At 43.5% G+C, this 57,671-nt stretch carries 34 protein-coding genes (2 of these 34 cut by a window edge); 16 read left to right on the forward strand and 18 right to left on the reverse strand.

Annotated elements, in window-relative coordinates:
- The 8 genes from D1614_RS19240 to D1614_RS19275 form a co-directional block, all read right to left on the reverse strand.
- Nucleotides 1–449, reverse strand: the 5' portion of a protein-coding gene (locus D1614_RS19240) for a FecR family protein (protein WP_119439611.1). The gene continues 601 nt to the left of window position 1, outside the view; 449 of the gene's 1,050 nt are visible here — the first part of the coding sequence; its start codon is at nucleotides 447–449; the stop codon falls past the left edge of the window.
- Between the two features lie 207 nt (nucleotides 450–656).
- Nucleotides 657–3,131: a tetratricopeptide repeat protein gene (locus D1614_RS19245; protein WP_119439612.1), complete on the reverse strand. Its 2,475-nt coding sequence runs from the start codon at nucleotides 3,129–3,131 to the stop codon at nucleotides 657–659.
- 48 nt (nucleotides 3,132–3,179) lie between these two features.
- Nucleotides 3,180–4,763: a discoidin domain-containing protein gene (locus tag D1614_RS19250; RefSeq protein ID WP_119439613.1), complete on the reverse strand. Its 1,584-nt coding sequence runs from the start codon at nucleotides 4,761–4,763 to the stop codon at nucleotides 3,180–3,182.
- 91 nt (nucleotides 4,764–4,854) lie between these two features.
- Entirely contained in the window at nucleotides 4,855–6,183 is a 1,329-nt protein-coding gene (locus tag D1614_RS19255; RefSeq protein ID WP_119439654.1) for a DUF3472 domain-containing protein, read from the reverse strand.
- 231 nt (nucleotides 6,184–6,414) lie between these two features.
- On the reverse strand, nucleotides 6,415–8,091 hold the full coding sequence (locus D1614_RS19260) for a RagB/SusD family nutrient uptake outer membrane protein (protein ID WP_119439614.1): 1,677 nt from the start codon (nucleotides 8,089–8,091) through the stop codon (nucleotides 6,415–6,417).
- 27 nt (nucleotides 8,092–8,118) lie between these two features.
- Complete coding sequence (locus D1614_RS19265) at nucleotides 8,119–11,115, reverse strand: SusC/RagA family TonB-linked outer membrane protein (RefSeq protein ID WP_119439615.1); 2,997 nt, start codon at nucleotides 11,113–11,115, stop codon at nucleotides 8,119–8,121.
- A gap of 67 nt (nucleotides 11,116–11,182) precedes the next feature.
- The gene (locus D1614_RS19270; protein ID WP_119439616.1) at nucleotides 11,183–12,109 is read right to left on the reverse strand and encodes a discoidin domain-containing protein; all 927 of its coding nucleotides are present in this window, start codon (nucleotides 12,107–12,109) and stop codon (nucleotides 11,183–11,185) included.
- A 295-nt stretch (nucleotides 12,110–12,404) separates the two neighbouring features.
- A complete protein-coding gene (locus D1614_RS19275; RefSeq protein WP_119439617.1) occupies nucleotides 12,405–12,977 on the reverse strand; it encodes an RNA polymerase sigma-70 factor in 573 nt (190 codons plus the stop codon).
- A 329-nt stretch (nucleotides 12,978–13,306) separates the two neighbouring features.
- On the opposite strand from D1614_RS19275, the gene D1614_RS19280 reads away from it, so the two are divergent.
- Nucleotides 13,307–14,035: a FadR/GntR family transcriptional regulator gene (locus D1614_RS19280; protein WP_119439655.1), complete on the forward strand. Its 729-nt coding sequence runs from the start codon at nucleotides 13,307–13,309 to the stop codon at nucleotides 14,033–14,035.
- 3 nt (nucleotides 14,036–14,038) lie between these two features.
- On the opposite strand, the gene D1614_RS19285 is transcribed toward D1614_RS19280, so the two are convergent.
- On the reverse strand, nucleotides 14,039–14,893 hold the full coding sequence (locus D1614_RS19285) for an N-acetylmuramic acid 6-phosphate etherase (RefSeq protein ID WP_241558137.1): 855 nt from the start codon (nucleotides 14,891–14,893) through the stop codon (nucleotides 14,039–14,041).
- On the reverse strand, nucleotides 14,865–15,710 hold the full coding sequence (locus D1614_RS19290; RefSeq protein WP_119439618.1) for an ATPase: 846 nt from the start codon (nucleotides 15,708–15,710) through the stop codon (nucleotides 14,865–14,867). The genes D1614_RS19285 and D1614_RS19290 overlap by 29 nt, the downstream gene beginning before the upstream one ends.
- A 108-nt stretch (nucleotides 15,711–15,818) precedes the next feature.
- Between D1614_RS19290 and D1614_RS19295 the strand changes: the two genes are divergently transcribed.
- The 3 genes from D1614_RS19295 to D1614_RS19305 all read left to right on the forward strand — a co-directional run bounded on the left by D1614_RS19295 (nucleotide 15,819) and on the right by D1614_RS19305 (nucleotide 21,386).
- Nucleotides 15,819–18,296: a bifunctional glycoside hydrolase family 9 protein/polysaccharide deacetylase gene (locus D1614_RS19295; RefSeq protein WP_119439619.1), complete on the forward strand. Its 2,478-nt coding sequence runs from the start codon at nucleotides 15,819–15,821 to the stop codon at nucleotides 18,294–18,296.
- Nucleotides 18,297–18,432: 136 nt separating this feature from the next.
- Nucleotides 18,433–19,884: a transglutaminase-like domain-containing protein gene (locus D1614_RS19300; RefSeq protein ID WP_162304575.1), complete on the forward strand. Its 1,452-nt coding sequence runs from the start codon at nucleotides 18,433–18,435 to the stop codon at nucleotides 19,882–19,884.
- 53 nt (nucleotides 19,885–19,937) lie between these two features.
- Nucleotides 19,938–21,386 carry a sodium:solute symporter gene (locus D1614_RS19305; protein WP_119439621.1) on the forward strand — a complete coding sequence of 483 codons (1,449 nt, stop codon included), beginning with the start codon at nucleotides 19,938–19,940 and terminating at the stop codon, nucleotides 21,384–21,386.
- Here the strand turns inward: D1614_RS19305 and D1614_RS19310 are convergent.
- Nucleotides 21,383–22,495, reverse strand: a complete 1,113-nt coding sequence (locus tag D1614_RS19310) for an anhydro-N-acetylmuramic acid kinase (RefSeq protein WP_119439622.1) — start codon at nucleotides 22,493–22,495, stop codon at nucleotides 21,383–21,385. The two genes, D1614_RS19305 and D1614_RS19310, sit on opposite strands and share 4 nt — an antisense overlap.
- Nucleotides 22,496–22,849: 354 nt before the next feature.
- Here D1614_RS19310 and D1614_RS19315 point away from each other — a divergent pair, with 354 nt between their 5' ends.
- From D1614_RS19315 to D1614_RS19370, 12 genes are all read left to right on the forward strand, one after another.
- Nucleotides 22,850–23,959 (forward strand): acyltransferase family protein, encoded by a 1,110-nt coding sequence (locus tag D1614_RS19315; protein ID WP_119439623.1) that lies wholly within the window; start codon nucleotides 22,850–22,852, stop codon nucleotides 23,957–23,959.
- 44 nt (nucleotides 23,960–24,003) lie between these two features.
- Nucleotides 24,004–27,006, forward strand: a complete 3,003-nt coding sequence (locus D1614_RS19320) for a serine hydrolase domain-containing protein (RefSeq protein WP_119439624.1) — start codon at nucleotides 24,004–24,006, stop codon at nucleotides 27,004–27,006.
- A gap of 129 nt (nucleotides 27,007–27,135) precedes the next feature.
- Nucleotides 27,136–30,231 (forward strand): SusC/RagA family TonB-linked outer membrane protein, encoded by a 3,096-nt coding sequence (locus D1614_RS19325; RefSeq protein ID WP_119439625.1) that lies wholly within the window; start codon nucleotides 27,136–27,138, stop codon nucleotides 30,229–30,231.
- A gap of 38 nt (nucleotides 30,232–30,269) precedes the next feature.
- Nucleotides 30,270–32,141: a SusD/RagB family nutrient-binding outer membrane lipoprotein gene (locus D1614_RS19330; protein WP_206610087.1), complete on the forward strand. Its 1,872-nt coding sequence runs from the start codon at nucleotides 30,270–30,272 to the stop codon at nucleotides 32,139–32,141.
- Nucleotides 32,142–32,170: 29 nt separating this feature from the next.
- Nucleotides 32,171–33,004: a hypothetical protein gene (locus D1614_RS19335; protein WP_119439626.1), complete on the forward strand. Its 834-nt coding sequence runs from the start codon at nucleotides 32,171–32,173 to the stop codon at nucleotides 33,002–33,004.
- A 203-nt stretch (nucleotides 33,005–33,207) separates the two neighbouring features.
- The gene (locus D1614_RS19340; protein ID WP_119439627.1) at nucleotides 33,208–34,428 is read left to right on the forward strand and encodes an exo-beta-N-acetylmuramidase NamZ family protein; all 1,221 of its coding nucleotides are present in this window, start codon (nucleotides 33,208–33,210) and stop codon (nucleotides 34,426–34,428) included.
- 190 nt (nucleotides 34,429–34,618) lie between these two features.
- Nucleotides 34,619–35,719: an N-acetylmuramoyl-L-alanine amidase gene (locus tag D1614_RS19345; protein ID WP_147384325.1), complete on the forward strand. Its 1,101-nt coding sequence runs from the start codon at nucleotides 34,619–34,621 to the stop codon at nucleotides 35,717–35,719.
- 5 nt (nucleotides 35,720–35,724) lie between these two features.
- Nucleotides 35,725–37,614 carry an outer membrane protein assembly factor BamB family protein gene (locus D1614_RS19350; protein ID WP_206610088.1) on the forward strand — a complete coding sequence of 630 codons (1,890 nt, stop codon included), beginning with the start codon at nucleotides 35,725–35,727 and terminating at the stop codon, nucleotides 37,612–37,614.
- Nucleotides 37,615–37,884: 270 nt separating this feature from the next.
- The gene (locus D1614_RS19355; protein WP_119439630.1) at nucleotides 37,885–41,034 is read left to right on the forward strand and encodes a SusC/RagA family TonB-linked outer membrane protein; all 3,150 of its coding nucleotides are present in this window, start codon (nucleotides 37,885–37,887) and stop codon (nucleotides 41,032–41,034) included.
- Between the two features lie 21 nt (nucleotides 41,035–41,055).
- Nucleotides 41,056–42,876 (forward strand): SusD/RagB family nutrient-binding outer membrane lipoprotein, encoded by a 1,821-nt coding sequence (locus D1614_RS19360; RefSeq protein ID WP_119439658.1) that lies wholly within the window; start codon nucleotides 41,056–41,058, stop codon nucleotides 42,874–42,876.
- A gap of 76 nt (nucleotides 42,877–42,952) precedes the next feature.
- Nucleotides 42,953–44,122, forward strand: a complete 1,170-nt coding sequence (locus tag D1614_RS19365; RefSeq protein WP_119439631.1) for a C40 family peptidase — start codon at nucleotides 42,953–42,955, stop codon at nucleotides 44,120–44,122.
- A gap of 39 nt (nucleotides 44,123–44,161) precedes the next feature.
- Nucleotides 44,162–45,298, forward strand: coding sequence for a dipeptide epimerase (locus D1614_RS19370; protein ID WP_119439632.1), 1,137 nt, complete (start codon nucleotides 44,162–44,164; stop codon nucleotides 45,296–45,298).
- 43 nt (nucleotides 45,299–45,341) lie between these two features.
- On the opposite strand, the gene D1614_RS19375 is transcribed toward D1614_RS19370, so the two are convergent.
- The 7 genes from D1614_RS19375 to D1614_RS19405 form a co-directional block, all read right to left on the reverse strand.
- Nucleotides 45,342–46,790 (reverse strand): carbon starvation CstA family protein, encoded by a 1,449-nt coding sequence (locus D1614_RS19375; RefSeq protein WP_119439633.1) that lies wholly within the window; start codon nucleotides 46,788–46,790, stop codon nucleotides 45,342–45,344.
- 360 nt (nucleotides 46,791–47,150) lie between these two features.
- Nucleotides 47,151–48,599: a sulfatase family protein gene (locus tag D1614_RS19380; protein ID WP_162304576.1), complete on the reverse strand. Its 1,449-nt coding sequence runs from the start codon at nucleotides 48,597–48,599 to the stop codon at nucleotides 47,151–47,153.
- A gap of 125 nt (nucleotides 48,600–48,724) precedes the next feature.
- The gene (locus D1614_RS19385; protein WP_119439635.1) at nucleotides 48,725–50,305 is read right to left on the reverse strand and encodes a RagB/SusD family nutrient uptake outer membrane protein; all 1,581 of its coding nucleotides are present in this window, start codon (nucleotides 50,303–50,305) and stop codon (nucleotides 48,725–48,727) included.
- Nucleotides 50,306–50,317: 12 nt separating this feature from the next.
- Complete coding sequence (locus tag D1614_RS19390; protein WP_162304577.1) at nucleotides 50,318–53,590, reverse strand: TonB-dependent receptor; 3,273 nt, start codon at nucleotides 53,588–53,590, stop codon at nucleotides 50,318–50,320.
- A gap of 249 nt (nucleotides 53,591–53,839) precedes the next feature.
- Nucleotides 53,840–54,898, reverse strand: coding sequence for a FecR family protein (locus D1614_RS19395; RefSeq protein WP_119439637.1), 1,059 nt, complete (start codon nucleotides 54,896–54,898; stop codon nucleotides 53,840–53,842).
- 145 nt (nucleotides 54,899–55,043) lie between these two features.
- Nucleotides 55,044–55,631, reverse strand: a complete 588-nt coding sequence (locus D1614_RS19400) for an RNA polymerase sigma factor (RefSeq protein WP_119439638.1) — start codon at nucleotides 55,629–55,631, stop codon at nucleotides 55,044–55,046.
- Nucleotides 55,632–55,787: 156 nt separating this feature from the next.
- On the reverse strand, nucleotides 55,788–57,671 hold the 3' portion of the coding sequence (locus tag D1614_RS19405; protein WP_119439639.1) for a hypothetical protein. 948 nt of this gene lie beyond the right edge of the window; only the last 1,884 of its 2,832 coding nucleotides appear in the window; the start codon falls outside the window, past its right edge — the gene reads right to left on this strand; it ends in the stop codon at nucleotides 55,788–55,790.

The following is a 57,671-nucleotide window of genomic DNA, read 5'->3' on the forward strand; positions in this document are numbered from 1 at the left end:
GAAACCGGAAAATGAAGCCGACTTCCGGAATTAAGCCACACTTTTGTTCCATCCGCAAGGGTTACACTGGTTTGTGCCCCATAAGTAGTTGAAATATCCTGGTAGATTGGCGATTCCGAACCCGAGATTCCGAAATTCAGATAAAGCGAAGCAAACACAATTGCCAGCACTAAAACAGCAGCAATTTGCTGCATCCTGTACAACCAACGTTTCTTCCCCCGGTTAAAATTCATACGGTTCTTGGTTGCTGTCAACGACGACTCAACATCCACTGAATCAGAAACAACCATCTCTCCCGACTTACTCCACAACTCTTTGTAGGCCCTGTATTCCTGCTTGTTTTCCTCTGACTCAGCAAGCCATTTTTCAAAAAAATCCTTTTCTTCTTTCCCCAGATTTCCGGTTAAAGATTTTAAAATAAGATCCCCCGTATCCTGCCCGTACTCCATTATTGCTTTAAAATTTTTGCTGTCTTTCGTAAATAAGACGTAATGACAAGCAATCTACCCCATGTTAAAAGACGTGAAATAAGCGAAAATTAATGAAAAACACCTTACGTTACCGCTTGTTTTTAAATGAAGTTAATTTTAACATATGTTTTCCGACATTTACCGTCCATTCAGCATAACAAGCAGTTACACACTCCAACCAATTACTTACCGGCAATATTTTGCGATGGCCTCTTTTGCATCATTATATCCCAATGAATAAGCCCGGTGGAATTCTTCACAGGCTTTCGCTGCTTCACCGCTTCGCTGGAAAATAATTCCGCTCAAAAATACAGCCGCCCCATTTCCCGGCGTTTTTTCGAGTACTATGTTTATTTCTTCGCGTGCCCGGGTAAACTGGTTCAACTCTATGTAAAACCGTGCAGATAACTCATAGGCTTGCAATTGACTTCCACGCTTTCTCTTTATTTCATTTAAAACCTCCAAAGCCCCGTTAATATCCTTGTTTTTATACTTAAGCATACTCAGACTAAAGGCCAACCCAGTGTTTCCCGGATCAAGACGAAATGCTTTTAAATAGTCGTCCATTGCAGCCTCAATATCTCCCATTTGTTCCTTTGCCTTTGCCCTTGCAGCATAGGCTGTTGCCAATGCAGGGTCTCCATCAATCGCTTTTTCAAAATATTGTAGTGCGATATCCATGTTTCCTTTTCGGGCCTCAATAATACCAATATTTACAAATGTGAGATATGACGCAGGATTCAGTTTCAGCGCCTTGTTATAATTCGACATGGCAGCCTCGAAATTTCCAGCCCGGCTGAATGCAAAACCTAAATTATTATAGGACAAAAAAGAATTCGGATCGGTTTTAACTGCCTGCTGCAAATCTTCGATGGCGCAGGTATGCTTTTGCAAATCGGAATTTGCCACACCTCGTGAAATCCAGAAATCGGATTTATTTGGATTCAATGCAATGGCTTTGTCGAAATCCGCGAAAGCTTCTTTCGTTATTCCCAATTTCATTTTTACATCACCCCGTTTGTGCCAGGCATCGGCATTGCCCGGTACGAGCTTCACTGCCCGGTTAAGATCGGTTAATGCACCTTCAAAATCGCCTGCTTTGTTTTTTATTTCTCCCGCCCGAAGCGCAAACTCGTCGCTCTCCAGAAACGTAGGTTCTATTGAGTATTGCCTTCTGTTGGTGGTATTCACAAATTCGGGGATATTGGCCACATGATTAGGGAACATAAAGTTTTCCAGCAAAACCGCCGGCGAGTCGTTTCCATTCTCGTCAATATGAGTCAGGTAAAGTTGGGTGAACGGGCCATTGGCTTTTGAGGCAAAAACCAGCCATTTTCCGTTTGGCGACCACGAGTGCCACGAATTCATGTTATCGGAGTTACAGTTTAACATCCGGGCTTTTCCCCCATCGGCAGAAACAATACACAATTTGCTGTCTTTCTGAAGCAGCATAAAACTTTCGGCCTGGGTAAATACCACCCATTTCCCATCGGGCGAAACTTTGGGAAAATAGTTGCTCCTGTTATTACCTGAAGCACCGGCAACCGGTTCAGCAACTCCCCCTTTTCCCTGGTTGAAAGGCACCCGGTAAATATCAAATTTCACCAGGTCTTTACGTTCCAGAAAATTGTTCAGAAATACCTGGTACCTGGCCTGATCAACCGCTTTTGACCCGTGCATGATTCCGCTTTCATCGAAGTGTCTTGCCCTGGCCCGTGAAAAATAAATGTACTTGCCATCGGGGCTCCAGGTTGGATTACTGTTCACCCAAATCGTATCGCTTGCCCCCGGAAGCTCAGCCATCTTTTTTGTGTTCCTGTCGTACCAGGCCAGGATTCCTTTGATAGGGAAGAATAATTGTGAATATTCAAAATTATCAACGTCAACAAATATCTCGGCATCTTTTAAAGTACTAATGGCATACCTTCCGTCGGGCGAAAGTGCCGACAGCAAACCATAGGTAAACTCTCCGTTCTGAAAATCGGCCCAGTTAATGATATCTTCAGAGCCCAATTCAGTGTCTTCTGAAAAATTAGCGATGGCATAAGCTCCTTTTTCATCCCTTGCGTCAACATCCATGGCAATGGTACTTCCATCCGCCGAAAAAGAGTGACAGTTACCACACACCGGCAGGTTTTCAATCACTGTGTATGGTTTTTCCTCCGAATCAACATAACCCAGTTTCCATTCGATCTCGTTGAGGTGTTCACGTGCGTGTTTAAACGGCAGCGGAACCGACCGGTAAAAAATAGGCGCCGCGACGGAATCAACTGAAAAACTAAAATTTACTTGAGTTTGAGAAACTGTTTGTTGATTGATTGTATCACTCAAGCCGGCAATTCTTAACGTAATTACTTTGTTCGCTGACCGTATTTTTAACGCCTCCCATTCTTCCGGCGACGCTTTCCATTTCTGTTGACGGTTACAGGCTACCGATAAAATCTCAGTTTCCTCAACCTTAAGCGATAACTGCCAGAATTTTGCATTCAGATTAGGATCTTCCCATGTAAAAGTCGGTGAAATAAAATCGGCCGGGAAAAGCGTTTCTGCCTTTGGATTCACAAGCACTATTTCACTTAAATATTCTTTCCCTGTACATGAAGCAAACAGAATCAGAGCAATAATAAAAACGTTGCTATTTGAAAATAATCTCCTTCTCATCGTACTCAAATTAAATAAATGATTTTAGCTGACCAAATACTGAATAAGCTATTCCGAATAACACATTATTTCGGCCATACTGGCATACTGGTCGCCATCGTGTGCAGAAAGAAACACCACCTTGAAATAACGAAATCCGCTCGTTTCGGACAGGGCAACATGCTGCACAGTATTTATTGCACTTAGCTTGAATTTTCCTTGCATTTGCCAGTTCTGATTATCATTACTGGTGTATATCTCAATGTCTTTTACTTTTCGGGCACCATTTCTTTGCAGAAAAGAAAAACCTGCAACATCGTGTGTTTGATTCATATCGATACTGATAAAATGCGGAAATTTTGCTACTACTCCGGAAGCCCACTGCGAATGCCAATATGTTAATGGTGCATTGTCAATCAAATGGGCGGCTCTTCCTGTATCTCCTTCTCCCTGCTCCTCTTGAGAACTATAATCGTTAATCGCCCATTCATTCCGAGGTAGGTAATCACGGTCGCCAAATTCAAACACCGGCTCTCCGTTTTTAAAATAATATGAAAACGATTTGCTTAGTGAGTTTCCATTTTCGAAAGTAAATTGCAAACGTAAAACATAGGGTGTTTCATTTCGCAGATACAGTTCGTTTATGGGCATTGTTTGTTCAAAAGTATTGTTATTCAGTATAGGCGCAACCCATGAAACCGCATCATAATCCGCATCATCAATGGCCGGATCATGATAAATGCAAACATGATTTACTTTCTGATCTGACTGAATTTTCCCAAACAAGCGAATGTTCCCGGCTTCGAAAGCAACCTGCACAGAATCTAAAGTTAAGCTAACATCTTCGTAATAAGCTCCATTGTAATCGCTGATTACCTGGCAATTATTTAGAATAGCACAGCTGGCTTCGGTCAGAAAAGTTGGTGTGCTACCGTAGGTATAGTTTCCACTTCCCATTAATGCAGTACCTCTGTCTGATTTACTATCATCGGATACTTTCTGTTTATTGTGAGGAAGGTTCAGGGCGTGCCCCAACTCGTGCAAGATGCCGCCTATAAATTTTGATGCATCGCTACCTCTTTTCGAATTCTCGCCCAAGTACTTAACGTCTAAACCACTATAATCCAATGCAAAGCAATTTCGACCCAAACCATAGTAAGGAACATCACGGTTATCCTGATCTTTAACAGGTGTTATTATTAAGCTATGTAAACTCTTCTTTTCTGTTGGATGCTTTTCAAAATAAGCATCAACCTCTTTTAATATTTTAGAGCCGCCCCCCTCATAAGGATAGTAATTTATAGGATGTTCTCCATTCAGATAAATAATTTTAACACGGTTTTTGGCTTTATCCACCATCATGTTATACGTTTTGTTTCCAAATCCGTATTCCTTCATATACTTATTTACGAAAGCTTGTCCGTCAAACAAAATCTCACTTATTCGACGATGCGATTCAGCAATTTCGCTAACATCGTTTGGAATAAAATAAATAACATTAAGAGCATAAGTTCCCTCGGCAACGTAGTTGAAGTTTTCTTCGTTCGGCTCTTCACTCACTTCCTCTTCCCCTCCGTTAACCGGATCTTCGTTACAAGCCGTAAAGACGGTAAACGGCAGGAATATTAGAAACAAATATTTAAATATGGACATCAGGTGCAATTAAAAGTTTTATTCGATTACATAATTTATACATCTGCAAACGCGGCGTCTTAACACTATGATTGCAAATGGGTGACGCTGCTTATGGTAGTTGAGTAAAATCGATATCGGGAGCAGTCCCTAAAGCCGGCCGGGTATGATAGGTATCAACCTTTGACGTCTCGTTAAAAAATCCGCAGTTTTTCAGGAAGAATCCATTGTCACCGCTTTGGTATCCACCGGCATAATCCAACCGGGCTTTATCGCGACCGGTTGCATCGGCGGTAAAACGTGCGCGGATCATTTCGTGCCATGTAGAGTTGGTATCGTAAACCCACTGATTGTTATAATTTACCATTCGGCCCATTGGTCCGGTTGCGGTATCAAAGTTTTCAAGAAACGAATGCAATCCAGTCAAATAAGTGGAAATAAGAGGACGTCTCCATTGCGCAATAAAATACCATTTGCTTTGTTTCGGATCGAAAAAGTAGGCTTTGTAATCCGTTTTATTATCGCCGGCTGGTTCACCTTTTAATAAGAACCGATACGTTCTTCCGGCTTCCCAGTTAAAAACCAGGTAACTTTGTCCGCCCGAACCTTCTCCTCCAAAATCATTAATGGTAGTTTGGTCGCCTTTTGCAATAAGCTTTACGCGCTGATCTTCCGGAATACTTCCCGGGTCATCGGTCTGATAGGGACTCCAAACCGAAAACAGGATTCTTCTTTCGCTGGTCGAATTCACCTGCATGCCAAAATATCCCTCACCAAAACCATTGGCCATAAAGTAAGAGCCAACCACATCGTTTCCTTCGGGTACGGTTACTTCGTTGTAAAACCATTGTACATCAGCAGTTCCCTCCGGTTTTTCGTATGCCAGATGAACAGACGGTCCCCTGCGGCCCCAGTAAAAATAATCTTCGTTCGAGAAATGCACACCTGATAAAGTTGCATCGCCTCCAAGAGCAATGTACTCTACAGCCGCAAACTGGTTGCCGGCACGGTCGATTCCTGTTAAATCAACATAGTAATAACCTGCTGAGGGCACGGTAAAAGAACCAATGTACACTGTACCATGATCGGTATCTTTGATTTTAATTTCTTTTGATTCGTTTTGAAAAGTAGCCCGAATCGTTGAGCTTCCTGAACTCACGGTACCTTTTAGACCAATATGCACAGTTCCGGCTTTCTCCAAACGAAAATAGGTGCGTAAAACTGAACTTTTCGAAGTCCAGCTGAAACCGTCAAAGTCGGATGATTTCATCTGGTTGGTTCCCACATTGGCCAGAAACCAGCTATTTCCTTTTGCGGGCACATGAACAGACATTTGCGGTGGTTCCTCCATCTTGGTATCCTCTTCTTCGCTGCAGGAAACCAGCAGATAAGAAAACATTAAAGCGAGGTAAAAGATGATGGTAATTTTAGAACTTTTCATACGATTAAATTTGTTTGTTTTGTTAAGCATTATATGCAATCCGGTTGGTATGAATTACGCTATTATGCTCATTTATTGGTTCTATTTCGATTATCCTTTTACTAAAAACGATGGAAGGACAAACCTACGACCACGAACTTCCGTCTTTATCAAGGATTTACTATTATTAAAAAGAGACTTCACCCGGGTTATTTCCCGGGCAAAGCCTCTATGTTTGAATACCAAACTAAACTATGGGTTTTGTGTCAAATTGGGTTGAGCGAGTATTTGATCTTCCGGAATATAATCCACCACACGCGGATGGTTTGCCGGAACAGTTATTAACGGATTACTACCCTTGTCATGTGTTCCCGGGTATCTGCGGTCAAGTGTCAATCCATTTCTGAAGATATCGTAACGACGGTGTGCCTCGAAAGCCAATTCCAGGCGACGTTCTTCCAAAACAATCTGCAGGATGGTCTTGCCATCAGGTACTCCAGAATAGGTAGGGATATTTGCTCTTTCCCTAATTACGTTAACATCGGCCAATGCACCGTCAACATCCCCGGTTTTGGCGCGAACCTCGGCCCGGTTCAGATACATTTCAGCCAAACGCGAGATAATGGGCGAGAACAATTGCGGTTGTCCTTCCTGATTAGAACATTTAATCACGAAGTACTTCGGATAGCCGTTACGCACTTCCATTTTCTTGTCTAAACGCACATAAGTTTTCCCTGAAATGTTAGCCCCGTCAGTAATGTAATAACGGGTAGTTCCATCCACATCTTCGGAAAAAACAGTGTGAGTACTGCCATTATATTCATACTCCCAATTGTTGCCATTTTGAGTAACAGCATACATCTGGAACATCTTCGATCCTACCGGCGAAGCTTTTGCATAGGAATAGGTAATTTCGTAACTATCTCCATCCACGTATTGCGGAACAATAAACTTATGTCTTCTGTCGGCCGGATTTTGATCAAGCAGGTCGCGGTAAGGTTCCGAAGCATACATTTCGCCCCAGCCTACACCGTCGATGGTGCAGTACATTCCGCCGAAAGCATACCACCCGTAGTCGTCTTCATCTTTCAATGCTTTACAGGCGAAAATCACTTCCGGGTTATCTTCCGGAACCATTGTAGGATAGGACTCATAATCTGATCCCTGCAACAATTCAAATTTACCCGACTCAATAACTTTTGTTGCAAACTCAGCAGCTTTTGCATTGTCTTCCATGTAAAGATAAACCCTTGACAGTAATGCATTTGCTGCCTGCTCCGAAGCATAAATATTGTATTCTGAATCTTCCCTGGTAAATTGACTCATTAAACCTGCAGCAGTAGTTAAATCACTGATTATTAAATCATATACATCTTTAACTGTAGCTCTTGCCGGAAGATTGTCAACATCCGGTTCAGCATCCAAAATGATCGGAACGCCCAAATTACCTTCCGGATCCTGGTTATATGGTCTTCCCCAAATGGTAACAAGATTCAGGTAAAAGAAAGCACGCAAGTAGTACATTTCACCGATAACATGGTTCATACGGTCGGTTCCTTCCTGCGCCTTGTCAATTACTTTATTGGCATTTACTATACCCTGGTAGCAAGTAGACCACAAACTATTTAAGTGATAGTTATTAGGTGTATGCTGGTAGTTATACATGTAAAACAAGTAGTCGGTAGTTGAGCCACTCAGTGCAATGTTATCGCCGCCAAATTCGCCATGAAAATGATACGGGCGCATAAACTCATTTTTCTTTAGCAATGCATAAGTACCTAATGCGGCTGCCTCAATACCTAGTTCATCTGCAAATACTTTTTCATCAGATAAATCCTGAAAAGGATCTCGGGTAATATCGCAGGCACTAAAAGAGAAAGAAAGAGCCAGCAAAATTGCAATGACGGAATATATTTTTTTAGTTGTCATACTCTAATTTTAATAATGAATTCATTCTTAAAAATCAACTTTTACTCCAAAAAGAACCTTTTTAGATAAAGGGTACAGTGCACCGGTCTCAGGGTCCATTCCTGACCAGTCGCTAATGGTAACCAGGTTGTCAGCACTTACATAAACAGAAGCATTGTTCAGTTTTAGAAGGCTTGAGATATTCTTTGGCACATTGTAGGCAAGTGTTACGTTTCGCAAACGGATATAGCTGGCATCTTCCAAATAACGCGACGAATTTTTATTGGCATTCACACCGCCGTTGAACGGTTTTGGATGAGTGGCAACGTCGCCCGGTTTTTCCCAACGGTTCCAACCATCAATAAGCTTCATATTATTGAACGCAACATAAGAACCGTCGCTGTCGAACAACTCGCGGTTGCTGTTGTACTTATACACGTCTTCAACAAACGAGATGTTGGCCGACAATGTAAAATTATCGAAGCTGATTCTGTTTAAGATACCTCCGGTATAACTTGGAGTTCCTTTTGTTCCGGTAAATTGCAACGTTGCATCAGCGTAATCAGAAGTCAGGCTTACGGTTTCTGTTCCATCTTCGTTTTCAACTACTTTTTCCCAAAGCGGATCTCCGTTATTCGGATTCGCACCGTACCAAATACGTTGGAAGAAAGCATCCATATCGTGTCCTACTTCAATTCGTTTGCTACCACTGGTGTATGCCTGATCTTCGTACAATTCTTCTACCTGGTTTTTGTTATAAGCCAGGTTAATGGTCATATCCCAGTTAAACCTTGGCGTTTTAATGATTTCGGGAGAAATGGTAAGTTCATACCCGCGGTTGGTTACCCGGCCAACGTTCATCCAGATTCCGTTATAACCAGTCATTGCCGGAAGCGGAACATAGGTAAGCAAACCATCGCTGTTTTTGTAATACAGGTCGAGGTTAAAGCTTACACGGTTGAAAATACGAGCGTTAACAGCAGTATTGTAACTGGTTACCTTTTCCCAGCTAATATCGGCATTTCCTTTTTGGTAAGGGGTTGCAGCACTGTTGCCGTTGTATTGATCAACAAACGCGAAGTAACCTAAATACTGAAAGCCGCTCGGCGCATTACCAACCTGTCCCATACTGGCAGACCACTTTAGTACATTCAACCACTTTACATTTTTCAGGAATTCTTCGTTATATACATTCCACCCCATACTGGCCGACCAGAAATTACCATATTGGTTGTTCGGTCCGAAACTGCTTGAGCCCTGACGGTTGAAAGATGCCGTGGCCAGGTACTTGTTATCGTATGCATATTGCAAATTAACCAGGTAACTTTGCTTGGCACTTTCTCCTTTATAACCACCTACCGAAACAGCTTCGGCAGTTGCATTAAGAACCGTGAGACCTGCCGCAACACCTTTACCTTCAGCATCAGCATTATCAGTATGATAATCGCTGTATTCCCAGGCAACAAAAGCATTCAACGAATGAAGGTCGAAATCTTTTTTAAAGCGAAGCATTTGGTTGGTAAAACGTGTCTGACTAAATCCATAATATTCATACAGAGTACCTTTATCTGCTAAACCGCTTATCGAACGTTGATCGGTGTAATATTCCTGCTGACTATAAGCAAGAGCAATGTTGTTCATCGACGAAAAGGTAAGCCAGTCGTTAATCTGATAATCTACACCAACATTTATCCTGAAATTGTTACCGCGCGATGTGCCGTAGTTATATTGCAGGTCGTATAAGTAGTTACTGTTGTCTCTTCCGTACCAAACTTTTCCATTGTCCAGCAAGTATGCTTTTCCGGCTTCAGTTCTTGGGTCAAGTACAGACCCATCAGGGAAATAAGGGTTATCCCATGGCATGTAGGTGAACATGGCATAGGTAGAATGTTGCTGGTCGTAAGTTGTACGGTAATCACCTGAAAGGTTTGCTTTAATAAGCAGTTTCTCACTCGCGTTGATATCAACATTGGCAAGCCCTGAATAACGTTCGTACTCATAACCTTTCAGTGCACCTGTTTCTCCGTAATAAGTTCCGGATAAATAGGCCGATATTTTATCGTTTCCTCCGGTATAGTTCACGTTGTACTCCTGTGCTTCTCCGGTCTGTGTACCTATTTTCAGCCAGTCGGTATCGGTGCTTAAAACGTCTTCTGTAACTTTAGGATTCCAGGTCTTCTGGTAGTCGTACAATTCCTGCGAATTCATCAACTCGAAATTCCCGGTATTAAAAACCGTATAACCACGTGATGCATTCACATTGATTTTTGACACTCCTTTATCGGCTCTTCTGGTTTGCACCAAAATGACACCGTTAGCTGCTAACGATCCGTATAAAGATGTTGCCGAGGCATCTTTTAAAACAGTAATGCTTTCCACATCTGCGGGGCTTAGGCCGGGATCGCTGTTGCCATAAATAATACCATCAACAACCCAAAGAGGAGCTGTGGTTCCCGACAATGAACCTTTACCGCGGATAGTTATGGTCGACCCTGCTCCCGGACGTCCGCTTTCAGAAGCAGTATAAACCCCGGCCACTTTACCTTGGAGCATCGAAGAAATATTGGATGTAAAAACGTCTTTTAATTCCTCGTTTTTCAAAGCTACTGCCGAACCCGTCAGGTTTGACTTTTTAGTTGTTCCGTAAGCAATTACCATCACCTCGTCGATATCCCTTGTTTCACTTTTCAAACGGATAGCAAGTGTTGCCTGCCCCTGAACCGCAATTTCCTGTGTTTCGTAACCGATGAAAGAAAACATCAGTGTGGCGTCGGCACTATTTACGGTAATGGCAAAATTCCCATCAATATCAGAGGTAGTTCCGGTAGTGGTTCCTTTTACCACGATTGTTACTCCGGGTAAAGGTTCCTGCGTATTGTCATCAACAACAGTACCGCTCACTTCAAGCGACTGTGCATTTGCATTAAAAGAAAGCAGCATAACAAACATCAACAGGCTTACTGCCCCCATGCCATGCTTTAGTGTGCTTAGGATATTATATTGACTGATCCCCAGGAAAAGCCTTATTTGCTGTATATACTTCATATTTTTTGTATTTAGTCTTTTAGATACATGAACTTAAAAACTCGTTACCATTAATCGAAATACCATCTTAATACGGTAGTAAACCATCCTCAAATACTTGTAATTCACTCATCGTCGTGAACATTTGACCGGTTGTACGGGTATCCAATATTCGGATTCTAAAGTATTTTGAAGAATAATTTTTATCGAGCTTAAGCTGATTTGCATCAGGACGAACTTTTGCATCAAAACGGGTTGAAGTCCATACCGTTGTATACTCAACTCCATCAGAACTGATTTGTACATCAAACTGAGCCGGATCAATACCTCTTGCCGAAGCTGACCGGGTCCAGAAGTTGAAACCGCCAATATATTTGGCCTCGCTGAAAGTTATCTGTACATAATGAGGCAATGGCATCACTTCTGCTCCCTCATCATTCGACCAGGCTGAGTGCCAGAATGTAGAAAAGTCACCATCAACCAGGCTTTCCTTTGGTCCTTCCCAAATCTCCTGTGTATATGTTTCTAACATATCAGGAGTAAGCGTATGGAAAGTTTTTCCTGCTTTTGTGGTAAAAGCGATCGTTTCGCCATACGAAAGACCAGCTTCGTTCGCAGCATACGCTCTAACTTTGTAATCGGTTTTGGCAGTTAGCTCATCAAGGGTAATGGAATAGTTCCAGTCTTCCTCGAGAATTCCCTCTTTTGTGTACTCACCAACTGGTTCATAATTGTCATCAACAGTAGGTTCGGTATCTTCGGTAGTCCAGCAAATACCAATTGCCAACATTTTAGAACCGCCATTGGAAGTTACAACTCCGCTCACAACCGCATCCACATCGGTTATATCCGTCACTTCAATTGTAGTAGTTGCCGGAAGGCTGCCAGATTCCTCGTCATCGCAACTGCTTGCGAAAAGGATCACTGCCATGGCAATCGCTAAAAATGAGATCCTTGAAAAGTCCAGTATTGAAGCAATCCGGAACTTACTTTCTCTAATTTTTCGTCTCTCCATAAGTTATTTACATTTAGTTTAACATAAAATAAGATGATTCAACAATATGATTTCATATGAAGTAAGACGAAGCCCGATAATGAATACCCTACATTAGATTTGAAAATAATTAAGAAGCAAGACAGTCTTGTGATATATTTTTCTGATATACTGATGATCTATCAGAAGTTTCAGTTTTAAAAATGCCCAAAGAAAAAACACTTATAGACTCTTTGTAACAGCCTAAAATACTTTGCGCCCGAATAGCGCGATTAACAAGAAATAAAAGAAAAAAACGAAGTGAAGGATGAAGTTGTTACATCATTCGGAGAAATAAAAGCAACAATGGGAGGTAATCTTTCAGTTCCGTTCGCAGCGACTTTAGTGCTCTGCCAACCAAAGCCTCTACTGCTTTGACCGAAATATTCATTTTTTTTGCAATCTCAGGATAAGTATGGTTTTCAAACCGGCTGTATTCAAAAGCCATTCGACAGCGTTCGGGTAAATTCGACAGAGCAACTACTAGCTTCTCTTCAAACTCATGCACCAACAATTCGTTTTCGGTTGAATTTTCAGAAACAGACCTGTTCAGTTCCGAATCATGGGCTTTAGCTATCACCTTTTCCTTTCGCAGGTAATCGATACACTGATTTCGAACCATAAATGAAAGGTATCCTGCCAAGTTCTGTATTTCATTCAATTCTGAACGTTTTTCCCAGAATTTAATAAAACATTCCTGCACCTGGTTTTGGGCAGCATCCATATCACTAATGTAAGATATTGCCTGCGCGCAAAGTCCCTTGTAGTACTTCCTGAAAATGTAGTCAAAAGCCCTCTCCTGACCATTTTTTAATTCATGTAATAAAAAATCGTTACTGTAGTTCCCCAATTCCTGTCAATGAAAAAATGTGGCTCAAATATAAAAATAAAAGAATGACAATTAAACAGCCCTGCCACTATTACAATTAAGACAGACACCTAGATTCCAGTTGACAAATACTCTCCCATTACACCGAAAATTTATCGCAACAGAATAAAAATAGAAAAACAAGTATTCACATTTACAGGGTTTTCTCATTCAAAAAGATATAATAAGGCCAACACGCTTCCTAATTTTAAAGTCCGGTGATACGAAACTGAGAAAATTCAAAATCGCGATCGCGAAAAGGAAAAATAAGCTTAACTTGGCACATTCTACAGATAGCGCATATGGCAGAAATGAATAACATTTTTCAGAAGATCGGCACCACGCAAACACTCAGTCAAAAAATTGAGCGAAACATTGAGCGTGCCATCCGGGAAAAGAAATTACCTGTTGGCTCAAAATTGCCTTCAGAACGTGAACTTTGCGAAATGTTTGCGGTAAGCCGTACAGCTTTACGCGAAGCACTTCGTCGCCTGAGCGCCCGCGGGTTAATCGAGATCCGTAAAGGAAGTGGGATGATCGTAAAGAAAATCAATATGAAAGATGCGATCGACTCACTGAACCTGTATTACGACCTGAAGTTTGACATGGATCTGCTCACCCAGATCATTGAGTTGAGGCTGGCTTTTGAACCCGAAATTGCCAGAATGGCGGCGGTAAACCGTACCGATGACGACCTGAAAAACCTGACTACTAATCTGACTGAATTTGCGGCCTGCGATCCTGACAATACTCAACTGGAATCTGATCTGGATAACAAATTTCATCTAACAGTGGCACGCGCCACCGGGAATCCGTTTGTGATTGTAACCATGGAGCCCGTTCACAACCTTTTACCGCGGATGCGTAATTATATTTATGCCAACGTTGAAGGTGAAAAGGAAATCACCCTGGGCTACCACAAAGAAATTGTGAATGCAATCCGCGAAAAAGACGCCGATCGTGCCTATGAAAAAATGCAGGCACACATCGGGCGTAATATGCAGGTTTACAACAAATTTCTTAAAAATTCGAATGCCTAATAATTACTTGTTTTTGTAATTCTCCAGAACTGCATTCACTGATCCGTGAACCAGTAAAAGACGTCTTGATTTTTCTTCGTCGAAACCCAACTCCTCCATAATCATCCGGGTGCCACGCTGCACCAGTTTTTGATTGGTAAGTTGCATGTTTACCATCCGGTTGCCTTTTACCCGGCCCAGTTTGATCATGAGCGTTGTGGTGATCATGTTCAGAATCAGTTTTTGCGAAGTTCCAGATTTCATCCGGGTACTGCCCGAAACAAATTCAGGACCCACAATTGCCTCGATGGGAATATCAACATTCCGGGCCAGTTCGCTATTCGGATTATTGGTAATACAGCCGGTTAAAATGCCATGTGCCCTGGCTGTGCTAACCGCACCAATAACATAGGGAGTTCTTCCCGAGGCTGCAATTCCAACCACAGTATCGTGTTCGTTAATGTTAAAAGCCTGTAGTTCCTGCCACCCCAAATCCATATTGTCTTCGGCGGCTTCAACCGCTTTCCGGATAGCCTGATCGCCACCGGCTATCAGACCAATCACCACATCGTAACCAACGCCGTAAGTCGGCGGAATTTCAGAAGCATCCAGAATGCCCAAACGGCCGCTGGTACCGGCTCCCACATAGAAAAGCCTGCCACCTTTTTTAATCCGTTCAACCGTTTTCGTAACCAGCTCTTCAATTTGCGGAATGGTTTGGTAAACGGCCGGCAATACTTTTTTGTCTTCTTCATGAATGCCTTCCAAAAGCTGTCGGACTGACATCTGATCCAGATCTTTGTACAACGATTCCGACTCGGTTATGCTTTGATTGGTCATATCTGTTAAATTATTTTTTGGAGTTAGTATGGTAATCATTTAAATGTTCAATGGGTTTTTGGATGATGAAAGGAGCAGAAAAACCATATTCAATGGCCGCCTTCTCAATAATCGGTTTAAAATTCCAGGCAATGGATCCCGAAAAACCTAAGCGGTAATTTCTTGCTTCCGGAATCTGTAATACATTTCGCTCCAGAAACTCAATAATACTTTTCCGCACTAGTGTTTCGCAATATATTTCAGAAATATTTTCCGATAAAAACGGGGCAAAGCCAGCCAGGTATTTGTTGGGGCGTTCCGTTCTGTAAACCTTCTCCAGCACGCCTGCCTGGCTTACATTGTATTTTTCTGCAAACCGTTTTCTCAGTTCTTCCGGCATGACATTTTTAAAATAGTCGCCCAGTAATTTTCTTCCCAACACAGCACCACTACATTCATCCCCCAAAATAAAACCAAGCGGCGGAATGCCAAATTCCACTGTTTCGCCATTGTACAAACAGGCATTTGAGCCCGTGCCCAATATACAGGCTATTCCGGTTGAATGTTTAAACAAGGCCCTTGCAGCCGCCAACACATCGCTGTTTGCTTCTATTTTTGCATTAGGATACAACGGGCTTAATGCCTCCTTGACCACATTGCCACGCTCGGTATTGATAATTCCTGCCCCATAGAAGAATACCTCATCAACTTCCGAAACTTTCGGGAACAACTCACTTTTGAGCTCCTGATAAATATCGTCGCTTAATCTGAAAAAAGGATTTATCCCTTTGGTCTGAATAACCTGGGAATTACCCTCAGCATCAGTATATAACCAGTCTGTTTTGGTTGATCCGCTATCTGCAATTAGAATTGTCATACCACAAATATAATATTTTCACCAGATAAGATGTAACATGTATTACAAATATTGTTTTTCTCTTTTCTAAAAGTTAATTTTGAAGAATTCTAACCAATACGAACGAATATGCACAAGCCTACGATTCTTTCCACGATTCTGTTACTGCTTTTTTGTGTCCACGTTGGTTTTGCCGAAAACACAATTCGCATTAACCAGCTGGGCTACTTACCCAATGCAGCCAAAACAGCTGTTTTTCTGAGCGATGAAAAAATACACATTGAAACCTTTAGTGTATACAATACATTATCGGACAAAAAGGTATTGGAAACAAAAGCACAAGCTGCCAACGCCGAAATATGGGGAAAGCAATCGGCTTATCAATTTGATTTTTCTGAATTGACAAGCGAGGGAGGCTATTATATTGTGGCCGCTTCCACGAAATCTCCTTCGCTCAGAATTGCCGGAGATGTATACAACGGAACCGCTGATTACATATTAAACTACATGCGTCAGCAGCGTTGTGGCTTCAATCCGTTTTTTGAAGATTCCTGCCACGTGCACGATGGTATTATTGTGGACCACCCGACCCGAAGCGGAGAGAAAATTGATGTTACAGGAGGCTGGCACGACGCTTCTGACTACCTTCAATATGTAACAACATCGGCCAATGCCACCTATCAAATGCTGTTTGCCTACCAACAGAACCCGGGCGTATTTGGCGATGCCTACGACGCGAATGGCTTACCCGGCAAAAACGGAATCCCCGACATTTTGGATGAAGCTCGCTGGGGACTGGAGTGGTTACTAAAAATGAATCCGGGCAAAAACGAAATGTACAACCAGATTGCCGACGACCGCGACCACCGTGGCTATCGGTTACCAACTGAAGATACGGTTTCGTACGGGCTGGGAAACGCCCGGCCGGTTTACTTTGTCACCGGGAAACCCCAGGGGCTCGGAAAACACAAAAACCGAAGTACGGGCGTTGCCTCTACCGCTGCCAAGTATACATCGGCATTTGCCCTTGGCGCAAAACTTTTCACACAGATTGATGCAGCATTTGCAGCCCAACTAAATACCAAAGCAAGCGACGCCTGGGAATTTGCGATGTCGGATCCGGGGGTGTGCCAAACTGCCTGTGTTGTGTCTCCCTATTTTTACGAAGAAGGCAACTACATCGACGACATGGAATTGGCTGCCGCCTCGCTTTACCAAGCATCGGGCGATAAAGCCTATAGCCAGCAAGCCAACTACTGGGGCGAACTAGAACCTGTAACCCCGTGGATGGAACTGCACCGCGCCAGGCATTATCAATACTACCCTTTTGTGAACCTGGGGCACTTTCTGCAGGCACAATCCTCCGACCCGGCAATTGCAAAAAAATACCAGGCGCTGATGAAACAAGGACTGGAGGATATAAAACGATATGCAGCTGACGATCCTTTCCGGATTGGAGTTCCTTTTGTTTGGTGTTCCAATAACTTTGTTGTGGCAGCAGCTACGCAGGCAAGGCTCTACCGCGAGTTGACAGGCGACAAATCGTACGAAAAAATGGAGGCCGCACTTATCGACTGGCTTTTCGGATGCAATCCCTGGGGAACCAGCATGATCTGTGGCTTACCCGAGGGCGGAGACAACCCGCAACACCCCCACTCTTCCATTACGGTTTTGATGAACCAGACAACCACCGGAGGCCTGGTGGATGGCCCCGTTTACAGTTACATCTACGAAAGCTTGAGAGGCATACAGCTAACCAAAGAAGATGTGTACGCCAATTTCCAGAACGGCAAAGCCGTTTACCACGACGATATTGGCGACTATTCTTCCAACGAACCAACGATGGATGGAACGGCCAGCTTGAGTTTTGTGCTTTCTTCGCTCGAAGCAGAAGGGCAAAAAGAAACAGACTTAACGAACTGTGTGAAAGACAAGGAAGGTGCCATCATACGAATGGACACTACCCAGGCCAATGTTTACCTGATATTCTCCGCTCACGATTTTAACGACGGTGGTGAAACAATCGCCAACACCCTAAAACAACGCAATGTAAAAGCATCTTTCTTCTTTACGGGAAGTTTTTACGACCATGCTTCCAATAAAAACCTGATCAGTCAGTTGATCCGGGATGGGCATTACCTGGGCGCACATTCCGACAAGCATTTATTGTACGCCGACTGGAACCGACGTGATTCGTTGCTGCTTAGCCGCGATGAGTTTGAATCGGACTTAACCGCCAACTACCGCAAAATGGAAAAAGCAGGGATAGACATTTCTTCTGCCACCTACTTTTTGCCGCCGTATGAATGGTACAACCAAAGCATTGCCGACTGGACCAGTCAGCTGGGACTAAACCTTGTGAACTTTACGTCCGGCATCAGAACCAACGCCGATTACACTACACCGGATATGAAAAATTACAAATCATCAGAATTGATTTTGAACGACCTGAAGGAGAAGGAAAAAAATCAACCGGGAATGCTAAAAGGCGCCATGATTTTGATTCACCTCGGTACAAGCGAAAAACGTACGGACAAACTCTACAACCGGCTCGATGAACTGATCGATTTTCTGGAAAGCAAAGAATACCAACCCACACGTTTATAACTCATTCAAGAAAGTTTGTATTTTCACAAAAAATGAGTGCCATTTATTGGACGGGAAATAAATGTCTGAAAAATATTTTTTCATCATTATTTTCATTTTTTGTTTTGAAAATATTTCGAATTTATATATTTGTAACATGTCATACAAATTAATCAAACGGCATAAACTAAGCTTTCTTTTAACCGCGGCATTGGCTGTGATTACCTTCTCTTGTTCTACCAGGGATGACAACAAAACGTTTGCACAATACCTGGACAAGGGAGAATTTACAAGGCTCCAGCACACCATTGATTCACTCAAAAAATCGGGAACAACACAATGGAGTACTTTTGAACTGGACTCTGTGGAGCAGTTAATCCATGCCATTCGGGTTGATTATTCTCGCACTGAGCTTGAAATACGGGAGCAATTGAAAAATACTTTCCCTTCAGCCACCGATGCAGACCAGGCGAACTGGGAAGCATCCGGGAAACTGGAGATGCGCTACATAGACGGAGAGAAACGCTACTTTAAAAATGCAGTTCCGAATTTGCGTCGCCTGCTTGATTTCGACCAAAACAAGAACAAGCCCGTTTGGGAACAAAACGTAGAACCTAACTCGCTGACAGAGTTACGCCTCGCGCATACTCAACAAGTGGTGGAGGCATGTGTCGAAAATCCCAATGCTGCCTCCTCCCAACAAGTTACTTTTGCTTACACCCTCACGGTTAAACCCAACGCGGTGCCTGCCGGAGAAACGATTCGTTGCTGGTTGCCCGCTCCGCGTGAAGGCAACCCAAGACAAAGCGATTTGCAGGTTCTGGAAGCAGAGCCCGGAGATTACACAATCGCTCCGAATGAATGTTTGCAGCGTACTTTTTACATGGAGAAAAAAGCAGTAAAAGACGAAGCTACGCTGTTTTCAGTAAAATTCTCGGTACGGACAAAACCACAGTACTTTAACCTGAAACCGGAAAATATTCAGGCATATGATACGACCAGCGACATCTATCAAAATAACACCATTGAACGACCTCCGCACATTGTTTTCTCTCCCGAAATGAAGGAGCTTGCACAACAAATCGCAGGCAATGAAACCAACCCTTTGAAAAAAGTGGAAGCGATTTATACGTGGATCAGCGATTCAATTCCCTGGGCCAGTGCGCTGGAGTACGGAACCATTCCCAACATCCCGCAATACGTGCTAGCCAACCGCCACGGCGACTGCGGCATGCAAACACTGCTTTTTATGACTTTGGCCCGTTCGCAGGGAATTCCGGTAAAATGGCAAAGCGGTTTTATGCTTCACCCGGGATTTGAGAATTTGCACGACTGGTGTGAAGTTTATTACGAAGGAGTTGGCTGGGTGCCGCTCGACCAATCGTTTAAGCTGCAACCCACAAGCAACAAACAACTACGCAATTTTTATTTCCAGGGAATAGATACATACCGCCTGATTGTGAACGACGATTACGCGCAGAAACTATATCCCGAAAAAAAACACCCGCGCAGCGAGCCTTACGACTTCCAGCGCGGTGAAGTTGAATGGGAAAAAGGAAACTTATATTTTGACCAATGGAGTTGGAACATGGATGTTACTTATCAATAAATTACCACTTTAAGTTTTGCATCTTTACGAACACTTCTGAAAACTGATTTGAAATGAGTACACTGCTGATTGCTATTATTATTCTGATGTTTTTTGCGGTATTAATGGGCGTGTCATGGTTTACTTCGCGCAATGCCGACAGTGAAACTTTTTTTACCGGAAACCGCCGTTCTCCCTGGTATCTGGTTGCTTTTGGGATGATCGGGTCCACCATTTCGGGTGTAACTTTTATTTCGGTGCCCGGCGAAGTTGGCAACTCAGCATGGACCTACCTTCAATTCCTGCTCGGAAACTTTATCGGATACTGGGTGATTGCACTGGTACTTATTCCACTTTACTACCGGCTAAACCTGGTTTCCATTTATACTTATCTCGATCAGCGCTTTGGGCTTCGTTCATACAAAACAGGAGCTTTCTTTTTCCTTGTTTCGCAAACCATCGGAGCTTCGTTCAGACTATACCTGGCAGCAGGTGTACTACAGATTGCTTTTTTCAATGACTTTGGAATCCCTTTCTGGCTAACCGTTTTGATCACTCTTTTCCTGATTTGGATCTACACCTACCGCGCGGGAATTAAAACCGTGGTTTGGACCGACTCGTTGCAAACGTTTTTTATTTTGGGTGCCGTGGGAATTACCATTTGGGTGATACTGAGCCAGCTCGATTTAAGTTTTGGCGACATGGTGACAGTAGTCGACCACCATCCGTTTAGCCGGATTTTTGACTGGGACTGGAAATCGAAAACCAACTTTTTCAAACAATTTATGGCTGGTGTTGGAATTGTTCTGACCATGAACGGACTGGACCAGAACATGATGCAAAAAAACCTGACCTGCAAAACAAGAAAAGACGCACAAAAAAATATTTTCTGGTTCAGCTTTGCCTTTATTATTGCCAATATCTTCTTCCTGTCGCTGGGTGTGATGCTGTATTATTATGCTGCTCAAAAAGGAATTGACCTACCATCGCGAACCGACGACCTTTTCCCATTACTGGCCATCAAATATTTTGGGCCACTTGCAGGCGCGCTGTTCCTGCTCGGAATTTTATCAGCAGCTTACTCAAGTGCCGACTCTGCCCTAACAGCCTTAACAACTTCGTTTTGCATCGACTTTCTGAACCTGGATCCGGCAGCGCCCAAAAGCAAAAGAACCCGCATATTGGTACACGTTGGCTTTTCGCTGCTGATGTTTTTAGTAATTGTGATTTTCAGAATTATCAATAACGAAAGCGTTGTTTCCGCCGTGTTCAGGGTGGCAGGCTACACTTACGGCCCCTTGCTTGGGCTCTTTGCCTTCGGAATCCTAACCAAACGAATGGTAAAAGACCGCTTCGTCCCGCTGGTGGGTTTACTGTCGCCGGTGCTAACCTACATCGTAAATGCCAATTCAGAAGCCTGGTTCGGGGGCTACAAATTTGGATTCGAACTTTTACTTCTGAACGGGCTAATCATGTTTACAGGTCTGCTTCTCTTATCGCATAACAAACAGGAGTCCCGCTAAAAAGTCTTCGGGTCGTAAATCGTTCCCAGTAATACTTTTTTACGTGCACCGGTAACCGTAGGCAGGTTGCCGGGTTCGTTTTTAATTCGCCGCATGGCCAGCCAGGCAAATGCTACTGCTTCCATTTGTTGCGACTGAATCCCAAGCTCTTCGGTATTGGCAACACGGGCACCGGGTAAATGAAAGGCAAGCCGTTCCATCAGAATTTTGTTGAAGGCGCCACCTCCGCAAACGTACGTGGCTTCAGTTTCAGGTCCGTACTTTTTCACCGACTGAGCCACACTAACCGCACTTAATTCAAGCAAGGTAGCCTGCACATCTTCCTTCCTGTATGACGAAATTTTTTGAAGGTGTTTGTTTAGCCAATCCAAATTGAACAACTCACGTCCTGTACTTTTCGGGGCCGGCTGTTTAAAATAGTCATCAGCCAGCATTTCGTCCAATAGTTCCGGAATTACTGTTCCACTTGCCGCCCATTCGCCATCTTTGTCAAACTTGCGGTCCAGACAATGCAGTATCCAGGCGTCCATCAGGCAATTGGCCGGCCCGGTATCAAAGCCAAGAACCGAATTATCGTCATCAGCAAGAACCGTAATATTGGCAATCCCTCCCAGATTCAGGATCACCCGCTTCTCGCGCTTGCTGTTTAAGTAAGCCTGATGAAAAGCCGGCACCAATGGAGCTCCCTGTCCGCCAAAAGCCATATCCATACGACGAAAATCAACAACCGCACGAATTCCGGTTTGAGCAGCAATTACATTTCCATCTCCCAGCTGCATGGTAAAAGGAAATTGGGTAGTAGGTGAATGAAACACCGTTTGCCCGTGGCAACCAATGGCAGCAATCTTGCTTGAATCAGTATTTGATTTCTGCAACAGCTGTTTCACTGCATCAGCGTAGCACAAGGCCAGCTCATGATCGATTTCGCCAAGCACATGTATTTCAGCACGGTAACTATCAATCAATTCGATCAATCTGGTTTTAAGCTTTTCAGGAAAAGACTGCGAGTGCATCTGGACATGCAATATTTTATTGTCTTCAAAGCCAACCAAAACGGCATCAATACCATCCATACTCGTTCCTGACATGATTCCGATATATTGTTCCATAGGTAGTTTTTAAGTTGTGATTCAAGACAAAGATTTGCAGAATTTGTAATACATCTTACATTTTATTTTGTACAACATATGTTTTTTAACAATACCTTTTTCAATAATACAGATCACAAAAGATCAGTAATCGACAATTATTACTCTTATTGACAAATATTAAAATAGACCAAAAACAAAAAGATACAATAAAGGCCACATTAACAGCAATATGAAAAATACATTAAGAAGAAATATTATATATAGAACATGTCATACATCTTACAAAAAAAATATATATTTGAAAATGTACTTTTAAACTGAAATCTAACCAGACGGTTATTATTTGTTTAACCGGGACAAAGTAACAATTGAATGAAAACAGCAAAACGTTATCTGGCTCTTGATGTACTGCGCGGCCTTACAATAGTCGCCATGATTGCAGTTAATAATCCAGGGAGCTGGTCATACATTTATGCACCAATGCGACATTCAGAATGGCACGGGTGTACCCCAACCGATCTGGTTTTTCCGTTTTTCCTTTTTGTAGTGGGCGTTTCCATGTTTTTCTCGTTTTCAAAATACGGGAATGCATTGAATCATGATTCATTCATCCGGTTGGGCAAACGTACGCTTTTGATTTTTGCCATTGGGCTCTTTCTGAATTCGTTTCCCCAGTGGAACAAAGATTTTTCTCATTTACGAATAATGGGAGTTCTTCAGCGAATAGCCATTGTTTATGGTATCGCTTCATTAATTGTATTATCGGCAAAGAAAACATGGCTCCCCTACATATCGGCAGTACTGTTATTATTGTATTGGGCCATCCTGTTTTATTTTGGCTCCGACGATCCCTACAGTCTAAAAGGAAACGCAACGCTTGCCTTCGATCGCATGATCCTGGGTGAAAATCACTTATACCGGGGCTTTGGTATCCCGTTCGATCCGGAAGGTTTACTAAGCACCTTACCGGCTATTGTTACCGCATTGCTGGGCTATATGGCCGGTGCACTTATCAGGGAAACCGATAAACAAAAGATTCCGCAACGACTTCTGGTTGGAGGTATTGCCGGTATTGCGGCCGGGTTAATCTGGGGGCTGGTTTTCCCTATCAACAAACCGCTTTGGACCAGTTCCTATGTACTCTACTCCGCAGGCTGGGCCTCGGTTGTACTGGCTGTTCTTATCTGGGTGATCGATATTAAATCGTACAAGAAATGGACATCGTTTTTTGTGGTGTTCGGAATGAACCCGCTCTTCATTTTTGCCCTTTCGGGTTTGTGGGCCATCACCCTGTCGCGCATCATCCGTTTTGATAATGGCGAAGGAAAAATGACCAACGGGTACAGCTGGCTGTATCACCATGTTTTTGAACCTTTGGCCGGCCCCTTAAACGGCTCATTGCTTTTCGCACTGGCGCATGTGTGCTTTTTCTGGCTGATTGGCTGGATATTGTACCGCAAAAAAATATTTATAAAAGTATAACACTGTATTAACTCATTTTCCATCTCTTTTAACTGATTATTGTAATGACAAACAGGATAAAAAAAGCGATTCTACTACTCCTCATTTTTATGGCGGCATGGGGAAAAACCTTTGCCCAGTTCAGAATGGATGAGTTATTGGAAAACCCGTGGGTAGACTCGGTATTTCAATCGCTTACACCGGACCAGCGCATTGCCCAGCTGGTGTGGGTAAACACTGCTGCTAACAACGACATTGCTGCTCAGCTAAAAGTCACGGAAATGATAAAGAAGCACAACCTTGGGGGCGTGATCTTTTTCACCGGCGACCCGGAGGAACAGGTTAAATTAACCAATGTTTACCAGGCTTCGGCACAAACACCTCTGTTTGTTGCCATGGATGCCGAATGGGGAGTGGGCATGCGCATGCCCGGCGTTATTCCCTTTCCTTACAACATGATGATGGGCGCGTCTTACAGCCCGGAGCTAATAAAAGAAACAACCCGCGAAATGGCCCGGCAAATGAAACGCCTGGGGGTTCATGTAAACCTGGGGCCGGTAGTTGACATTAATACCGAACCTCAGAACCCGATCATCGGGATGCGTTCGTTTGGTGAATCTCCCGCACAGGTAGCTGCTTGCGGGCTGGCTTACATGCAGGGTTTACAGGAAAACAACATTATTGCGGTGGCCAAACATTTTCCCGGTCACGGAGATACACAATCCGACTCGCATTTTACCCTGCCGGTTGTTCCCTACTCTACCGAACGACTCGATTCTGTAGAATTGTATCCGTTCAAAAAGCTGGTTGAGCAAGGTATTGCCGGAGTAATGAGTGCCCACCTGAACGTTCCTCAGTTAGACGAGCAGGAAGGTATTCCGTCCAGTCTTTCACCCAAAATTATTAACGGTATTTTACGTGACCAATGGAACTTTAACGGCCTGATAATTACCGATGCAATGAATATGGCAGGTGCCAGCACATATGGCGAGCCAGGTGAAATTGAAGCACTTGCACTAAAAGCAGGCAACGATGTAATTGAATTTCCGAAAGATGTGGAGCAAACAATTGCAGGGATAAAAAAAGCGGTCGAAAACGGACTGCTTTCTCAGGAAGAGATTGACCTTAAATGCCGGAGAGTTTTAGCCGCAAAATATTGGGCAGGCTTAAACAAACTCTCCCCTGTTTCAACCCGTAACCTGATGCAGGATTTGAACAATCCGCAGGCCGAACTGGTAAAACGGAAAATGATTGAGGCTTCATTGACTCTGCTCGAAAACCAAAGCCAGTTGATCCCGATACAAGGACTTGACACGTTAAAAGTAGCCTGCCTGGCAGTGGGCAGAACCACGCCAACTCCTTTTCAGAACATCCTTTCAAAATACACCAAGACAGATAACTTCTTTCTTCCGGAGCAATTTACTGCCGCCGAACTGGAAGAGGTCAAAACAAAGCTGAAAGATTACAACCTGGTAATTGCGGGTCTTCATTTGTACGAAAGCAAAAGAAGACACTCGATGCAGGTAGGCAACATGCAAAAAATCAGACCACAGAGATCGTATGGTTTGACTCATGAAACGGAAAATTTACTGAATTACCTGGCCAACGAAAAAAAATCAATTGCGGTGTTTTTCTCCAGTCCGTATGCTTTAGCAGAGGTCAAAAACTTTACTCCACCTGCCGGATTGATAATGGCCTACCAGAACGATTCGCTGGTTCAGGAACTGGCGGCCCAGCAGATTTTCGGCGGAATTGGCGCATCAGGAAAACTACCTGTGAGCCTGGAGAACTATTACAAAATTGGTGACGGAATAAACATTGAAAATACAGTGCGATTGAAATACACCATCCCGGAAGAAGTGGGGATGAATGCACAGCGCCTTAACCACCGGATTGACTCAATCGTTTCAGAAGCGATTCAGAAAAAAGCCACTCCCGGATGCAGTGTCCTCGCAGCCAAAAACGGAAAAATTATCTTTCGCAAAACCTATGGTTTTCACACCTACGATCAGCGTACTCCGGTTTCGGAAGACGATTTATACGACCTGGCTTCTGTGACCAAAATTTCAGGCGCGCTCGCAGCTGTTCTTAAATTAAGCGATGAAGGAAAAATCAATCTCGATAATAAATTTTCGCATGACTGGCCCGACTGGAAAAAGAGCCTGTTTCATTCGTCGGATAAAGAAAATTTAGGCTGGCGCGAGATTCTTGCTCACCAGGCCGGGTTGATCCCTTACTTAAACTACTGGACAGAAACCGTAAAAGACAACAAACTGGAAGACCGCTGGTATTCTTTCCAGGAAACCGACGGTTATCAGCTGGAAGTTGCGCCTGGCCTGTTCCTGAAAAATAAATTCAAGAAAAGGATATACAAAGATATCCGCAAGTCGGAACTAAATCCTCCCGGAAAATATGTTTACAGTGGTTTGTCGTTTCTGATCATTCCGCAGATTACCGAAAATCTGTCGGGGCAAACCTATGCTGAGTTTCTGGATAAAAACTTTTACCACTCGCTGGGTGCGTACAACATTACCTACAACCCCCTCGATAAATTTCCGCTCGACCGGATTGTGCCAACCGAATACGACGCCCATTACCGGAAACGGCAGATCCAGGGAACAGTGCACGACGAGGCAGCTGCCGTTTTTGGTGGTTTTTCGGGCAATGCAGGCCTTTTTGCCAATGCCAACGACCTGGCCAAGCTAATGGCAATGTACCTGCAAATGGGAACATACGGCGGAACTCAGTACCTGAGCAGAAATACCATGGAAGAATTTACCCGTGTTCAGTTTCCGGAAAACAACAACCGGCGCGGACTCGGTTTCGATAAACCATTGTTAAACAATAAAGAAGTAACACCCGAGCAAAGTTATCCTTGCCCGGGAGCGAGCCCCGAAAGTTTCGGGCATTCCGGTTTTACCGGAACATTTGTATGGACCGACCCCACTTACAACCTCATTTACATCTTTCTAAGCAACCGTGTTTATCCAACGCGTGAAACAAATATGCTTGGAAAACTGAATGTTAGATCCCAGGTTCTGCAAACATTCTATGATGAAATTCACTAAAGGGTATTATGAATTCAAAATGGATATTATAATGTATATCAAAAACCATGGAAGTGACTCTATCTTGAACAAGCAATTGTTATACGAAAGTTATAAAAAGTAACCTTTTTAAATCTTAAATACTAATTTATGAAAAAAGTTATCACTCTAACGTGCTTGGTATTTCTGATGATATTAACAATACCATCAGGAGTATTAGCTCAAAACAGAACTATTACGGGTACCGTGGTAGAAGCAGAGACTCAAACGCCATTACCAGGGGTAAGCGTGGTCGTTCAGGGAACTACAAAAGGTACAATGACTAATGCCGAAGGAAAATTTAGTTTAGATGCAACCGAGGGACAAATCTTACAATTTTCTTTTATTGGCTATGCCTCTAAAGAATTCACTGTTGGTAAATCAAATACCATCAATGTTGAAATGCAAACTGACGTCCAAGCTATTGACGAAGTAATGGTGACAGCAGAGTTCGGGATGAAAAGGGTCGCCCGGTCTGTTGGCTCTTCAATTCAAAACATTAAAGCTGCTGATATTTCTGATTCCGGAAGAGAAAGCTTCATATCTGCTTTACAAGGACGTGTTGCCGGTCTTAATGTCAGCTCGAGCGGGGGAACACCTGGTTCTTCAACAACCGTTGTACTCAGAAGTATTACCTCCATCTCGGGAAACAACCAGCCTCTCTATGTTGTTGATGGGATTCCGATGAACAACTCAACTTTTGACCCCCTTAGCTTAGCCGATGGCGGGGCAAACTTCTCTGTTCGTAACCTTGATTTTTCTTCCAGAGGAAATGATTTTAACCCCGAGGATATAGAGTCAATGACAGTACTTAAAGGTGCTGCAGCTGCAGCGCTTTATGGCTCGGATGCTTCTAACGGGGCAATCATCATTACGACCAAGAAAGGAACAGCAGGCACTGCTCGTGTATCCTACAGCAATGCATTTAAATGGGATAAAGCATACGGATATCCGGATATGCAAACGAAATATGCCAATGGTGCATACGGAACAACCAACTATTACTACACCAGTAGATATGGTGGCTTATATCCTGAAGGGATGCAATTGTACGATAACATTGATGCGGTGTTAAGAACAGGTTTCTCAGCAAAGCATAATGTTTCAATTGAAGGAGGATCAGAAAAAGCCTCCGTCCGTGCTTCGGCATCATTTCTCGACCAACAGGGTATCGTAAAAACTACGGACTATTCAAGAATGAATGTATCGTTAGCCGGAAAAGGAAAAATAAGCAAATGGTTAAGCTTTGAAGGTTCAATGCAGTTGGTGTCAACTGAAAACACAAAAGTGCCAAGAGGTACATCAGGTCCTTTATATCAGGCAATGCTTTGGCCTTTGGTTGACGACATGTCGAATTACCTAAGCCCCGATGGTTCACACATGAGAAATCCGGATTACTATACCGACACTGACCTACTCAATCCGTTGTTCGGGATGTATAAAAACAAATTATACGACGACTCTGACAGATTCATATCAAGTTTTGCTTTTAGTATTACCCCAGTAAAAGATGCGTTTGTGAGGGCTCAGGTTGGATGGGATGTAGGAACTTCAACTTATGAAACATCAATTCATCCTTATTACTATGACAACAATGGTGGCGTTGGGCAATACAACCTTGCAAAATCAAATTTTTCTTACCCTACACTAAACTTCTTAGCAGGGTATAATAAAACGTTCCTGGATAAATTCTATGTATCTACGCAGTTTGGCTACCATCAAATAGAGAATGGAGTAACTCGTTTGGCAACCTATGGATCTAACTATGCTGTTATTGATTTCCATTCCATTAACAATGTCGATCCATCTACTGTGGCCTCAACAAAAACTACAACAACTAGAAGAATTCAGGCACTCTCGGGCCAGATTGAACTTGCCTACAACAATATGGCTTTTGTAACTTTGAGAGCAAGAAACGACTGGTCGTCGACACTTCCAAAAGACAACAACTCGTATTTCTACCCTGCCATCGAAGGTGCATTCATTGTTTCTGAGTTACCATTTATTAAGGAATTCAATCCAATCTCCTATTTAAAGCTAAGGGGTTCAATTGCTCAAGTAGGAAAAGATGCCGGCCCACTAGAAATTGATCCTCAGTTGCAAGCAACTGAACTGACAGGAGGTGGTTATAGATATGGTTTTACAGGCCCAAATAAAGACCTACGCCCGGAAATGACCACTTCTCACGAAATTGGTTTTGAAGGACGATTCCTTGGAGACCGGATTAATGCAGACTTTACCTATTTCTGGACACACTGTGAAGACCAAATTGTAAAAGGCTTCCGCTTAAGTTATGCAACCGGTTTTGTTTTGAACAACATGAATGTTGGTACATTCGAAACCCAAGGATGGGAAGCCCATGTTGATGCGGATATTATAAGAACAAAATCGGGTCTCACCTGGAATGTTGGAGTAAATGCATCTCATACGAGCTCTGAGGTAGTATACCTTCCGGAAAATGTAACCGAGTATTACAACCCATACACCTGGAACTCTGGAAATATTAGAAACGGAATCATGGTAGGCCAACCTGTTACTACCTTAACCGGACGCGCATATAGCAGAAATGATGCAGGTCAGATACTAATTGACCCAACAACGGGATTACCGGTAATTGACCCCACTTGGAGTGTTATTGGGGATCGCGAACCCAAACTAAGATTTGGCTTTACCACCCGAGTAAACTACAAAGGCTTCAGCCTTACCGCGTTGCTTGCCGGCAGGTATAAAGCAACCGTTGTTAACGGAACCAAAAGGTTAATGATGCAAAGGGGTACCAGTTGGGAATCAGTTAATTTGAGAGAACAAGGACCGGTTGTATTCGATGGTGTACTTCAGGACGGAAACGAAAATACTACCAACCCTACATCCAATAACATTTCGGTTACATACGACGTATATGGATCTTCTATCTATTCTGGCTATGACGAAGACTGGCTTGAAAAGAATGTAAATTACTTCCGTCTGCAGGAACTAAGATTATCATACCGTATACCTACCAGAATACTGCAAAAAACCTTTATTTCAAGAGCAGTCGTTTATGTTGCCGGAAATGACCTGGCTACCTGGACAAATTACTCAGGTATCGACGCGGTAGGTAACACCGTTTCGGCGGCTGCCGGAGGAACAGGTGGTGAAGGATACGATGTATGGTCAATACCCAATCCCCGTGGTTATTCTATTGGGGTTAACATAACTTTTAAATAAAAATGTAACCAATGAAAAACATTATGAAAAAGATATTATTGCCATTCATTATGCTGGGTTTATTTTCGTTCTCGATTACGAGCTGCGATGATTACCTGGATGTAAACAAGAACGTTGATGCACCGGATTATGTAGACGGATATCTTTACCTAGCCGGAATCATTGCTTCTTATCAGGACATGTATTACGACCTAAGAGGTATTGCTCCTCTAGCACAGATGATGGGAACATCAAACTCTTCCTATGATAATTTTGCCTACCACTATTATGTTCCGGGAAGTGATGCGATTGGACAGAACTGGCGTATGGTATACTGGGAACAGGGAATGAACCTGGAAAATCTGATTAATCAGTCAGTTGAAGCAGAAGATTGGACACTTGCCGGAATTGGCTATGCACTTAAAGCCTATTCTTGGGACTTGCTTACAAAACAACATGCAGATTTACCATTAACTGACGCTTTCGTCCCAGGGTTATTATCTCATAATTACGACTATCAAAAAGACATTTATCCAGTAGTAAGGGAATGGGCTTATAAAGCCATCGAATATTTGGAAATGGATGATGATCACGACTATGGCAACAAAATCAGTTCCACCGACTTTATTTATTTTGGAGACAAGGATAAATGGATAAAGTTCGCGTATGCCGTTATTGTTCGGAACTTAGCATCATTATCCAATAAGGAAAACTTCGAAACAGCCTATGCACAAGAGTTAATTGATTGTGCTGCAAAATCTTTCCAATCGTCTGAAGATGACGCTACTGCAACAGTGTGGGGAGGTTCGTCTACTGCCTCTCAATCAGCTTATAACAATTTCTGGGGGACTTACAGATCAAATCTGAGTTATACGTATTTTCAACACGATTATGCTGTACAGGTGTTTACCGGGACGGTTCCAAAATACGATGAAGCAACGGGTGAGAAATTACCGGTTGAAAACAATGAGTATCATCCGTATGAATTAGCAGAGAAACAAATCATATGTGATACAATGATCAATGAAGCAGGCCATTATGATCCTCGAGTAGCTGTTAAGCTTGCCACAACCGACGACCCTTATTACGAGAACATTGATAATGCAGATAGTATTAAAGCTCGGAAATACTATGGTGGATCTTTTGGGGGTACAGTTGGTCCAATCGGGACTACTCCTTCTTTCTTTGGAAGAACCAAATCGTCTGCTTATACAGGAAATGAACACGATGGTATAGGACGCTGGTTATACCGGGACGATGCTCCTTACATTCTAATGACTTGTGCCGAGGTTAAGTTCTGCCTTGCAGAAGCTTATTGGAAATTAGGGCAAAAAGACAATGCCTTCAGCGCATTTAAAGAAGGAATTCAGGCCGATATGGATTTTACTGCAAAATATATTTATGAAGGCAAGGAAGGAGAAGCAACCGGAGGAGACAAGATAACCACCGGAGTATTCACTTCATTGGCAAACGAGTATGTCGCTGGCCCATACGTTGAGGGGCTTGAAATGTCAGATTTTTCACTATCGCACATTATGATGCAGAAATGGGTCGCATTGTATCCATGGGGTGCTCAGGAAGCCTGGGTGGATATGAGAAAATACCATTACGATATCGCCTACAGCGGAGATTATCCTTCGGATGGCAATGGATGGGATATTTCCAAAGTAGATCAGAAATGGGATAGCGATGATTCAAAGGTATTTAAAGGTCTTTATCTACCTCCTGCACAGGTATCCGGACGAAAAATTACTTTCGACACAAAAAACAACGGATCTCCATGTTATAGAATTAGACCACGCTACAACTCAGAATACATGTGGAATGTTCCTTCGTTGGAAAGCTTGGTGCCGATTCCCGGAACGGCAGATGATTACCAATGTTCCATTCCTTGGTTTGCTTACCCGGGAGAGCTACCTTCAAGTAACTAAATAATTTAAAATCAGTTAAAAAAGTAACTATGAAAATTATTAAAAATATAAGCTTGATTTTGATGGTCATAATGACAATTTCATGTGACAAACACGAAATTGAATACGCCACAAAGTCCATAGATGGATTGGCTGAATTCCAGCTCCATTATTTTGTCCCTGTTACTGCAACATCATCAAATAATATTTATCGAGTCGAGATAAACGGCTCTTTATTTGCCAATAGTGATGCACCTTTAACCACTTACAACGCAGTTCCCAAAGGTTCTGTAGGACGCTTTTATACAGTTGAACCTGGAGAGGTCAACATTAAATTATATAAGGGCACATCCGAAGAATTGGTTTATGATCGTACGACAACGCTTACCGTTGGAAAACAAAACGTTTTCATTTATGGTTTCGATGAAGACCCGATTGTATTCAATAACGGTTATCCTTATGTTGCGAATATTACTGAGGATACAGACTCTACAACCTATGTAAAGTTTTACAATTTCCTTTTTGAAACAGACGGAGTTCCTACTGATCTGAAACTGCAATATCAATACATAGATCCTACTACCGACGAATTGGTTAATATTGGAGAACCGGTAGCTTTTGGCGAAACAACCGGTTGGCAACCTGTGAAACTTATAAAAGATGTGTATAATTCATCTGGTTCTACTCGTGTTTATTACAGAATAAAAGTTGTCGACAACAATGGAAACATTGTTGAAGATCTGCAACTTTATAATTCTAGTAGCAAATATGTAAGTTATTCCGATTACTGGACTGGATACATCGGCCGAAGAGTTCACCACGTAATGGCCGGATTCCGTTCTGCACAGCCCAGAGCAAGTGTTCGATTGTTTTATGCCCTATAGTAAAAACGAAATACAAAGCGGAAATGCACAAATCAGCGAATACCTGGACAAGGGTTATACTCTGACTCAAACTCCAGGCTGGAACTAAGCATTAATCGCTTTAGCACTCAAAAAGAGAGGCTGCTGAATATTCGCGGCAGCCTCTCTTTATCATACAGATTTAAGCATTTTGATCGTTCAACAAAAACAAAACATTTAATTACATGAAACCGGTTTTCACTTATTCATTCATCTTTCTTGCTTACCTTCTAATGGCCGGATGCAGCAATACCAAATCACCCGAACATTCAGTACCAAAAGTGATCGTTGGTGCTGAACGCTCGGAGATTTATCTTCCGATGCTGGCAGGGAAAAAAGTTGGGTTGGTTGTCAATCAAAGTTCAATGGTTGATTCAGTTCACTTAATCAATTTCTTGGTTAGTAACGGCGTTGATGTAAAAGGTATTTACGCACCCGAGCATGGGTATAAAGGCAATGTTGAAAGAGGAAAGGATGTGGATGGCACAACCGATCCGGAGACCGGAATTCCTGTGTACTCATTATATGGCAAGAACCGCAAACCCACGCCTGAAATACTCGAGGGTATTGACGTGATGATTTTTGATATGCAGGATGTTGGTGTGCGCTTCTTTACTTATATCAATACAATGACCAGGGTAATGGAAGCATCGGCCGAAAATGGGATAAAAGTTATGGTTCTCGATCGTCCTAACCCCATTGGTTACTACGTTGATGGTCCTATGTTAAAGCCAGGCTTTGAAAGCGGTGTAGGTTTGTACCCCATTCCGGTAGTTCATGGTTTAACGGTTGGAGAGTATGCAATGATGGTAAATGGCGAACGCTGGTTAAAAGATAGTATTCAATGCGATCTTGAAGTTATTAAAGTTGAAAACTATACGCATGAAACCAAGTACCAGCTGCCTGTTTTCCCGTCGCCAAACCTGGCAGAAATGAAATCGATTTATCTTTATCCGTCCATTTGTTTGTTCGAAGGTGCCGATGTAAACGAAGGCCGCGGCACTTACAAACCTTTTCAACAGTTTGGAGCGCCGTATTATACTCCGCAGGATTTCTCGTACGTTCCAAAGTCAATACCGGTGCTTGCACTTCATCCAAAATTTGAAGGTGAAACCTGTTACGGCTACGACTTATCAGGAATGTCGCTAAAAGAACTCCAGGATATCAAACAGCTTGAGATAAAATACGTCATCGATTTCTACAATAAATGCGACGACAAAGAGAATTTCTTCACCCCGTTTTTCGATAAACTCGCCGGCAGCGACCAACTGCGCAAACAAATCATGGAAGGACTCAGCGAGGAACAAATTCGCGCAAGTTGGCAGGAAGAGCTGGAAGAGTTCAAACTAATGCGCAAAAACTATCTTTTATACGATGAAACGAGTATGGTCAGGCAAACACAATAGATATAAATAATTTATCCATGCGAGTTCCATGGGTATCAAAGCACAAAATTCACGCTTGCACTGCATCTTTTTGAGATAAAAATATTAACTAAAATATATTCGGGTGAAATTTAGCTTCTTATTCCTTATTGGTATTTATTGCTTTTCAGGGTTATATGCACAAACCGACAGTGTTCAAACAAACAATAATATGCTTGTTCTGAAAGGTACAACCACTGGATATTTGCCCTACCTGAAATATGGTCCGGGGGTTGACCGTCTGGGCGGAGCAAAGATGACTTATCTTGATACTGCGGTTGTTTTGCAGGTTATTGACAGTGTAGGTGATGACTACATTGTACAACTTTCAAAAAACCATAAAGCGTTTATTCCAAAAGAAAATGTTCAACTTTCAGGGATAGAATCCAAACCTCCGTACTACCTCACATCATCCTGGAATGTTGGAGGAGACGAAAACAACGATGTTGTAGCGATCCGACTGGACGAGAGGCTCCCGTACAAAAGTATCCAGATGATTAACCCGTCGCGAATAGTTGTAGATATTTACGGCGCCACCAACAACTCGAACTGGATTACCCAGCACCAAACGGCAACTGAAATAAAAAATGTGTATTACGAACAGATAGAAGACGATGTTTTCCGCGTTATTATCGAACTAAAACATCAACAAATCTGGGGATATTCGATCGCCTATAAAGATAAATCCTTACGAATTTCGATTAAGCGCCAACCGTCTCGCCTTGCGTTAAAAAAAATGAAGATTGCCATAGATGCAGGACATGGTGGTTCGAGCCGAGGTGCCGTTGGCGTAAAAACCGGTATTAAAGAAAAAGACTGTAACCTCCAGGTAGCCAAAAAACTAGAAACTTATTTAAAACGCCGCGGAGCAGAAGTGTTTATGACCCGAAATAATGATGAAGACTTAAGTATGACGGATCGCACATTAATGTTACGGGAAGAAAACCCGGATCTCTTAATCAGCATTCACCACAATGCCTCGTCCAATCCTGAAGTTAGCGGGGTAAGCACCTACTACCGTTATATCGGATTTAAACCACTTACGGTAACCATCTTAAACCGAATGCTTGAACTCGGACTAAATGACTTCGGCAATATTGGCAATTTTAACTTTTCGTTGAATGGTCCCACCGAATATCCCAATTGCCTGGTTGAAGTGGCTTTTTTAAGCAACGAGGCGGATGAAAAACGGATAAGCGATCCACATTTTCAAAAGAAAACGGCGAAAAAAATTCGCAAAGGAATAACCGACTGGCTAAAAGATAACAAGTAGACTTTATGCGACAAGATCATCCATATTTCAATTTTAGTAACGAAATGAAAAAGATTACTTTCCTCTTCATCCTGAGTCTTCAGATAGGAATACTTTCAGCACAAACGTTTCGTTTTGCGCATGTTACCGATACTCATGTGGGAGGAAGTACCGGTGCCGAAGATTTGATGATCACCGTAAATGACATCAACAATCAGAAAGACATTGCCTTTGCAATTTTCTCGGGAGACATTACTGAATTTGGGTCGGATGAAGAACTAAACGAGGCGAAATCAATCCTTTCAAAACTCAATAAACCCTGGTACATTGTGCCGGGAAATCATGATTCCAAATGGTCGGAAAGCGGGAACAACAGCTTTGTCCGGATTTTCGGATGCGAGGAATTTAGTTTCGAAGCCGGTGGCTATTTATTTATCGGAACAGCCAGCGGCCCGAACATGCGAATGGCTCCGGGACTGGTCCCACACGAGCAAATCGTTTACCTCGATTCGGTTCTGAACAACATGAAAGATCCCGGCCAACCGATCATTTTTGTGAATCATTACCCGCTTGACAATTCACTTTCGAACTGGGACAAAATCATCGATCTGCTAAAAACGCGAAATATCCAGGCCTCCCTGCTGGGACATGGCCATTCCAATAAATTATTTGATTTTGAAGGTATACCCGGTGTTATGGGCCGCTCCAACCTACGTGCTAAAAAAGAAATTGGCGGCTACAACCTTGTTACCATTCAACAGGATACGATGTTTTACGCCGAGCGGACACCAGGTGTGGAAACTCACGAAGCATGGTGTAAAGTGCCGCTGGTAAACCATCATTTCGAAAAAAGCCGAACCCAATATCCGCGCCCGGATTATTCGCTGAACGAAAAATACCCGAATGTTTCAAAGGTTTGGGAAGTTCAGGATGTAAGTGATATTGGCACCGGATTAGCCGCCGAAGGCAATACAGCTATTTACGGCAATGCCGCGGGAGCAATTGTGGCGCTTGATCCAAACACCGGGCAAACGCTATGGCAGTTTCAAACCGGCGGAAAAATATACTCCACACCGGCCATTTCGAAAAACAAGGTGGTTTTCGCTTCAACCGACAATTATATTTACTGTGTTGACCTGAAAACCGGGGAAAAGCACTGGAGCTTCGCCACCGGAAAATCGATCGTTGCATCACCGGTCGTCGATAAAAACTCGGTTTATATAGGTTCATCTGAAGGAATTTTCCGTTCCATCAACCTGAAAACCGGTAAGCTGAACTGGGAATTTACCGGGGTAAACAACTTCGTGGAAAGCAAACCGCTTATCTACGAAGGAAAAGTCTACTTCGGATCGTGGGGCAATACTTTTTATGCCCTTGACGCCAAAAGCGGAAAGCTGGAGTGGAAACGCGAAAAATACACCAACCGTATGTTATCGCCGGCAGCAGTGTGGCCGGTAGCCGCCAACGGAAAGATATTTATTGTGGCGCCCGACCGGCACATGACTGCTTTGGATGCACAAACCGGAAAGAAAATCTGGCATTCAAAAAAATATTCGTGCCGCGAATCCATCGGAATTTCGGCAGACGGAACGCTCATTTACATAAAAAATATGCACGAAGGAAACGTGGATGCTTTCTACTCTGCGGCTGATGAGCAAAAACTTGCCTGGGAATGCAAGGCCGATCTGGGCTATGAAATTGCCCCCTCTCCCATTACCGAAGCCGGGAACCTGGTGTTTGTTCCTACCACAAGTGGTATTGTTTGCGCGGTGGATAGAACCACGCACGAAGTAGCATGGAAATACAAGCTATCCAATGCGTTGGTCAATTACATTTTACCGCTGGATAACCAACGGGTGCTGGTTTCGCTGCTGGACGGAAAGGTTGCCTGCCTGCAATACCAGCAGACACCGTAAGCGTCATTCATTTTTTGAACATTTAATAAGAAATAAGAAAAATCATATAAATCATAAATAAAACAACCTTTCTTTCCTAATGAACATAAAAACCAATTTTATAAACAAGCCATAAACCAGCTTACTTATTTTCAATCAGATAACTTATTAACGATAAATTACCTAACCATAAATTATGCTCAAATACCCAAAAGGAACATTACATCCTGACTTTTATAGCATATAAAATAGAACCAAAATTATTCAGTATTAAAACCAAAATTTGTGATTATGCGAAAAAGCGTACTATTCATTTTCATTTTGTGCCTATTGTCTTCGCTGGCAATGGCTCAAAAAAAGACGGTTAGCGGAATCGTCTCTGAAAAATCAAGCGGTACACCGTTACCTGGTGTAAGTGTGTATGAAAAAGGTACCACAAACGGTACCATAACCGATGTGAACGGTAGTTTTCAATTGACGGTAGAAGAAAAATCGATCCTGGTATTTTCTTTTATCGGTATGAAAACACAGGAATTTACTGTTGGGGCAAAGAACGATTTTACTGTATCCATGGAAGCAGATTCAGAAGAAATGGATGAAGTGGTTGTTACTGCGATGGGAATCCGGAAGGAAAAGAAAGCACTGGGATATGCCGTACAGGAAATCTCGAGCGATGAAATTCTGAAAAACAAAAGTCCCAACTTAATCAACTCGATGAGTGGTAAAATTGCCGGGGTAAACGTTACACAAAGTAGCGGATCAGCTGGTGCAGGTGCACAAATCATTGTTCGCGGCGGTACTTCGCTGGAACGTGACAACCAGCCTCTTTTTGTGGTTGACGGGGTTATTTACGACAACTCAACACCGATTGGTGGAAACACAGGTTTCGACGGCATGGGTAAACTGGCTACTTCGTCCAGTAACCGTATTATGGACATCAACCCGGAAGACATCGAAAGTATGTCGATCCTGAAAGGGCCGGCTGCTACAGCACTTTATGGTTCGCGTGCTGCGGCGGGTGTTATTCTGATAACCACCAAAACCGGTGGTAAAGGAGCAGTTCAGGTGAATATGAGCTCCAAATTGTCTGTTAACTGGGTGAATCGTTACCCCGAGCAACAGAATATGTACAAAAGAGGTTATTACAACGAGGCCGGTGTGTTTAGCGACTATACCACTCAATCGTGGGGCGACCCGTTCTCTTCGGGAGACCAGATTTACAATAACATTGAGAACTTCTTCCAGAATGGTTCGGTTTGGGACAACAGTGTAAGCATCTCGGGCGGAAATGACAAAGGTTCTTTCTTCTTCTCGGCTTCGCGTTACGACCAGCAAGGGATTGTTCCTGAAACCGGTTATGACAAATCGACTTTCCGTTTTAACGGCGACCAGAAATACGGGAAACTAACCGTGGGTGCCAACGTAGCTTTCTCCAATGCCAATACCGATAAAACGCTGACTACTTCAGGTCTTTGGTCGGCCGGCGGCAATGGTGCCATGACAGCTATTTACTCATGGGCTCCCAGCGACGATATGACCAGGTACCTGAATGAGGACGGAAGCAAATACCGCATGTTTGAAGGTCTTCAGGATTTATCTGACGATGTGGAAAACCCATACTGGATCATCAACAAGAATAGCTTAAGTGACGAAACCGACCGTTTTACCGGAACCGTCTACACTGTTCTCGATGCCACCGACTGGTTTAACATCAACTATCGTTTAGGCTACGATACCTACACTAAAAATGACCATACATTTATTGCACCGGGCGGGGCCATTAAGGAAACGTATCAGAATGGGTTCATGTCGGAAAGCGATGTTGTATACAAATATCTTTCTTCGAACCTGATGCTGAACTTCAACAAAAAAGTGGATGATTTCGATTTCAATTTAATGTTGGGCCAATCAACCGAAGAAACAAAAGTTACCACTCAACGCAGAAGAGGCTACGATTTTGTGAGTGACGGTGTTTACAGCTTCGAAAACATTAACGAAGGAAACAAATCGTTCCAATCGGGACACTCCACCAAAAGATTAATTGGCGCTTATGGCGAATTACGTACTTCGTACAAAAGCATCGCTTATTTAACATTCACCGGACGTAACGACTGGACTTCTACTTTGCCAGAAGAGAATAATTCGTATTTCTACTCATCGGTAAGCGGTAGTTTTGTATTTACCGAATTGTTACCAGAAAACGATTTGCTGTCGTTTGGTAAAGTCAGGGCATCGTGGGCAAAAGTTGGTAAAGACACCGATCCTTATGCCACTTCTACATCGTTGTGGGCACCTCGTGAGTTTTTGGCAGGTGTTGGTGTTGCCAACAGCTGGACACGCGGTAACCCTTACCTGAAACCCGAACGTACCACATCTACCGAGGTAGGTTTAGAACTTCATTTCTTCAAGGGAAGACTGACAGCTGACTACAGCTACTATACCAACGACAGTTACGACCAGATTGTAACACCGCGTTTGAGCCAGACTACCGGTTATATTCTTCTTTCAACCAACGTAGGAAACGTGCTGAACAAAGGGATGGAGCTTTCGATTACCGGAACACCCGTTCAGAAAAAGGATTTAAGATGGGATGTTTCGTTGAACCTGGCGGGCAACCGTGGTTCGGTTGAAAACCTTCTTACCGGCCAGGACGTACTGTATGTAACAGATGTACAGGTTGGAAACGCCAAAGCTGCATCGTTTAACGGCGGTAAGTTCATGGGGATATCAGGTTCGGAATGGTCACGTGACGAAAATGGCAACATAATCCTCGACTGGGATACAGGTATGCCTTTAAGCGATAACTCAACAACTCATTATGTTGGAAACCGTGAGCCCAAGTTCACCGGCGGTATCAACAACAACATCAACTGGAAAAACTGGAACTTCTCGTTCTTGTTCGATCTGCGTGTTGGTGGAGATATTTTCAACGGTACCGACTATTACATGACCAATGCAGGTATGAGCCAACGTTCGCTCGACCGCGAAACACTGACACTGAGCGGAGTTGCCAAAAACCCTGAGACAAAAGAATACGAAGCAAAAGAGTTTACTTACAATGCGAATCAGATGTACACCATCACTACTTCATCCGGTGCAACCCAGAACAGTTACGGTGCCGACATCATTCGCAAATACTGGCAAAACTATTATCCGCTCGAAACAAGTAATTACCTGACTAAAACCAACTGGCTTCGTTTGCGGACTGTTACATTGTCGTACAACGTACCAGATTCGTTCCTTAACAAGCAACAACTCATCAAAAGAATGTCGTTTACGTTAACCGGCACTAATCTGCTCTTATTCACCAACTACAAAGGAATGGATCCTGAAACCAGCGTAGCAGGATCAGGCGTAGTGGGATCAAGCTCTGTTGGATTTGATTATTGCGGAGTTCCTTCAACAGCAGGGTTTTCCTTTGGCGTGAACATAACATTGTAATCATTTAAAATGAATGCTATCATGAAAAAATTCTTATATATAGCTTTACTCGGAACCCTCTTAATCGGTATCGGTTCCTGCAAAGATTATCTGGATGTGAACGTAAATCCGGATTACCCGACAAACGTTGTGGCATCTGCCTCTTCGCGACTTCCCTGGATACAACACCATTACGGTTATAGTTACGGTGCTGCCAGTGTTCGCGCTTCCCTGATTACAGGAACCATTACTTCCAGAACATTTACAGGAACCAATGGTACTTTACCTGCATGGAATCCGGCTATTTCAGCTTCTACCACCCCTTACCAGCAATGGTTTGTAGGGTCGGCAGCCAACCTGAACGATATTATGGCAAAAGCCGAAGAAGAAGAAGCCTGGCATTATCTGGGAGCTGCCCACACCTTAAAAGCAATGGGCTTTATGTTAATGGTTGACTGGTACGGTGAAATGCCTTACACCGATGCTTTGGGTTCGAGCCTTACACCGGTATACGACGATGGAAAAACCATTTACGAAGGTTGCTTTGCTGAATTGGACAAAGCTTTGGAATATTTTCAGATGACACAACCTGCAACTGCTTCTCCTCTTTCAGCTGGCGACAACTGGAACGGTGGCGATGTTCAGAAGTGGATCAAACTGATTTACGGATTAAAAGCCCGCTGGCTGAATAACATTTCGAAAAAAGCTGACTATGATCCGGCTGCCATTTTAGACGCCATATCCAAAGCACCGCAAAGCAATGCTGAAGGCACGGTTATCGACCATGTGAATGATCCGGCCGATTTAACAGGCGATGTTCTTTTCGGAGACCCCTTAAAAACAGCCTTTATTTTCGACTCAGGCGCCTGGTCGGATTGGGCACGCTTTACCCAATGGTACGTTGACTTGCTGGAAAATACCTTTACCGGTGGTTCAGGTGTTGAAGACCCGCGTACTGACAAAATGCTTCCTTCGGCTCAACACTGGATTGCGCAAAAAGACGAACAATCAGGAGACGTAACTTATTCTTCTCAATTCATCCGTACCAAAGGGGTTGATGTGATCAACAGCAACATCCGGTTGCAAAACGGCCCTTCGTTCGTAAACTACGATACTGAAAAGAAAGCGTACAGCGTAAGTTCAACTGCTGCCGACCGTCAAGGTGATACTGTTTACGTAAACATCAAAGCCTTGTGTGCCATGACAGGCGCAACATCGGAAGAAAGTACCTACAAAGCCAGCGACGGCACCGTACTTTCAACCGGAACATTCTATTCAAGACCTGAATCACCTACGGACATTATCACCTTCCACGAGATGTGTTTTATTAAAGCGGAGGTGTTGTTCAGACAAGGAAAAGCTGGCGAAGCCCTTACAGCTTACCAAGCAGGAATTCGCGCTCACATGGAATACATGAATGATAAACTGAAAGAATACACCGGCTCTGAAAATCCGGGCAAACAGCCCATGGATGAAGCGGCTATCGATGCTTTTATGACCAGTGCAGCAGTTGCTCAAACAGCCAGTGAACTAACGATGGCTAAAATTATGCAACAGAAATTTATTGCCATGTCATTCACACAGCAGAACTGGAACGACATGCGCCGTTTCAACTTTTCGGCTGGAAACATTGGCAGTTTTGGCGTGGTTTACCCTGGATACGACCGTCCGAAAGAATTTGGCTCTGTAGCCGCTACAAAAATTCCGGGAGGAAGTAAAACCGATGTAAACTACTGGTTCAGGAGAATGGCACAATGTTCTCACGAGGTAAACTACAACTCGGATAACCTTGCCGCCTCTAACCCGAAAGCATTTGACACCGACATTTGGTCAGTGCCGGTATGGTGGGATACTGAAGATTAATTTTAAGAACATAAGGGAAGGATTGATTGAATCCTTCCCTTGCATTACTTTTGTAATTAGTTGATTTACATTTATTATGAAAAGGTTTATAAAGTCAGTTTGGATAGCAGCACTCGTGTTCAGTGTATGGGCATGCAGTACCACAACCAACGAACAGGAATTTGATACGTTACTGTCAGATGTTTCTGCCCGGTTTGCCCCCGACAAACGGGTGGCCGTTTTAAACTTCGAGATTGAAAAAACAACGCAGGGAACAGTGGTGCTAAAAGGAGAAACCAACCTAAAAGAAGCACATTCTTTTCTGCTGGATACACTGGGCAAAACACAAATTCAGGTTGTTGATTCCATCCGGATTTTACCCGGTGAGCAATTCGGCGAGAAGGTTTGGGGGCTGGTTACTCTTTCAGTGATCCCGATGCGAAAAACACCTGATTATGCAGCCGAAATGGTTTCTCAAACCCTCATGGGTACGCCAATAAAACTATTGGACAAGGAAGATGGCTGGTACCGTATTCAAACACCTGACCAGTACATTGGCTGGGTAAACGGAAGTGGAATAGTTTCGCTGTCGCAAAGTGAACTAAACAACTGGAAAGCTTCCAACCGTTACATTTTCACCCAAATAAGCGGGTCGGTACTGGAAGCTCCCAAAGCGGATGCAGCGCCGGTTTCGGATCTGGTACTGGGTTGTATTTTTGAAGCCGGCCAGCAATCCAACGGATTTATCCAGGTAAAATTTCCTGACGGACGCGAAGGTTTTGTCCCGACTGCCGATTGTGCCCTTTTCAGCGAATGGGAAGCCATTACTCCCGAAGTGGAGAACATTATCGCAAGCGCCAAAAAACTGTTGGGAAGACCTTATTTATGGGGCGGAACATCGACCAAAGGAGTTGACTGCTCAGGTTTTACCAAAACCGCCTATTATTCGCAGGGGGTTATGCTGGCCCGCGATGCATCGCAGCAAGCGCGTTACGGCGAACAACTCGACATCACCGACTTTCAGTTTCAACCGGGCGATTTATTGTTTTTTGGACGAAGCAAAGAACGTATTACACACGTTGGCTTATACATCGGCAACAATCGTTTTATTCATTCTTCGGGCAGGGTAAAAATCAACAGCTTTCAAGCGGAAGATGAAGATTTTGACGAAGGCTTAAAAAAGAGACTTGTTGCTGCCTGCCGTGTTTTAAATTCATTAAATACGGAGCAAATCATTCCGATTAAAGATCACCCCTGGTACAATTAGATCATTGTTAAAAACAGAGGCAAAAGCATTATTAATATCATGGAACAGTCAAGAAGGACATTTATTCGCTCAGCCGGTTTACTATCCGTTGCCGGAATGGCAGGAGTTAATACATTTGCATCGATGAGCAAGAAGCAAGCAAAAACAATAAAAAGCGGTTTGAAACTTCGGTTTAAACCCTACGACCTGCAACTGAAACATACCTTCACGCTTGCAGGAAGTTCGCGCACCACAACTCCGGTGATGCTAACAGAGATTGAGTACGACGGAATTATCGGCTACGGAGAAGCCTCCATGCCGCCTTACCTGGGAGAGAGCCACGCAACTGCCACCAGTTTTCTGAGCTCGCTCGACCTGGGGCAGTTTAATGATCCGTTTCGTTTGGATGAGATATTGGAATATGTGGACCAGAAAGCCGAAGGCAACTGCGCTGCCAAAGCCTCGGTTGACATTGCACTGCACGACCTGCTTGGAAAAATAATGGGGCAACCCTGGTATAAAATCTGGGGATTTAATGCGGAAGACACCCCGAATACCTCGTTCACCATTGGCATTGATACCGATGAAGTGGTTCGTCAGAAAGTAAAAGAAGCTGCAGAGTTTAAAATTCTGAAAGTAAAGCTGGGCCGCGACAACGATAAACAGATGATTGAAACCATCCGTGCGGTAACCGATGTTCCCATGTGTGTGGATGTAAACCAGGGCTGGACCGATAAAAAACATGCCCTGGAAATGACACATTGGTTGCAGGAAAAAGGGATTGAGTTTGTGGAACAACCCATGCCCAAAACGGCCATCGACGACATTGCCTGGCTGACACAGCACAGTCCGCTGCCGATTATTGCCGATGAAGCTTTGCAACGCCTTCCCGATGTGAAGAAAGCACACGGTATTTACTCGGGCATCAATATTAAACTGATGAAATGCACCGGAATGCGGGAAGCACACAAAATGATTACGCTCGCCCGTGCTTTGGATATGAAAGTGATGATCGGTTGTATGACCGAAACTTCGTGCGCGGTTTCTGCTGCGGCTCAACTGGCGCCCAAAGTCGACTGGGCCGACCTGGATGGCAACCTGCTGATCAGCAACGACGTATTTAGCGGTGTTCAGGTGAAAGACGGAAAAATTACCTTGATTGATGCACCTGGAATCGGGATTCAGCCATTGGGATAGATCTCAACCTTCATAGAATAATTTTCAAAGTGAAGCATCCTGCCTAATAAGCAGCTTGTTTCACTTTTATTTTTTTATGCGCCCGCCGGTACACAAAAAACGAAGCCAGGGCAAGCGCAGAAACAGCCCCTCCTACCGAATACGATATTTCTTTGGAAAGTGAAAATCCTTCAGGCGCAAACATCAGGTAAGTGGTAATAACGGCGGTCATAAACACGGCAGGCACCAGCGTTATCCAATAGAATTTCTGCTCTTTCAGCAAGTAAACAGTGATGGTCCAAAGCACCACGGTAGCCAGTGTTTGGTTCGACCAGGCAAAATACCTCCAGATAATGCTGAAATCGATTTGTGTCAGCAAAAAACCGATAACAAACAGCGGAATACTGATCAACAAACGGTTTTTGATCGACTTCTGCTCTACCCGCAGAAAATCGGCCACAATCAAACGTGCGCTTCTGAATGCGGTATCACCCGAAGTAATGGGCGCAGCAACCACTCCCAGCAAAGCCAGTACCCCGCCCAAGGTTCCCAGCAGGGAGTTGGAAATTTCATTGACAATAAAGGCCGCATTGCCGTTGTTGGCGTTCATTACATCGTTTAGTTCCCTGATTCCGCCAAAGAAACTCATCCCGATAGCAGCCCAAATCAAGGCCACCACACCTTCGGTGATCATGGCTCCGTAAAATACCCTACGCCCGTACTTTTCGTTGGTTAGGCAACGTGCCATCAACGGCGATTGCGTGGCATGAAAGCCCGAAATAGCCCCACAGGCGATGGTGATAAACAACATCGGGAAAATCGGGAATTTATCGGCCCCCGAATGAAAATTGGTAATATTTGCCAGGTTCAGCTCCGGAATTTGATAGCCTTTTACAAAAAGCGCGATGATTAAACCGAGTGCCATAAAAACCAGGGCAAAGCCAAAAATCGGGTAAAACCGGCCGATTATTTTGTCGATCGGCAACATGGTGGCCAGCAGGTAGTAAACAAACACCACCCACACCCAAAAGGTAATGGAAAGCGCGCCGGGCGTAAGCCCCGCCAGAATTTTTGCCGGTCCCATAATAAACACGGCGCCCACAATAATCATCAGGATCACGGTAAACCCGCGCATCAACTGTTTTGTTCCTTTTCCGAGGTAAATTCCAACAATTTCGGTAATGCTTAGTCCCCGGTGTTTGATCGATAGCATGCCCGAAAAATAATCGTGTACCGCACCGGCAAATACCGATCCCAGTACAATCCACAAAAAGGCAACCGGGCCCCACATGGCACCGGCAATGGCTCCGAAAATAGGTCCCAGTCCGGCAATGTTCAGAAACTGTATCAGGAAAATACGCCACCAGGGCAAGGGCAAATAATCCACCCCGTCTTTCATTGAATAGGCGGGTGTTTCGCGGGTGGCATCAATGCCATCAATGCGTTCAACAATGCGGGAATAGAAAATATATCCGAGGATCAGAATTATCAGAGAAACAAAAAAAGTGATCATAGTCGTTTAGCTTATCCATCTGCAAAGCCGGTGTTTTTTTCTTCCAACACCAGAACTACCGCGACAATCCAAAACTCCACGAAAGGGAAACGAACATTGACGCGTTGATGGGATTCGTTTTAACTGGTTTAAAATTGCGATGTGAAAAATAGCAAAAATATGCTGCCAATCATTCAAGAAAACCCTTAAAATTGACAGTAAGCTTGCTCCATTTTTGTTCGGACGACCCAACGTTATGGTAACGTTGGCTCATTATACGAGTAAGAATGTTCCGCCCCGGTGGGACTCATCTTTTCTCATCCGGATTTTTCTATACATATTATCGCAACGCTGTTGCTAAAACTATTTCCCCGGACAGTACTAATTTTTATCCCAGAAAGATCCTTCTTCTTTTATTTGCTGTTGAAGCATTTCCAGGTCGGACAGCATTTCAGCCACTTTTTCGGGTTCCTGTTCAGCAACATCGATCCTTTCACCCAAATCTTTTTCCACCTGAAACAGCAATGGCTTTTCGCGCGATGCCTCAAAACCATAGTTATTTCCGGTTTGAGAACCGATGCGAACGTGCAACTTCCAGGGGCCTTTCCGAATGGCCGAAGGCTGGTTATCAGCATACGAATAAAGAAATTCAAACTCACCCGATGTATTTTTATATTCTTCCGGCATGAGCAGGGAGCGGATATCACGCCCGTCAATGGTTCTGTCGGCGGGCAGTTCCACACCGGTTATGGCGAATAAAGTGGGCAATATATCCAGCGTACTCACCGGAGTTTGTTCGTTCCGGTTTCCTTTAATGTGTGCCGGCCAGTTGATAATCCCGGCCACACGATGCCCGCCTTCCCAGGTTGAGCCTTTGCCGTCGCGAAACGGAGTGGCATAGCCGACCTGCAAACGCGTATCTCCGTATTTGGTTTCCGACTGATCGCTAAAACGAATCCAGGGACCATTATCCGAAGATAAAATAACGATCGTGTTTTCCTTCACTCCCATGTCTTCCAGGGTCTGGCAAATCTTCCCGATGGATGCATCGAGCTCTTCCATCACATCTCCCAGCACTCCGTTACGCGAGGTGCCTTTGTATCTATCGCTCACAAAAAGCCCCAAATGCGGCATATTGTAAGGGATGTACGCAAAAAACGGGTTCTCCTTGTTGCGTTTGATAAAGTCGATAGCAGCCTCTGTACACACACCCGTTAACGATTCCGATGCTTTTACATCGGAGGGAAGATCTTTTGCAAGCAACTCATACCCGGGTATTGGATTTGTCCCCTGAGGATTGCTTTTCAGGAGCATGGAAACATCGTAGTCGTGCGATACATTGGTTCCGATCCATTCATCAAAACCATGTGCGAGCGGCAAGGTAAGTTCTGAAAACTCGTTGTTCTGGTTGGGCGATCCCAGGTGCCACTTTCCAAACATCCCGGTTTTATACCCGACCGATTTTAGCCCCTCGGCAAGCGTTAGCTCGTCTTCGTGAATGTGTCTTGCTGAGTTGGGCCCGATTACCCACGATCCCAGTCCCGACCGCCCGGGATATCGCCCGGTCAGCAGCGAATAACGCGATGCAGAACATGCCGGAGAAGCAACATAAAACTGGGTGAAATTAATCCCGCCCTGCTCTAATTGGGTAATATGGGGCGTTTTAATGGCCGGATTTCCGTTGTGTTCGTAATCTCCGTATCCACTGTCGTCGAGATAAATCAGCACTACATTCGGTTTCTGGGTGGTTTCCTGCTCGCTGGTGTGAGAGCATGAATTTCCGAGTAATAAATATGGAAGTAGTGCAATAAGAATGCGCATCTTTTTCATCTTCATCAATTTCAAATTACGTTTAATGTCCCTTTTTCCTGTCCTTCTTACCGGGATTCTGAACAAAGATAAAAAAGGGTAAGAGTTAACAGTCCCTTACCCTTTCACTTGAATGAAAATAGCTATTAATATTTTGGATTCTGCTCCAAATTTGGGTTCAATTCTCTTTCCCTTTGCGGGATTGGCCACAAGTAATCGCGTCCCTCATCAAATACACGGTTGTATCCGTCGATATTGACAGTTACCAATGTGCCATTATCGTTGTAGGTCATGCCGTATACTTTGCCGGGCATCACTTCGTGGGCAATTCTCCAGCGCCGAATGTCAAACAAACGGGTTCCTTCAAAAGCCAACTCAATAGTACGTTCCTTGCGCACGATTTCTCTTAATTGCCCCTGTGACAATGAAGAAGAAATGGCGGGCATATTTACGCTTTCCCTGGCACGAACGTCGTTGATGGCGCTGTAAACAGAAGCATCAATTTCATTCATCTCAATTTTAGCTTCGGCATAAGTGAGCAATACCTCTGCGTACCGGATCAGGATCAGGTTAATTCCTGAATTCGACGGAGTATCAAAATCGCTGTTGGCAATGTATTTTTTGATGTTCCATCCGGTGGTAGTGGTATACAAAGTTCCGCCAACAGGATCTGTAGCCGCAGCATCCCCGGGAATTGAATTAAATGTTTTTCCGTTGGGCAGGCTTGCTCCTGTAACAAAAACCGATTGCTTTAAACGCGGGTCGCGGTTCTCGTATGGATTTTGAGGATCGAAACCACTTTCAGGATCTGTAATCGATAAACCGTTGTTCATTTCGTACATATCCATCAGTTTTTTAGTAGGTACATAAACACTACCTGCACTTCCCGGAATCAAGCTCCACGGGCCAATAACGTTATAGTAGTTGTTCGCCAACACATCTTTTGCAAACTGTCGGTCTAGAATTACTTCGTTACAGTTCTCACCTTCGTACTGAAAAAGGTCCTCGTATGAATTATACAGCGAATACACCTCCAGGTCCATTACCTGTTTGGCAGCGGTAGCCGCTTCTGAATAACGACCGGCAAAAAGCATTGCACGGGCTTTTAAAGCTAAAGCAGCTCCTTTGGTTACGCGGCCTTTATCGTCGCCTGTATATTCCTTGGGTAAATCCACTGCTGCTTCGGTAAGCTCGGTGGATACGAAATCCCAGATCGAAGAAACCGCATTCCGGGTGATGGTTTTACCTTCTTCCACATTAATGCTGGTGGTAATCAAGGGAACATCGCCAAACAACATCGCTAATTTAGTATAGTGATAAGCCCTGATGGTGCGCACTTCGCCTTTAAGCCGGCTGATAAGCCCGGTATTATCGGTTTCAATACGGTCAATATTTTCCATAAAGTCGTTCACTCGCCTGATCGCGGTATAATCTGCGTCCCATTCGTTTAAGAACCTGGACAAGGTTGCATCTGCATTACCTGCTTCGATTATGGAGTTATCTTCAAACAAGCGGTTGGTATGCACTACATCGGTAATTCCATCGTAGGCAAAAATTACATTCCCGTCAAGTGTGGGATACACTGCGTTTGCCGCCAGAATGGCATCGTTTTCAGTTTGCCAGAAAATTTCGGTAGAAATACGATCGTCCGGCACGGTAGTTAATAAATCTTCCTGACAAGAAGAAAGAATAAATACTGATAATAAAATATATACTATTTTTTTCATCTCCTTATTTTCTTAAAAGTTTAACTTCAAACCAACGGTGTACAAATCAACCTGCGGATAATAGTTCGCTCTTCCGGCAGGAGTTTCTGCATCAAGTCCCCAATCGTTAAGTTTCGAGAACGTAATTAAGTTGGTTGCATTTACATAGAGCTGAGCTTTGCTGATGGGTAATTTTGACAGCCAGGAAGCTTTTACATTGTATGAAAGCATAATGTTTTTCAGCCTCAGGTAGTCTGCATCAATGGTTAACCGGTCAGAAGCCTGCAGGTTTCTCAGGTTCGATTTGATTGGTCTTGGCCAACGCGCATCGGTATTGGTTTCTGTCCAGTAGTCCGTATAGTTGGCATGAGTGAATGCCTCATACGTTGCCTGGTGAGCCAATCCACCTTCCAACTGTGTGGTATGCCCAAAAGCACCCTGCCACTGCATATATAGCTCGAAACCGTCGTAAGCAAAACGCATGGTTGCGCCCAGGTTCGTCAGCGGGAAGGTATACCCGAGGAAAGCCCGGTCGTCGGGATTGATCTTGTCATCGTCATTAAGGTTCAGGTATTTTACATCACCCGGTTTTGTATTGGACTGATAAGTAGGGTAATTGGCGATTTCTTCAGGCGACTGGAAGAAACCGTCGGTACGATATCCCCATAAGCTATTGATGGCCATTCCTTCCTGGATAATGGTCGTTACATTAGCACCGCTTCCGGTTATGTAGGGCCCTGTTGACTTTAAATCTTCTACCCTGTTTTTATTCCGGCTTACATTTAGCCCGATATCATAGGTTAATTTTCTTCCTCCGCGATAGATTACTCCAAGCTCCCAGCCTTTATTACTTACCGATCCGGCGTTCTGGTATGAAGCATTCAGACCGATGGTTGAAGGAATTGGAAGACGTAACAAAATGTCTTTGGTCAACTTGTCGTAATAATCGGCAGAAACCGTTAATTTACTGTTCCACAAGCCCAGGTCGATACCAATGTCCAGCTGTCTGGTTTTTTCCCAGGTCAGGTCTTCGTTCACAAACTGAGTTGGAGTATAGCCCTGAACCGGTGTTTCATTAAAGGCATAATTAACCACCGACAAGGCCGGGTAAAACTCGTACAAGGCAATGGCCTGGTTACCGGTTAATCCCCACGAAGCACGAACCTTAAATTCGTTAATAGTTTCCGACATATCGGCCCAGAAATCTTCCTGGGAAATCCTCCAGGCACCTGAGAACGATGGAAAGAAAGCATATTGCTTGGTAGTACTAAACCTTGATGAACCATCGTAACGAGCATTTACCTCAAACAGGTACTTGTTGTTATACGCATAGTTGAAACGTCCGAAATACGAACGTAAAGCATATTCCGAGTTATACCCTGAATTATCCTTATTGTCTTCGGATCCTGCATCCAGAGATTGAATATCGTTGTTGTAAAAGTCCTGACGATAAGCAGAAAGGTTATTCTGACGGTTATCGATAGTAGAATACCCGACCAATGCCTTAAACTCGTGATCCTCGAATGTCTTTTCGTAATTCAACAAATGCGACAAGGTTAATTCCTTTAAACTTCCGCGTGATTCGCTCAGCGAATTAAGCGTAACCTGTCTCACTCTACCCGTAATCGGGTCTTCGTTCCGGTACTTGTTCTCGTAGGCCGACCCTTCCGATTTTGAATCACGGATTCCGTATTCAAATGTATATTTCAAGCCTGAGAAGATCTCGTAATTTGCTTTTACTTTCCCGATGAAATAATTGTTTTTGCTTGTTCTAAGCCCAGTTAAATCAGAAAAAATCAACGGGTTGTTGTTCTGTGGCCCTAATCCGTACTCGCCTGTTGCGTATTGCGGAACCGAAAATTTGGTCGCATGCAACATGTAATTAAACACATTGTAAACACCGGCATATGGCTGTACATCTTCTGACATACGAAGGTTCATATCGAACGCAACGCTAAGCTTTGATGAAAGATTGAAGTCAGTATTTATACGTACTTCATTGGTATTATCGTTGAAGTTGTTTACAATACCTTCAATGTCCTGGTAACGCAAACTTGCCCTGGCTCTAACAAACTCATTACCGCCGCTAAACGACAAGGTATGGTTTTGTTGCGGTGCATTTTTCAGCATTACTCCTTTATCGAACCAGGGGAAAGGCAGCGGGTAAAGTTCGCGGTCAGTGGCATTCACATATTCATTAATAAACTCTTCGCTGTAAGTTGCCTGACCACCGGCATTAATCCGGGCTGCATTTTCCAATTCAAAATAATCTCTCAGCCCCATATGCTCGGGACGGTTGTTGGCTCTTTGAAAGCCATAATATCCATGGTATGCCACCTGTACATCGCCTGATTTTGCCCTGCGTGTATTGATAAGAATTACACCGTTGGCAGCACGCGAACCGTAAATGGCCGTTGACGAGGCATCTTTTAATACCGAAATGCTTTCAATGTCATCCGGGTTGATATCCGTCATTCGTTGTTCAATTCCGTCAACAATAATTAACGGAGAATTGCTACTTAGAGAAGTAATACCACGAATACGAATATTCACATCAGAAGCCCCCGGGCGTCCGCCCTGGTCAACAACTGTTACCCCGGCAGCCAATCCCTGAAGCGACTGTTCTACGTTGGCAACGGGGCGCCTCGTTAGTGTTTCTCCATCAACCTGTGAAATTGAATTGGTTAAACTCACTTTCTTTTGTACACCGTACCCGATAGCTACTACTTCTTCCAGGCCAATGGCATCGGTTGCCATTTTTACATTAATGGAAGCTTCTGTTCCAACCGGAATTTCCTGCGTTACCATTCCAACAAAAGAAAAAACCAAAACAGCATCGGTTGGAACGTTGGCGATGGTATACTCCCCATCAAAATTTGTTATTGTTCCCTGTGTTGTTCCTTTTATCAGCACAGTTACCCCCGGAAGTGGCAATCCGGCTTCGTCGGTCACTTTTCCGGAAATGGGAGTTTGCTGCCCGGAAACTGTCAATATATTCCCAGTGTTCTCAGTCGTCAATACAATAAACTTGTCTTTTATAACATAGTTTACATTGGTATTTTTAAACACGGTATTTAGTACTTCATCAATTTTTTGGTTTTCGAGATTTACCGAAATTTCACGGTCAACATCAATGAGCTTACCGCTGTACATAAAATAAAACTCGCTTTGCTCTTCAATTCTTGAAAGGACTTCTTTAACCGTAGTCTTGTTCATATTCAGGTTTAGAAGTTTTACCTGAGAATAGGTTTTCCCGGCAAATGCCCAACCAATTGACATCAAAATTAAAAAGGTTGCTAGCTTCATAATTCGAAAAAATTTTACCAGTCCGGGCAATTTTTCACCCCCCGACCAATTAGTCAGATTTTTCATACTTTTGTAATGATTAGTTATTAATGCCCTGTACCGTTATACAGGGTTAAATTTTAATCCCGACAGGGGAATGTTGACGCATTTCCCTGTTGTTTTGGATTGATAATCAGAGAGACCAGCAGATGGTCTAAAAATGCTCATTCATTTCATAGGCAAATAGTTTGTTATAGTTAGATACTGTATTTATTCTTTTTTTGTTATGATTATTTTTTGTTTTGAATACGTACCGTTCGGTAACTTTTTTCGTGGCAGCGAAGTGTATTCCACAGGGGTTGCAATGGTCATTAAATCGAGAATCTGAGACAAGGGTTCGTCAATAAAGGTTACGGTGTAAATGAAGTCTTCCACTTCTTTATCGACTTCAATATCCACATTAAACATACGACTGAGCTTTTCAGCCATCTCTGAAATGGGAGTGTCTTCAAAAACCAGTTTGCCATCTTTCCAGGCGATGTATCTCTCAACACTTCCTTTTGACGAAGAAATTGCCCCCGTTTCCCGGTTGTATTTTGCATGTTGTCCGGGCACCATACTGCCAATTAATTTCGCCTCACCATCTTCAACACGCTGTTCCAACACAACCTTTCCGTTTACCAGCGTTGTTTGTATTATTTTATATTCCGGATAAGCCAAAACATTAAATTCAGTTCCCAGCGCCTTTACATTTATATCTCCGACTTTTACAATAAATGGTTTTTCAGGATTGTGGGCCACTTCAAAAAAACCTTCTCCTTCCAACACTACATCACGTGTTTCACCTGAGAAGAAAAGCGGATACCTGATTTTACTACCGTAATTCAGGTGTACCTGCGAGCCGTCGGAAAGCTGAACAACAGAGCGGGAGCCAATTGGAGCGATAATCTCAAGTGTATCCGCAGCAGCCAGAGTATATTGTGATTGGATGAATCTATTTTCGGTAAGTGTATAAAACAAAACTCCAAGAACCGGTATTAACAAAATACCAGCGGCACGTAAGAGCCATCCGGCTGATAAATGCCTGCGTTTGCTTTTCCCGGTGTTGTTTTCCCGTCGTTCAATTTCGTCCTGAATTCGATCAAAAAGTCCTACAAACTTGGTATCAGACTCCGAAGTATCTTCTGCCCGGTAATTTTCCCAATCGGCCAACGCCAGTTTTCTCTCGTCTTCGGTCAATGCTTCCTGGCGTATCCAGTGCAACACTTCCTGCAGCTCCTCTCCGCTCAGTTTATTTTGCAGATATTTATTTAGTAATTCTAACGTCATTTTTTTACAGCTATACCACCCTAGAACAGGGTGGTATAGATTTTAACTAATCTAACTTAACAACCTAATCTCTATTATTTGTGCTCATTTGCTACAGTAATACGATTAAGCTGTAGTTTGGGATTATATAAAAATGACTTTTTTTTTACGAGAGAAACAAATCTGCAAACAAACCACTGATAATCAATCCATAATCGAAGTGAGATTTTAAGAAAGAAAGTGTGTTCGCCATGTGTTTTTTTACCGTGTTTACAGAAATACCCAGTTTTACGGCTATTTCTTCGTGCGAAAAACCTTGTTCACGGCTTAACTGAAATATCTCCTTTTGGCGGGGGGTAAGTTCTTCCAGAAGCTGTTTTAGTTTATTATCCAACTCCTTAAATTGCAGTTCGTCCAGGATATCCGGTGCTTCCTGAATTTGCTGCAAAGCAACAAGGTTTTCCAGGTATTTTCTTTCGTTTACCCGCTTACGAAGAAGATCGATTGTTGTGTTATAGGCAATGGTAAACAAGAACGACTCAAACGAAGAGTAGGCATCAAGTTTGTTCCGTGCCTGCCAGATTTTAACAAAAACCTCCTGGACAATTTCTTCGGCATCGGCCTCTACTTTTATATACCTCAGAACAAACCCGTAAAGCCTTTTACAATATCGTTCGTAGATATTATAAAAAGCTACCCTGTCACCGTTTTTAATTTGAATGATTAGCTCCTTATTTGACTTACTGTTTTTCAAAAGCCGTTAGATAAATTAGGCTATAAAGATAACTATATATAATAATTATATATGGCTATCTTTAAATCACTGCGATATACAAACAGAACTTGGTGTATCAAGGAGAAAATCCGATTCGCACCTGTAATTACCAAGAGATCTTCATTTCATACACTCTTACTCTATTACATACCAGTTGTAAGAATTTGCCGGAATGGTAACTGTGATCTTTACTTTGTAGTCGCGACTGATTCTGTACTCTTTAGCCGTCCCCTCTTTTTCACGTATTAGCGCAAAATCTGTTAATCCAGTATAGTAAAGCGGCAATTCAATTTCACGAACCATCTCTTCAGCTGTTGGATTAAAAAACATAGCCAGGCCTTTTTCTTCTCCTTGCGGATCAACATGCAGAATAGCATCATAATCGCGTCCATCAGCACGACGAATATGAATGATGTCACTGTCCAGAATACGACGATGTTGCTTGTAGAAGTCCACCCATTTTTTCACCAGCTCTTTTGTTTCCGGGGCATCGTATAATTTGGGACCACGGTAACAAGCCTGCACCCCGGCTCCAAATAAGTTTGCCAAACGTTGACCGTAATGCGGCAAATGATCTTTCAACGGTTCAATAGTAGCAGCCTCTCCTCCTCCATGATACTCAACCAGCGGCACAAACATCCAGCCCATCGATGGCGTTTTGGTCCAGGTTCCGTCGTAAATATTTTGCCTCTCAACGATTTCCTGCTGCTCACGCGGCAACGACCAGTTGGTTTCGCGGTAACCCATGCCTGTTTTGTTGCTTCCGCTCAGGAAATAATAGTCGGGTACATTCAGATAAATGCCTTTGCCCCGACACCATTTGTAGAAATCGGTAATCCGTTTATACTGGTTCCACTGTGAATCGGCCAAGCCTTTATGTCCGGGATGCTTTTCCGATGAACAAATATCCCCCGGGTACGAGCCATCGTGCTCAAAAATATCCAATCCCGATTGCTCAAAAAGTTGATACATTTTCTCAAAATAGCTTTGTCCCCATTCGCTTTCCAAACAGGGAGAATTGCCAAAACGGGGAGTCATGCCCTCAGGCATCACCACATCATTTTCGGCATTGATCCTCCGGCTTGCCAGCAACGAATAGCCGCCCAACGCTATGCCTTTCGAATGGGCATAATCGGCCAGCTTCTTCATTCGTTGCAGATTTTCAGGGCTATTGTCCTCAGCATTAAATCCACTCCCGAAGGTCATAATTACCATTTCAAAACCCACCTCTGAGCACTGATCAACAGCGGTTTTCACAGCCTCATCCGAGGCACTGCGGACGTGCATTAAAATCGGGTTTTCAGTTGCCCATGGCGCCAACGCCCGCATCATGCGGCGGTGCTCCAATCCTTTTCGTTCCTGAATACGGCTATCGTGCAGCAATTCCCAAATCCTATATGAATTGAAAGTTTTACCGGTTTCCAAACGCTGATCGGATCCGTATTTAGGATAAGCTTCGAGCAAACACGGAGTCACCCGCTCGTAGTTTACCTGTGTTTTATACAAGGGATCGACATTCCAGGCCAAACTGGTTCGAAAAATACTCTCATTCGACATTCCTCCGAAATTATAATCGCTTTCCACTGTTATATTGGGCAGCTCCCACTTTGTCTTCGAATCCACCACACTTTCGGCTTCGGTTACCGCCAGAATTTCTGATTTGAAGGTATTAAGCTGCACTGCCCGATTGGACTTGTTTTCCACAGTGATCCATTTCGAAAAAACGGGCATGTCGTCATACAATTCGTAGTGTACTTTTACTTCGATATCCTTCAGATAGCTGAATTTTTCTTTTCCCGCCAAACGTGCATTATCACTCAATTCTCCCAACATTTGAAACGCCTCAAAATGGCAACGCCCACGCTCCCCTTTTTCTGCATGATCTGAATTCTTTCCGGCCCAGTCCATTTTACCCAAACGAACCTTTTCAAGCTTATCGGAAGCAGAGATAGCGGTTTGTCCGACTTCTGTCCAGCTTTTTTGATCGTACGAATACGAAGCCTGCACCTTTCCTTCTTT

It is taken from the genome of Maribellus luteus, from assembly GCF_003576475.1.
Lineage (GTDB): Bacteria > Bacteroidota > Bacteroidia > Bacteroidales > Prolixibacteraceae > Draconibacterium > Draconibacterium luteum.

Bases quoted from the DNA above. Each gene is read 5' to 3' on its own strand.
- D1614_RS19255 (WP_119439654.1), bottom strand. From the start codon at position 6,183: ATGAAAAGTTCTAAAATTACCATCATCTTTTACCTCGCTTTAATGTTT.
- D1614_RS19340 (WP_119439627.1), top strand. From the start codon at position 33,208: ATGAAACCGGTTTTCACTTATTCATTCATCTTTCTTGCTTACCTTCTA.
- D1614_RS19345 (WP_147384325.1), top strand. From the start codon at position 34,619: ATGCTTGTTCTGAAAGGTACAACCACTGGATATTTGCCCTACCTGAAA.
- D1614_RS19265 (WP_119439615.1), bottom strand. From the start codon at position 11,115: ATGAAGTATATACAGCAAATAAGGCTTTTCCTGGGGATCAGTCAATAT.
- D1614_RS19385 (WP_119439635.1), bottom strand. From the start codon at position 50,305: ATGAAAAAAATAGTATATATTTTATTATCAGTATTTATTCTTTCTTCT.
- D1614_RS19355 (WP_119439630.1), top strand. From the start codon at position 37,885: ATGCGAAAAAGCGTACTATTCATTTTCATTTTGTGCCTATTGTCTTCG.
- D1614_RS19285 (WP_241558137.1), bottom strand. From the start codon at position 14,893: ATGATTACCATACTAACTCCAAAAAATAATTTAACAGATATGACCAAT.
- D1614_RS19390 (WP_162304577.1), bottom strand. From the start codon at position 53,590: ATGAAGCTAGCAACCTTTTTAATTTTGATGTCAATTGGTTGGGCATTT.
- D1614_RS19335 (WP_119439626.1), top strand. From the start codon at position 32,171: ATGAAAATTATTAAAAATATAAGCTTGATTTTGATGGTCATAATGACA.
- D1614_RS19270 (WP_119439616.1), bottom strand. From the start codon at position 12,109: ATGGAGAGACGAAAAATTAGAGAAAGTAAGTTCCGGATTGCTTCAATA.
- D1614_RS19250 (WP_119439613.1), bottom strand. From the start codon at position 4,763: ATGTCCATATTTAAATATTTGTTTCTAATATTCCTGCCGTTTACCGTC.
- D1614_RS19245 (WP_119439612.1), bottom strand. From the start codon at position 3,131: ATGAGAAGGAGATTATTTTCAAATAGCAACGTTTTTATTATTGCTCTG.
- D1614_RS19320 (WP_119439624.1), top strand. From the start codon at position 24,004: ATGACAAACAGGATAAAAAAAGCGATTCTACTACTCCTCATTTTTATG.
- D1614_RS19310 (WP_119439622.1), bottom strand. From the start codon at position 22,495: ATGGAACAATATATCGGAATCATGTCAGGAACGAGTATGGATGGTATT.
- D1614_RS19300 (WP_162304575.1), top strand. From the start codon at position 18,433: ATGTCATACAAATTAATCAAACGGCATAAACTAAGCTTTCTTTTAACC.
- D1614_RS19375 (WP_119439633.1), bottom strand. From the start codon at position 46,790: ATGATCACTTTTTTTGTTTCTCTGATAATTCTGATCCTCGGATATATT.
- D1614_RS19325 (WP_119439625.1), top strand. From the start codon at position 27,136: ATGAAAAAAGTTATCACTCTAACGTGCTTGGTATTTCTGATGATATTA.
- D1614_RS19305 (WP_119439621.1), top strand. From the start codon at position 19,938: ATGAGTACACTGCTGATTGCTATTATTATTCTGATGTTTTTTGCGGTA.
- D1614_RS19315 (WP_119439623.1), top strand. From the start codon at position 22,850: ATGAAAACAGCAAAACGTTATCTGGCTCTTGATGTACTGCGCGGCCTT.
- D1614_RS19260 (WP_119439614.1), bottom strand. From the start codon at position 8,091: ATGACAACTAAAAAAATATATTCCGTCATTGCAATTTTGCTGGCTCTT.
- D1614_RS19280 (WP_119439655.1), top strand. From the start codon at position 13,307: ATGAATAACATTTTTCAGAAGATCGGCACCACGCAAACACTCAGTCAA.
- D1614_RS19350 (WP_206610088.1), top strand. From the start codon at position 35,725: ATGCGACAAGATCATCCATATTTCAATTTTAGTAACGAAATGAAAAAG.
- D1614_RS19360 (WP_119439658.1), top strand. From the start codon at position 41,056: ATGAAAAAATTCTTATATATAGCTTTACTCGGAACCCTCTTAATCGGT.
- D1614_RS19380 (WP_162304576.1), bottom strand. From the start codon at position 48,599: ATGAAAAAGATGCGCATTCTTATTGCACTACTTCCATATTTATTACTC.
- D1614_RS19365 (WP_119439631.1), top strand. From the start codon at position 42,953: ATGAAAAGGTTTATAAAGTCAGTTTGGATAGCAGCACTCGTGTTCAGT.
- D1614_RS19395 (WP_119439637.1), bottom strand. From the start codon at position 54,898: ATGACGTTAGAATTACTAAATAAATATCTGCAAAATAAACTGAGCGGA.
- D1614_RS19370 (WP_119439632.1), top strand. From the start codon at position 44,162: ATGGAACAGTCAAGAAGGACATTTATTCGCTCAGCCGGTTTACTATCC.
- D1614_RS19290 (WP_119439618.1), bottom strand. From the start codon at position 15,710: ATGACAATTCTAATTGCAGATAGCGGATCAACCAAAACAGACTGGTTA.
- D1614_RS19295 (WP_119439619.1), top strand. From the start codon at position 15,819: ATGCACAAGCCTACGATTCTTTCCACGATTCTGTTACTGCTTTTTTGT.